The sequence below is a fragment of the Rhodococcus sp. F64268 genome (assembly GCF_023015605.1).
In the GTDB taxonomy this organism is placed as follows: domain Bacteria; phylum Actinomycetota; class Actinomycetes; order Mycobacteriales; family Mycobacteriaceae; genus Rhodococcus.
The window spans coordinates 55131-112801 of sequence record NZ_JALKAI010000004.1 but is presented as its reverse complement, the minus strand read 5'-3'; the positions used below and the strand labels follow the sequence as shown (position 1 = coordinate 112801).

Sequence of the window (57671 nt, the reverse complement as noted above, 5' to 3'; positions counted from 1 at the left end):
TGCGGTCATCGCGATGAATCACACGGGCTACATGGACTTCACCTACGCGGGCATTCCCGCGCGCGAAACCAAGCGGTACATCCGGTTCATGGCGAAGAAGGAAGTCTTCGACAACAAAATCTCCGGGCCGATGATGCGCGCCATGAAGCACATCCCCGTCGACCGCGGCGATGCGGGCGATTCATATCGGCTTGCGGTCGAGGCACTTCGCAGGGGCGATCTCGTCGGTGTGTTCCCCGAGGAGACCATCAGCCGCAGCTTCGAGCTCAAGGAGTTCAGGTCCGGCGCAGCAAGGATGGCACTCGAAGCCGGTGTGCCCGTCATACCGATGGTGCTGTGGGGGTCGCAGCGGGTGTGGACCAAGGGCCACCCCAAGCGACTCGGCCGGACGAACACCCCCATCACCATCATCGTCGGGGATCCGATCGAACCGTTCGAGCCTGCCGCCGAGATGACTGCGAAGCTGCGCGCCACCATGGACCGGATGTTGAAGCAAGCGCAGCAGGACTATCGCCACGAGCCGGGTGCCTACTGGGTACCTGCGCGGCTCGGTGGATCGGCTCCGACACCGGAGGAAGCGAACGCCGACGACGCGCGTGTCGCGGCGGAACGTCGTGCCCGCAAGGAAGCAGAGCGCGCACGGCGCGAGGGCCGCGACGGCAGTGGGAGAGAGCCGGGCGCGACCGGAAACCCGCCTTCGGCACAATGACGGAGTGAGCACTCAGCGTCCGAGTCTTGTCGCGTCCGATGTCGACGGAACCCTGATCGACGACACGGAGCGGATTTCCGACCGCACCCGTGCGGCAGTCCACGCCGTGGTCGATTCCGGAACACCGTTCGTTCTTGCGACCGGTCGACCACCGCGATGGATCGCGCCGGTCGTCGACCAGCTTCGGTACGCACCGCTCGCGGTGTGCGCCAACGGCGCTGTCCTCTACGACAGTGCGACCGACCAGGTGCTCAGTGCCGCGGTGCTCACCACAGACGAACTGGGTTGGCTCGCCGAGGTCGCGGAGACGGTTTTTCCGGGGAGCGGTCTGGCGGCGGAAAGGGTGGGGGCCAGCGCGCACGACGCTGCGACACCCCAGTTCGTGAGCTCGCCGGGTTACGAGCATGCGTGGCTGAATCCGGACATCACCGAACTCGCCGAGTACGACGTGATCGCGGCGCCCGCCATCAAACTGCTGATCCGGCTGCCCGGTGCCAGCAGCGCCGCGATGGCCGAAGCGCTCCTGCCGAAACTGCACGGACTCGTCGACCTGACGTTCTCGACGGACAACGGTCTCCTCGAGATCTCCGCTGCGGGGGTGACGAAGGCGTCGGGGTTGCAGGAGGCCGCGCGCCACCTGGGGGTGCCGTTCGATGATCTCGTCGCATTCGGTGACATGCCCAACGACATTCCGATGCTGTCGATCGCACGCCACGGTGTTGCGATGGAGAACGCGCACCCCGAGGCCAAATCGGTCGCAGACGAAGTCACTGCCACCAACGTCGAGGACGGGGTTGCCCGCATCCTCGAACGCTGGTGGCAGTGACTCGTATCCGCCGGTGATCGAAGGTCAGCCTGCAGGCACCGGTTCGGGTGCCGGCGCGGCTTCCGGTGCCGGCGCAGGTTCCGGTGCGACCGGCGCGGCCGCGGGTTCCTGCATCGACTCCTCGTAGGCGTCGTTGTAGGCGCGGAGCACCTTCGTGACGACGCCGGTGACCTCGTTGAAGATCAGCGAACCGAACTCGAAGTCCGACCGCCAACCGTCCGGCACCCGGTACTCGTCGCTGGTGGGCAACCCCAGCTCACCAGCGTCGAGCCCGGACTTCTGCCACGCCTTGTAGATCTCGCCGAGCACCGTCCACACTCCGCCGTTGGGTGAGGAGTAGATGGCGCCGTTGACGAACTGGGCGCTCTCGAATCCGCCCTTCGCGGGGAGGATCGATGTCATGGCCGTGCCCAGACGTCCGGTCTCGCCGCCTTCGGCGATCCACTTCTGGGCCAGCGGGTGATTGTCGGCGAGACGGATCAGTTCCTGCACGAGGTTCTGGACGTTCTCGGCCGATCCGGTTGCCGGTGTCCCGGCATCTGTATCGGGCACTGCACCGCGCGCGGCGGGCGGGTTGTCCGTCGCGAGATCGGTACTGGGGCTCGTGCCCTTCGCGGCGCCAGCGGCGATGTTGCGGATCTTGTCCATCTGGGCGTATCCGCCGTCGCCGGGGCAACTGGTGCTGCCGACGTCGCGGTGCGCGAAGATGATCGGCAGGTCGACGGCCGCGCCACGCGGGTACGGGGTGAACGAGGTGCCCTCGGAGTACATCGTGGTGCGACCCTTGGGATCGAGCCCGGCCTTCGCGAGCCGCCAGCCGAGGAACTTGCCCACGGCGTTGAGGGTCGCCTCGGGCGGTGTCGCCGACGAGAAGTCGCCCATCATGGCGATGCCCATCGTGTTCTCGTTGAAGCCGCCCGCGTGGGCGCCCTGCACGTTGCGGTCGAGCCCTCCTGCACGACCTTCGAAGACCTGGCCGTACTTGTCGACGAGCACGTTGTATCCCACGTCGCACCAGCCGAGCGTCTGCGAGTGGTACGCGTAGATCGCGCGGACGATCTCGGCAGATTCTGCCTTGGAATAGTCGTTGCTTCCCGCGGTGTGGTGCACGGTGGCGCCGCCCAGCGAGTCGTCGTAGGTGGGTTCTTCGCACCGGATCGATTCGTCGGCGCCCCACTGAGCGCGGGAGATGACCTTGAGGCCGGAGTCACCCACCGGGCCCGCGATGTCCTCGAGGGTGGCGTCGGCGGGGCTGGTACCCGGATCGATGAGCACAGCGCTGACGCTGTCGGCGAGGGCCTGGGCCGGGTCCTGGCTGTGCAGCGGGCGAGAGGACGAGGCCGGAACGTAACCGAGCTCGGGCGTGCCCTCTGCGGGTGCCGCGCCGGGAACCGGTGCTTCCGCCGGTGCCGGTGCCTCTGCCGGTGCGGGAGCTTCAGGGGGAGCGGGCGCCGCGGGGGCTGCCGGCGCAGGCCCTTCCTCCGGCGGCGCTTCGGCACCGGCGAGGTTCGGCTCCGGACCCGGTCGCGGCGTCAGCAGGACCTGAACGGCATTGGTCGCACCGACGAAGATCGGCTCGGTGCCCCTACGCGCGTCGTCTGCGGTGTCGTTGCGAGAGGACTCGAGGGGCTCGGTCGCAGCCCACGGACCCCACGTGCCGTCCTCGTTCTGCGCGCGGATCATCGCGTCCGTGTCGGCGATGTCGCTTGCGGTGAGGGCGACGAGGCTGAACGGGGTCTCCTGGGTGAGCTCTTTGACGACCGCTCCCACCCGACCGACCGGCCCGCCTGCCGGATCGGGCGCAGTCGTGATCTCGGGGAGACCTTGGACGATCTCTTTCAGGCTCATGTCGGGCAGGTTGAGCCCGGTCAGCTCTTCGAGCGGAATCACGAGATCGGGGACCGATGCGAGTACGACCTCGGCGATCGTGGGCGCAACCGCTTCGACGGAATCACTGGTCTGACGGATTTCGGTCTGGTCGTTGGTGAAGCCGGACACCGCGAAAGGTGTTGCGACGGCCAGGGCGGCGACGGCACCCAGGACGATCGACGGCTTCGGGCGGCGATGCGGCACTGTTTGCTACTCCCTGTTGCTGTGCGCGGTTCGGACGGTCGATATCACTCGTCGGAATCCAACATCCTCGAGCCCGCTTCGTGCTGGAAGAGGCCGCTGATGAAGGCAACTTGTGATGCCATTGTTGCTGTTGTGACATTTGTTGCGATACCTCGCCACTCTTGTCACACTAGACACAGGAAACCATAACCCTCAACCTGAGCTTGAGCATCGGTCTCGAGATGTCCGATCCGTGAGAGCGGGCGATCACATGGACGACCGTCCGCGTGATCAGCGGAAATGCGAGAACAAGGGAGCGCAGCGCATGGCACGACAGTCGATTCGTCGCAGAGGAAAAATTCGTAGACGGCGTGTCGTCCGGCGTGTCGTCCTCGGCCGACCGCTGCGCAACGGATGGCGCCCGACCGCGACACGTGCCGCTGTGCTCGGCATCGCGCCTGCACTACTTGCAGGAGCGGCCGTCGGCGTTCTCGTCAGTGGCGGCTCGGACGGTCCCGAGGTCCGGCAGGCCGTCTCCGCCGACACACCCTTCACTTTCAGCGGTCAGGGCCACGGCCACGGTCGCGGCATGGGCCAGTGGGGTGCCTACGGCTACGCGCAGGACGGCTGGACGGCCGAGCGCATCGTCGGCCATTACTACGGTGGCACCACCTTGGGCACCGTCCCGGACTCCATGATCGCCGTGCGCCTCATGGGTCTCGACGACCACAGCCTCGACGTCTACTCCGACGCAGGTCTCACCGTCGCGGGCAGGCAGGTCGGCCCAGGGGAGGCCGCCCATCTCACACCGAATGCCGACGGCGGCGCGAACGTCGTGGTCACTGCCGGTTGCAGCGGCGACGTGCTGTGGCAGGGTGCCACAGATATGCCATGGGTCGACCCGGTGGATCTCGGCGAGGACCGTCCCAGGGAGGAACACCTCAAACTCTGCTCGGGCGACACCACCTACCGCGGCGCGATCGGGGTGGTGCTCGAAGGAGACGCCGCACGCACCGTCAATCGCCTGAACGTCGAGGACTACCTCCGCAGCGTCGTTCCCGCCGAGGCGCTGCCCGGCTGGGCCGACACGGGCGGGGCCGAAGCGCTGCGCGCGCAGGCCATCGCCGCTCGCTCGTACGCACTCGCAGAGAAGCGCAATGAGAAGTGGCAGACCTGCGATACGACGAGCTGCCAGGTGTACGGAGGGTCCGGCACGGAGGATCCCCGGACCGATGACGCCATTCGCACCACTCGCGGTCAAGTACTGATGAAGGACGGCGCGGTGGTCCGCAGCGAATTCTCCGCATCGACCGGCGGGTACAGCGCGGGCGGAACGTTCCCTCCGGTCGAGGACCTCGGCGACAGGGTCGCACCCAACCGGCAATGGGCCAAGACGATAACCGCAGGCGAGATCGGCACGGCATTCGGCGTCGGGGAACTCCAGAACATCGAGGTCATCGCCCGCAACAACCTCGGTGACGCGGGAGGTCGCGCTACCCAGGTGCGCGTGATCGGCTCCGACCGGACCATCGAAACCACGGGTGCCGAGGCGCGTGCCAAGCTCGGTCTGCGGTCCGACTGGTTCAGCGTGCAGGAAGGCGCCGAAGCAGCGCTGCCGCCGCCCACACCGGCACCGGAGATCGACACCGAGGTCGGAGCACTACGGTTCGAGACCGGTGACAGCTCGGAGATCCAGGCGAAGTACCTCGAACTCGGCGGGGTCGATGGCCTTCTCGGCTCGCCGGTCGGACCTGAACTGATGCTTCCGGACGAACGCGGCAAGTTCCGGATCTTCACCGGTGGCGCGATCGTCTGGACCCCCGATCTCGGTGCCCAGGTCATCGAGTCGAGCTTCTTGCGTGACTGGTTCCCGAGCACCGGAAGCGCCGAATAACGTAGGCCGTCGAAACGCAGCGCCGGAAGGTCGGCTGCTCGTCCCGGAAATATCGGCTGCTTGACATTGACGCAGCGTCAAGATGCACGCTGGGTATCGAGCAGAACCGAAGGGGCGAACATGCGGCGCGAATGGTCGATCCAGGAGCTTTCCCGGGAGGCCGGCGTCACCAGCCGCACCCTGCGGCACTACGACGACGTCGGGCTGCTCCCACCGAGCCGTACAGGACGGAACGGGATGCGCTTCTACGACTCGGATGCCTTGGTTCGGCTGCAGCGAATCCTGCTGCTGCGCGACCTCGGTCTCGGACTACCCGCGATCCGCGACGCCCTCGACGACCGTCGGGATACGGCAGGTGCACTGCGTACGCATCTGGAGCTGCTCCAACACGAGCGAACCCAACTCGAACGCCGAATCCGGGCGGTTCGCGCGACCCTCGAGAAAACAGAGAATGGAGAAGAGCTCATGGCGACCGAAGTATTCGACGGGTTCGATCACACGCAGTACCGCGACGAGGTGACCGAACGCTGGGGTGCGCAGGCGTACGCCACCGGCGACCGATGGTGGCACGGGATGAGTGAGCGCGAACGCAGCGACTGGAAGTCGCGCGTCGACCGGCTGAACGCAGACTGGGTTGCTGCCGCGCAGGAAGGTCTCGATCCGCACGGAGAACGGGCTCAGGACCTTGCACGCCGTCACGTCGAATGGCTGACCTCCGTGCCCGGTACGCCTGCTCACGGTGCAGACCGGTGCAGTCTGCGCGGCTATGTCCTCGGCCTCGCCGACATGTACGTCGAAGACGAGCGATTCGCCGCGAATTACGGCGGAACCGCAGGCGCCGAGTTCGTGCGCGCCGCACTGCAGTATCACCTCTGATCGCCCTGGTCTTTCGGTCCCGCCGACGGACCGAAAGGGCATGAGCGTGACAAGGTCGTTACCCTGGTTCTCCGTGACTGCTGCATCAGCGCCCCAGCCCTCTCCCGGTGAGTACGACCTGATCGTCGTCGGCTCCGGATTCTTCGGACTGACGATTGCCGAGCGCGCGGCCACGCAGCTCGGGAAGCGGGTCCTCGTGGTCGAACGCCGGCACCATCTCGGTGGCAACGCGTACTCCGAACCCGAACCCGAGACCGGGATCGAGGTCCACAAGTACGGAGCCCACCTGTTCCACACGTCGAATCAGCGTGTGTGGGACTACGTGACTCAGTTCACGGATTTCACCGGGTATCAGCACCGCGTGTTCGCGAAGCACGGCGGTCAGGCCTACCAGTTCCCCATGGGCCTCGGCCTGATCTCCCAGTTCTTCGGGCGCTACTACAGCCCTGACGAAGCGCGGGCCCTGATCAAGGAACAGTCCGCCGAGATCTCGACTGCGGACGCCCAGAACCTCGAGGAGAAGGCGATCTCCTTGATCGGGCGTCCCCTCTACGAGGCATTCATCCGCGACTACACCGCCAAGCAGTGGCAGACCGATCCCAAGGAACTGCCCGCAGGCAACATCACCCGCCTGCCCGTGCGGTACACGTTCGACAACCGCTACTTCAACGACACCTACGAAGGCCTGCCGGTCGATGGCTACACCGCGTGGCTCGAGAACATGGCGAAGGATCCGAAGATCGAGATCCGGCTGAACACCGACTGGTTCGAGGTGCGTGACGACATCCGCGGCGCGAGCCCCGACGCCCCCGTCGTCTACACCGGCCCGCTCGACCGCTACTTCGACTATTCGGAAGGCAAGCTCGGCTGGCGCACCCTGGACTTCGAGACGGAGGTCGTGCCCACCGGTGATTTCCAGGGCACCCCGGTGATGAACTACAACGACGCCGACGTGCCCTTCACGCGTATCCACGAGTTCCGACACTTCCACCCCGAACGCGACACGTACCCGACGGACAAGACCGTCATCATGCGTGAGTTCTCGCGTTTCGCGGAAGACGAGGACGAGCCGTACTACCCGATCAACACATCCGACGACCGCGCGAAGGTCGCCGCCTACCGTGAGCTCGCCAAGAAGGAAGCCGTGGAGAACAAGGTGTTGTTCGGCGGCCGCCTCGGCACCTACCAGTACCTCGACATGCATATGGCCATCGCGAGCGCGCTGACCATGTTCGACAACACGGTGGCGCCGTACTTCGAGTCGGGCGCGCCGATCGCGGGGAATGCCTCATGAGCCAGTCCGCAGCCGTAGAGATCGGATCCGACACGCAGCAGGGAGCACCGCTCGGTAAGGCGCTGCTTCAGCGGATCATCCTGCCGCGACCTGGCGAACCACTCGACGTCCGGACCCTCTACATCGAGGAATCGTCCACCAATGCGCGTCGCGCTCATGCGTCGAGCCGCACCGAGTTGAACATCGGCGCCGAGTCCGAGGTGTCGCTGTGCACCTATTTCAATGCGTTCCCCGCGAGCTACTGGCGTCGCTGGAGCACGCTGAACTCCGTGGTGCTTCGACTCGAGCTCACCGGTCACGGTCGAATCGACATCTACCGCAGCAAGGCGGATTCGAGCCGTATCCACGTGCAGGGCCGTGAGTTCGAGGGAACCGGCGTCGTCCTCGAACTCGAAACCGACCTCGGCCCGTTCGAGGACGGCGGTTGGATCTGGTTCGACGTCACCACCGACACGGACGTCACCGTCCACTCGGCAGGCTGGTTCGCGCCGGTCGAGGCCCCCGGTAAGGCCTCCGTCGCGGTGGGTATTCCCACGTTCAACCGCCCGGCCGATTGTGTCGCGGCGCTGCGTGCGCTGGCGTCCGATCCGCTGGTGATGGATGTCATCGACGCAATGATCATCCCGGATCAGGGCACCAAAAAGGTCCGTGACCAGGACGGTTTCGCCGAGGCAGCAGCGCCGTTCGGCGACCGGCTGGTCATCCACGACCAGGCCAACCTCGGTGGATCCGGTGGCTACAGCCGCATCATGTACGAGGCGCTGAAGACCACCGATGCCCCGTACATCCTGTTCATGGACGACGACATCGAGATCGAACCCGACTCGATCCTGCGTGCACTCGCGTTCTCGCGGTTCGCCAAGTCCCCGACACTCGTCGGAGGGCAGATGCTCAACCTGCAGGAACGCAGCCACCTGCACACGATGGGCGAGGTCGTCGACCGGTCGGTCTTCATGTGGTCGGCCGCGCCGAACGTCGAATACGACCACGACTTCTCCACGAATCCGCTGCGCGATCGCGAGAACTCGAAGCTGCTGCATCGACGCATCGACGTCGATTTCAACGGCTGGTGGATGTGCATGATCCCGCGCGTCGTCGCGGAGGAGATCGGGCAGCCACTGCCGCTGTTCATCAAGTGGGACGACGCCGAGTACGGGCTGCGTGCCCGTGCCGCCGGGTACTCCACTGTGACGATGCCCGGTGCCGCGATCTGGCACATGGCGTGGAGCGACAAGGACGACGCCATCGACTGGCAGGCGTACTTCCACCTGCGCAACCGCCTCGTCGTCGCAGCCCTGCACATGCCGGGCGACGGCAAGGGCATGGTCCTCGACACGATCAAGGCCACCATCAAGCACCTGGTGTGCCTCGAGTACTCGACCGTCGCGATCCAGAACAAGGCCATCGAGGACTTCCTGGCCGGCCCCGAGAACCTCTTCGAGCTCCTTCCCAAGGCACTCGGCGACGTGCATGCGCTGCGGAAGAACTTCTCCGACGCTCGCGTGCTGCCTTCGTCGACCGAACTGCCGCTGCCGTCGGGCGCGGAAGTCGGTGCCGTCGGGCTGCCCGAGGGCAAACTCGCGAAGGTCTCACGACTCGCGAAGGGCGTGCTGCACAGCGTGCGCTCCGAGAACCCCGAGCATCACACCCGACCACAGCTCAACGTGCCCACGATCGACGCACGGTGGTTCCTGCTGTCGCAGGTCGACGGCGTGACGGTGACCACCGCGGACGGGCGAGGCGTCGTCTACCGTAAGCGCGACCGCGCGCAGGCACAGGCGCTGCTGACCGAAGCGCTGCGGTTGCGGCGCGAACTCGCACGACGTTTCCCGGAGCTCAAGCAACGCTACCGGGATGCGGTTCCCGCCCTGACCAGCAAGAAGGAGTGGGAACATGTCTTCGGTATCGAGGGATGACGTCACTGTCCCGTCCGGTGACGGCACCGCCACAGTGACGATCGACCGCGACCGCGCGCCGCTCGAAGTGCGGATGTTGCAGACGGTCCAGGACACCGTCGGCACTGTGCCCGGAGCAACCTCGATCGCCCGCGGCATGTCGCACTTCGGTGAGCATGCGCTCGGCTGGATCGCGATCGGCGCGGCGGGAGCATTGGTGGATCCGAAGCGTCGCGCCCAGTGGGCAGGAGTCGCGGTCGGGGCGGTCGGAGCGCACGCTGCGTCGATCGTCATCAAGCGTGTCGTTCGCCGTAAACGTCCGGACCATCCGTCCGTGCAGGTCAACGTGTCGACGCCGAGTCGACTGAGTTTCCCGTCGTCGCACGCGACGTCCACGACAGCAGCGGCCGTGCTGATGGCGCGCACCACCGGGCTACCCTTTCCGGCGATGCTCGTGCCGCCGATGCTGTTGTCCCGTCTCGTTCTCGGTGTGCACTATCCGACGGACGTCCTGGCCGGTGCTGCGCTCGGGGCGGCGTCCGCTGCTGTGGTGGCGCGGGCAGAGAAGAAGTTTGGAGAGCGATGAGCGAGGAACCGACACCCGTCTCGGAGGCCCCCAAGAGCCTTCCAGCGGCAATCGTCAAGGCGGTGCGCCCACGACAGTGGGTCAAGAACGTGCTGGTGCTCGCGGCCCCGATGGCGGCGGGTTCCGTAACGGAATCTTCCGTGTTGTTGCCGGTCGCACTGGCGTTCGTGGTGTTCTGCATGGCGGCGTCAGGGATCTACCTCGTCAACGATGCGTTGGACGTCGAAGCCGACCGGGAGCACCCGACCAAGCGGTTCCGGCCGATCGCGGCGGGCGTGCTGCCGCTGCGGCTCGCGTACATCCTGGCCGTCGTGCTGCTCGTCGCCTCGATCGCACTGTCGTTCCTTGCGAACTGGCAGCTCGCGGTGGTGATGGCCGTCTATATCGGCATCCAGCTCGCGTACTGTTTCGGTCTCAAGCATCAGGCCGTCCTCGACATCTGCATCGTCTCGTCGGGCTTCTTGATCCGTGCGATCGCCGGCGGTGTGGCCGCCGAGATCCCGCTGTCGCAGTGGTTCCTGCTGATCATGGCGTTCGGATCGCTGTTCATGGCCGCGGGTAAGCGATACGCGGAGCTGCGGCTCGCGACGCGGACGGGTGCGAAGATCCGCAAGTCGCTCGAGTACTACACCGAGACGTACCTGCGGTTCGTGTGGACGCTTGCCGCCACAGCCGTGGTGATCTGCTACGGCCTGTGGGCGTTCGAGCAGGACACGATTGCAGGTTCCAACTGGTACGCGATCTCGATGGTCCCGTTCGTCGTCGCGATCCTGCGGTACGCAGTGGATGTCGACGGTGGAGATGCCGGTGAGCCCGAGGAGATTGCACTGGGCGACCGCGTGTTGCAGTTCCTTGCGGTGGTGTGGATCGTGGTGGTCGGCGGTGCTGTCTACCTCTTCTGACGTCGTGGACGGCGTCGACGACAGCGTGGCGGGCAGACCGAGCACCGATCTGCCCGCCCGGTCGGGTCGCCTCGCGACGGGGGTTTTCGCCTGCGGTGTCGTGATCGCGGCACTGCTGATGTTCTGGGGGGCGTGGGAACGCCGCTGGATCGCCGACGACGGCCTGATCGTGTTGCGCACCGTGCGCAACCTGATGGCGGGCAACGGCCCGGTGTTCAACAGCGGTGAGCGGGTCGAAGCCAATACGTCGACCATCTGGACGTATCTCGTCTACGCGGCAGGAGAGCTGAGCGGAATCCGGCTCGAATACGTGGTGCTCACGATCGCCCTCGTGTTGTCGACGGGTGCGATCGTGCTGGCCATGTTCGCCGCCGCGCGGATGTACCGGTGGCGCCTACGGAACGCCACGGGGACGGTTCTGCTGCTGCCTGCGGGAGTACTCGTCTACATCGCGGTGCCGCCCGCGCGTGACTTCGCGACATCGGGGCTCGAAACCTGCCTGGTGATCTGCTGGATCGCGTTGCTGTGGCTGCTACTCGTGAGGTGGGCGACGCCCGACCCGAAGCACGAGGGCCTGCCGGGGACCACCCAGATCCTCGTCACCGCCTTCATCGCGGGTCTCGGTCCGCTCGTGCGCCCGGAACTTGCCATTCTCGCTGCCGGGGCACTGGCCATGTTGTTCCTCGCCCAGGGGCTGACATGGCGGGTGCGGGTCGCGATGGTTGCGGTCGCGGGACTGGTGCCTCTGACGTATCAGGTCTGGCGGATGGGTTATTACGGTCTGCCGTACCCGAACACGGCCGTGTCCAAGGACGCGGGCGGAGCCAAGTGGTCGCAGGGGTTCGAGTACCTCGGCAATCTCGTCAGTCCGTACCTGCTGTGGTTGCCGGTGCTGTTCCTGGCGGTCGTCGCCGCGGTGGTGTTGTGGACCACGCGGGCCCCGGCCGGTGGCAGTGCTGTGCCGACGGACGCGGGGAGGGACCTTCGGGCGTGGGTAGTGCGTGGTCAGCGGGCGCTGCGGACCCCGACGACGGTCGTGTTCTTCGCGCTCGGGGCCGGCCTGCTGCTGATGCTCTACTCGATGCGGGTGGGTGGCGACTTCATGCACGGTCGCGTGCTGCTTCCGCCGCTGTTCTGTCTGCTGCTTCCCGTTGCCGTCGTACCCCTGCGAGTCCCCGATCGGTCGGCGATCGGCAACAACAAAAACACCCGTATGGCGTGCGGTATGGCGATTCTGTGGATCGGGACGGTGATCTGGGCATTCTTCGCCTCCAACACCACGGGTATGCCCGAGGGCGCGGTCGTGGGCCGCTCCGGCATCGTCGATGAGCGCGCGTTCTACGTGCTCAACACCGGGCATTCGCATCCGATCCTCGCGAGCGATTACCTCGACTATCCCCGCATGCGCGCAATGGTCGAGGCGATCGAGAACACCCCGGACGGCGGGTTGCTGCTGTCGACGGCCTCGTACGACGTGTGGGACGTTGTTCCGCCACCCCTGCCGATCCCGCCGGGTGGTGCCGGGCACACGGTGTACTTCCTGAACCTCGGTATGACGAGCATGAACGTCGGCCTGGATGTGCGGGTCGTGGACCAGATGGGCCTCGCTTATCCGCTCGCGGCCCACACCGAGCGACTCGAGGACGGACGGATCGGGCACGACAAGATCTTGTATCCGGATTGGGTGATCGCGGATACGGGCATGGTGGACGTCCACCCGTGGATGCCCGCCTATCTCGACGAGGACTGGGTTGCCATGGCCCATGTGGCGCTGACGTGCCCGGAAACGCAGGAGTTGCTCGCGTCGTCGAGCGCAGAGCTCACGTGGCCTCTGTTCAAGCGGAATCTGCGTAATGCGTTCGAATACTCCGGCTATCGCATCGAGCGAGTGCCCAAGTATGAGATTCAGCGCTGCGGTCTGGAAATGCCGGTGCCGCGAGGCTAGGATACCGCCAGCTTTCGGAGGAATGTCGCATTCGTTCAGTTGACCTGGACGGATGCGACATTCTGCATTGCGCGGCCGTTCAGTCGACCCGGTGCGCGGCCCGCGGGCAGGTCTCGTTAAGATCACGCCGGATAACGGAGATGTAACGTTCGTGCCCTCGGTGAGCGACGAAGTAGTCAAGGCAAGCTCAAGACCTTGGGAATCGGGGTTTGTCAGAGATCACGCTGTCCTTTACAGTCTTGACCGCAGTGTGACTTGAAGGCGACCTTCACCCGGTCGCCGCCGCCGAAATCCGTCGGGGGACGCAGACGCGGACGCCGCAGATCGAGAAAGTGAGCATTGTTCATGCGTTTTGTCCCTAGGTTGTCGCAGGGCCTTCGCAGGCGCCTGCTCGGCACCGCCGCCGCAGCGCTCGTGCTTCCTGTTGCTGCAGGTGTTGCCGGAACGACCGCGGCGGTTGCCGCACCGGCCCAGGCCGCGCCGGTTTCGCATCGCGCGCCCGCCGGAGGTTTCGAAGAGGTCTTCGTCGATTCGGACATGGGTCCGATCAAGGTTCAGATCCAGTGGGCCGCACGCGGTGGCGACGCGGCCCTCTACATGCTCGACGGGCTGCGGGCCCGCGACGACGCGAACGCGTGGACCTTCGAGACCAACGCTCTGCAGCAGTTCTCGCAGGACAACGTCAGCCTCATCATGCCGGTCGGCGGCCAGGCGAGTTTCTACACCGACTGGTACTCGCCGAGTAACTTCAACGGCCAGGACATCACCTACAAGTGGGAGACGTTCCTCACCGAGCAGCTTCCCGCATACCTCGAAACCCGCGGTGTCTCGCGTAGCAACAACGGCATCCTGGGTCTGTCGATGGGCGGTTCCGCTGCCCTGACCCTGGCCGCGTACCACCGCGACCAGTTCCAGTTCGCGTCGTCGCTGTCGGGCTACCTGAACCTGTCGGCCCCCGGCATGCGTGAGGCCATCCGCATCGCGATGCTCGACGCCGGCCGCTTCAACGTCGACTCGATGTGGGGCCCGCCGTGGAACCCGGCATGGCTGCGCAACGACCCGTTCGTGTTCGCGCCCAAGCTCGAGGGCCTGTCCATGTACATCTCGGCGGCCAGCGGCCTGCCCGGTGAGCACGACAACCCGAAGGGCCTGGTCGGCTTCTACAACACGGCCAACGCCATGGGCCTCGAGGCGCTGTCCCTCGTCCAGACCCGCGCATTCCAGGTCAAGCTCGCGACCCTGGGCATCCCGGCCACGTTCGACTTCCCGGCACGCGGAACCCACGCGTGGAAGTACTGGGAGGACGAGCTGTGGAAGGCACGCCCGCAGATCCTGGACGCACTCAACGCGCACTGATCTGACTGCCAGGCCAAGCACACTGCTTCGACGTCGCCGCCCGATTGCTCCTCAGGAGCGGTCGGGCGGTTTCGTGCATTCGATAACAATTTCCCCACCTGTCACAGCGCGGCTCCCTCACATCACCGTCCTCGACGTGTAGAAACAGGACTCGGGCGTGGCCGATCCGATCGAGGGCCGGCTCCCGCGATACCGAGTCCGCTCAGCGGACGATCTGCAATACCGCAATGCAGGAAGTGAGCGAAGTCGATGCGAACTGTGCATGGTGGCCATCGGGGGAGGCCGAACGAGGGGACGGCCGGTGCGACGGCGAAGCGACGTCTGCTCGGACTTGTCGCTGCGGCGCTCGTGGCGCCGGTCGGGGCAGGACTGACGACAGTTGCGGTGGCGACGGCGCAACCGTCGGTCGCCGAGTCCGGCCCGGCAGCGACACAGGACTCGTCCGGCGCGACGGTACGCAAGGTCGACTGGCTCACGGACCGACGGGTCGCACTCTGGATCGATTCGCCCTCGATGGGCACGCCCATCCAAGTGCAGCTTCTGCTCGCGCGAGATTGGAACCTCACGCCCGAGGCCAGGTTCCCGTCGGTGTTCATGCTCGACGGTCTCCGCGCGCGCGACGACGAGAACGGCTGGACGCTCGAGACGGACGCCGAGCAGTTCTTCGCAGACAAGAACGTCAACGTGGTGCTTCCGGTAGGTGGCCAGTCGAGTTTCTACGCCGACTGGCTCGATCAGAACAACGGTCAGACCTACAAGTGGGAGACCTTCCTGACCGAGGAACTGCCGCCCATCCTCGAAAAGGACTGGCGGACCACCGATAAGCGCGGTGTGGTCGGTCTGTCCATGGGTGGCACCGCCGCGATGTTCCTTGCTGCCCGCAACGAGGGCTTCTTCCAATTCGCGGGGTCGCTGTCGGGGATTCTCACCACCACGACACTCGGAATGCCAGAGGCGATTCGTTACGCCATGCAGGACGCGGGCGGATTCGACGTAGACGCGATGTGGGGCGAACCCGGCAGCGAAGTATGGGAGTCACACGACCCGTATCTGCTCGCCGAGAAACTCCGCGGTGTGAGCATGTATGTCTCGAGTGGCAGCGGCAGCACGGGTCCGTACGATCAACCGACCGCGGTTCCCGGTGTGAGCACAAACTACGCGGGCATGGGACTCGAGATCCTGTCTCGCCTGACCTCTCAGGCGTTCGCGACGAAGCTCAACAAACTCGGCATCCCCGCGCAGATCGTGTACCGGCCGTCGGGCACGCACTCATGGCCGTACTGGGAGTTCGAACTGCACCAGTTGTGGCCGCAGCTCGCCAACACGCTCGGTGTCGAGACCCAGAAACCCGAGTGCGCCCCGCTCGGCGCATTCGGCGATGTCGCGGCCGCGAATCCATGGCTCGGCGACTGCCTGACGCGCGAGTATCCGGTTGCGGGTGGCTCCGTGCAGGACTTCCGGCACGGCCGGGTGTTCTCGTCCGGCGGCACCGCGGTTCCTGTCGCGGGCGCTATCGGCGGCAAGTACCAGAGCGTGGGCGGTCCTGCCGGGCGGCTCGGATACCCGGTGACGGAAGAACGCGGCACGGCCGATGGCAGGGGTCGCTTCAATCACTTCCAGAACGGAGCCATCTACTGGACTCCCGAGCACGGAGCCCGCACGGTGCAGGGCGCGATCTTCGAGGAATGGAAGAAGCAGGGCTGGGAAGCCGGTCCTCTCGGCTATCCGGTGCTCGACGAGGTCGGTACCCCGGACCAGCGTGGCAGTGTTCAGGGATTCGAGATCGGCGCGATGTACTGGACCGAAGCGACCGGCGCCAACGCTGTGTTGGGGAAGATTCTGGGCAAATACGGCGAACTCGGCTACGAGACCGGGGCGCTCGGCTATCCGAAGTCGAGCGAGCACGTGATCAAGGATGACGGGCGGTTCTCCGAGTTCGAGCACGGCAACATCTATTGGACCCATCCGACCGGCGCATGGCCGGTGCGTGGCCGCGTGCTCGAGGCCTGGGCGGCCGAGGGTGCCGAGAACGGTCGGCTCGGCTATCCGATCGGTGACGAGACGCCGATCGAAGGTGGAATCGAGCAGAAGTTCCAGCACGGCTCGGTCTCCGTCGTCGGTGACGTACCGACGGTTCATCCGTGATTCCGTAAATCAAGTGACGTCGTAGGACGCACGGTGCCGGTCGGAGCAGGCGCTCCGGCCGGCATCGTGCGCGCTCTGTAGCCTGGACCGAGCCCAGTTCAGATCACTCGAATTCCGGATGTGAGGACACCCCAGATGCCTGCACGGACCCGCTCGCGCTCGACCCGCGTCCTCGGAGCGATCGCCGCAGCCCTGACTTCCGCGGCTGTGCTGGCCGCGTGCGGTAGCGACGATTCGACGGCCACGAATACTCCGTCGACCACAACCACGACCTCTTCCGCGACGACCTCTGCCGAGGCGACCGCCTCGGAATCGGCGGACGGAACCTCCACCCCGGACGCCCCCGACACCGAGGACACCGACACCGAAGGCACCGCCGCTGCTCCGACGAGCCCGGGCGAAGCAGCGACCGCGCCGCCGGCAGGGTCCCAGCCTGCCCCGAGCGAGAGCGGCGAAGCGTTCCTCGCCGCGCTGCGCGAGGAGGGTGTCGAGCCCTCCGACGAGGCGAGCGCGATCGCAATCGCGGACTACGTCTGCGGGGCCGAGGCCCAGGGCGGTAATCCCGACGAGATCAAGACGATGGTGACAGCGCTCGTCGGTAGCGGATCAGTCGCTGCCGGTGAGGAGATCACCGAGGAGGACGCATCCGCGACCGCCGACACGTACATTTCGGTCGCCCACGACACGTACTGCAGCTGACAGGCACTGCAGATAGAGGGAGAAGCACTTGATGGCCAGAACGAAGCGGCGTCGCGGGCGCAAGATCGTCGTACTCGGGGCGCTGCTGGTTCTGGTCCTGGTGCTGGCTCTCTGGTACATGCTGGCGGGCCGCCTGGATGTTCCCGGGCCCATCACACCTCCCGGACCGGAAGAACCGCAGTCGCAGCCTGCGTCCTGTCCCGACGTCCAGGTGGTTGCGGTGCCCGGTACGTGGGAGTCCGCGGTCGGTGACGACCCGTACAACCCGACGGCCAACCCTGCGTCGCTGATGTTGAACGTGACGCGACCGCTGCAGGAGCAGTTCGACCCCCAGCGCGCCGACGTCTACACGGTCCCGTACGTCGCTCAGTTCTCGAATCCGGTTGCGCTCCCGCCCGACGGCCAGCAGTCGTACAACAACAGCCGCAGTGCCGGTACTGCCGCGATGAACGAGTTCCTTGCGGGCCGGTCTGCGGAGTGTCCGCTCACCACCTACGTCTTGACCGGGTTCTCCCAGGGCGCGGTCATCACCGGGGACGTCGCGGCCCAGATCGGAGCGGGCAACGGACCGGTCCCCGCTGACCGTGTTCTCGGTGTCGCGTTGATCGCGGACGGCCGTCGTGACGGGGTGTCCGGCATCGATATCGGCCCGCCGGTCGCGGGAGTCGGCGCCGAACTCTCGCTTGCCGGTCTGAGGCTTCCCGGCATCACCATGACCGGTGAGCGCCCCGGCGGATTCGGTGCACTCGACGATCGCACCTTCCAGATCTGTGCACCCTCCGACAGCATCTGCGATGCCCCGCCGGATGCGCTCAACCCGACCAACTGGGTGACCGCTGCGCCTCGCGTGCTCGAGTACGTCAACAACCCGATCCACGCAATGTACAACACGTTCGTTGTGGACGAATCGGGCACGACTGCGACTCAGTGGATCACCGGATGGGCCGCCGAGAAGATCGAATCCGCACCACATCCGCGGGAAGAGTGACCCCTCGGTTACCAGCGGGTAGTGTTCCCGGTCACGCACCCGGTACAATCGACCGATGGCCGCGGCGTGCCCAGGCACGACCGGCGCTCGTGAGGCCGGGGGAGGCCGCGGGCAATACGTCAGGGACCGGAGGGGATGGATGTTGTGCCGTCACCGGCTGAGAGCTTGGGAAACGGTGGGCGGAGCGGAATGATCCTCGTCACGAAAAGTCGTGTCGAGCGGGAGGTGCACCGACAACCTGCCCACGCTCCCGAAGGGAAGGCCGAGTTGTGTGCACTGCCGATGCGGCGACGGCATGCGCTGCCGATGCGGTGTCATCGGCGGCGAATCCGCATATCTCGCAACCGGAGTGTCCGAACAGACCGCCGAGCGAGACCGCATTTCGCGAATGGCAGACCGGGTGTCGTATCTTTGGTGCTTCCCATCTCGGACGGAAGGGTTCGCGCCACACGATCCGCTGCTCGCGGGGAGCGAGCTGAGCCGATCTGTAACATATTCGTGATCTCGGATCGATGGACAGTACTGGCAGGTTGACTGCCGGAGGCTGCGAGTGCTGTGCAGGCACGACGATCCGGTAGCGCGGACAACGTAAATGGGGCGCAACCATGTCGAGTGGTTGTGGGATCGCTTCGACAGGGAGAAGGAATTGAGCGTCGGGTTCGAAGAGTTCATCGATGAGTACGGGCAGATCAAACTGCCGGACGGCAGCACGCTGCTCGATCACCTCGAGCAGCACACTGCCTCCAACGGTGACGAGTTGGCCTACCGGTACATCGATTACTCGAGCAACCGTGATGGCGATGTGGACGAGCTCACCTGGGCGCAGTTCGGTGTGCGGCTCCGTGCGATCGCTGCTCGGCTTCAGCAGGTCACCAGTCCCGGCGACCGCGTCGCGATCCTGGCGCCCCAGGGCCTCGATTACGTGGTGTCCTTCTTCGCAGCGATCTATGCGGGTGTCATCGCCGTGCCGCTCTTCGATCCGGACGAGCCGGGGCACACCGACCGCCTGCACGCTGTCCTCGGCGACTGCACGCCCAGCGCCATCCTCACTGCCACCTCGTCCGCTGCGGGTGTGCGCCAGTTCTTCCGCCCCCTCCCCGCTGCACAGCGCCCCCGCGTGATTGCCGTCGACGCGATCCCCGACACCGTCGCCGACTCATGGAAGCGTCCTGAGGCGACCAGCGATGACATCGCATACCTCCAGTACACGTCCGGATCGACGCGGGTGCCCGCCGGCGTGGAGATCACCCACCGGTCTGTGCTCACCAACGTGATCCAGATGGCCGACTCGATGGAGCTCAACGAGAACTCTCGAGGTGTCACCTGGCTGCCGCTGTTCCATGACATGGGCCTGCTCACCGTCATCCTCCCGGCGATCGGTGGCAAATACATCACGATCATGAGTCCCCGCGCCTTCGTTCAGCGGCCAGGCCGCTGGATCCGTGAACTCGCCGCGGTCTCCGACGGGGCAGGGACGTTCGCGGCCGCACCGAATTTCGCGTTCGAGCACGCGGCAGCGCGCGGCGTCCCGAAGAACGGCGAGGTCCTCGACCTGAGCAACGTGATCGGTCTGATCAACGGCAGTGAGCCGGTGACGACGTCGTCCATGCGCAAGTTCAACGAGGCGTTTGCGCCTTACGGACTGCCGAAGACCGCGATCAAGCCGTCGTACGGCATGGCCGAGGCCACGCTGTTCGTGTCCTCGACGAAGAACTCCGAGGAAGCCAAGGTCCTCTACGTGGACCGCAACGAGCTCAACGCCGGCCGGGTCGTACTCGTCGACCGCGATGCGCCCGGCGCGATCCCGCAGGTCTCGTGCGGTTATGTCGCCCGCAGTCAGTGGGCCGCGATCGTCGACGCCGAGACCGGCGCAGAGGCTCCGGAAGGTCACGTCGGAGAGATCTGGCTGCACGGCGACAACATCGGAATCGGTTACTGGGGTCGGAAGGACGAGACCGCCGACACCTTCCACAACAAGATCACGAAGCGGGTTCCAGAGAAGAGTCAGGCGGAAGGCACGCCCGAGGACGCCAACTGGCTGCGCACGGGTGACTACGGCGTCTACGTCGACGGTGAGCTGTACATCACCGGTCGCGTCAAGGACCTCGTGATCGTCGACGGGCGCAATCACTACCCGCAGGATCTCGAGTTCTCCGCTCAGGAAGCGAGCTCCGCGCTGCGCCCGGGCTTCGTCGCCGCGTTCGCGGTGCCTGCGAACCAACTGCCCAAGGTCGTGTTCGACAACTCGGCCTCCGGCCTGCAGTTCGACACCGACGACTCGTCCGAGCAACTCGTCATCGTGGCCGAGCGCGCCCCGGGCGCAGGCAAGGCAGACCCGCAGCCGATCGCCGACGCCGTACGTGCCGCGATCTCCGCGCGACACGGCGTGACCGCGCGCGATGTGCTTCTCGTACCGGCCGGATCCATCCCTCGCACATCGAGTGGGAAGATTGCGCGGCGGGCATGCAAGGCTGCCTACATCGAGGGAACGCTGCGTGGTGGATACCAGCAGCAGGCGTTCCCCGACAGCGTGTAAGAAATTGTCCTCTGTCCAGGTAGCGTGGTGGGTTGATGGCTGACACTGAAATGACCGTTGCGCAGCTGCGCGAATGGCTGCGGAACTGGATTGCCGACGCAACCGGCCAGCCGGTCTCCCAGATCTCGGACGATCGTCCGATGGAGGAGTTCGGGTTGGCGTCGCGCGACGCTGTGGCGCTCAGCGGTGACATCGAGGATCTCCTCGGTGTCACGCTGACCGCGACTGTCGCGTACCAGCACCCCACGATCGCGTCGCTGGCGACTCGCATCATCGAGGGCGAACCGGAGGTGCCGGAGGGCGCCGACGACACGTTCTATGTCGCCGGTGGCGCTCTCGGCTCGAAGGACATCGCGATCGTCGGCATGTCGACGCGTCTTCCCGGACACATCGACACCCCCGCCCAGATGTGGGACCTGCTGGCGTCGGGGCGCGACGGCATCACCGACCTGCCCGAAGGCCGCTGGTCCGAGTTCCACGGCGACCCGCTCGTCTCCGAGGCGATCGCGAATGCGAACACGCGCGGCGGCTACCTCGACGACGTCAAGGGCTTCGACGCCGAGTTCTTCGCCATGTCGCCGCGCGAGGTCAAGATGGTCGACCCGCAGCAGCGTCTCGCGCTCGAGTTGACCTGGGAGGCCCTCGAGCACGCCCACATCCCCGCGAGCGACCTCAAAGGCGGCTCGGTCGGTGTGTTCATCGGCTCGTCCGCGAACGACTACATGCTCATCGCGGCGTCGGATTCGTCGGCGGCCGACCCGTACGCGATCACCGGCACGTCCACATCGATCGTCTCCAACCGTGTCTCGTACTTCTTCGACTTCCGCGGCCCGTCGATCAGCATCGACACCGCATGCTCGTCGTCGCTCGTCGCGGTCCACCAGGCGGTGCGTGCACTGCGCGGCGGTGAAGCAAACGTGGCGATCGCCGGTGGCATCAACATGTTGCTCGCCCCCGCCGGCACACTCGGTTTCCACGAAACGGGCATGCTCACCGCCGACGGCAAGATCAAGGCGTTCTCGGCGGACGCAAACGGCATCGTCCGCTCGGAAGGTGGTGGCCTCGTCGTACTCAAACGGCTCGAGGACGCCGAACGCGACGGCGACAACATCCTCGCCGTGGTTGCCGGATCGGCCGTCAACCAGGACGGACGCTCCAACGGTCTGGTCGCGCCCAACCCGGATGCCCAGGCGGACGTGCTGCGTCGCGCCTACCGCGACGCGCAGATCCTGCCGTCGGGTGTCGACTACATCGAGGCGCACGGCACCGGCACGGTGCTCGGTGATCCGATCGAGGCGGACGCCCTCGGCCGTGTCGTCGGCCGCGGCCGCGACGCCGACAAGCCGGCCCTGCTCGGTTCTGCGAAGACCAACTTCGGGCACCTCGAGGCTGCCGCAGGCGCCGCGGGCCTGATCAAAGTCGTTCTAGCGATGCGCGAGAACGCACTCCCGGCTTCTCTCAATTACACCGAGCCCAACCCGTACATCGCATTCGACAAGGCCCGTCTCCGTGTGATCCCGGAGGGTGCGCAGTGGCCCCGTTATTCGGGCCGCGCTGTCGCGGGCATCTCCGGATTCGGGTTCGGTGGCACCAACGCGCACGTCGTGGTGCGCGAGTACACCGGGCCGGAAGGCCAGATCGACTCCGAGGCCGAGGTCGAGGTTCTGCCCGACAGCGCCGAGGCTGCGCAGCATGCCGTGGTGCCGGAGCCCGCACGCGAATTGCCCGTCGTGCTTGCGGTGTCCGCACCGATGCCGTCGCGTCGTCGCCGCGCCGCGGCGGATCTCGCCGACTGGCTCGAAACCGAATCGGGTAGCACCACTGCGTTGGCCGATGTGGCCCGCACGCTGTCGCGTCGCAACCACGGCCGGTCCCGTGCCGTCGTCATCGCCGCCGACCGCGCCGAGGCGATCGCCGGGCTGCGTGCCGTCGCTGCAGGAAAGCCCGCGCCGAACGTCTTCGCCGCCGACAGCCCGGCCGCGAACGGCCCGGTGTGGGTATTGTCCGGCTTCGGTGCGCAGCACCGCAAAATGGCCAAGCAGCTGTATCTCGAGAACCCCGTGTTCGCCGCTGCAGTCGACGAGGTCGACGAGTTGATCTTCGACGAGTCGGGCTACTCCATGAAGGAGAAGTTCCTCGACGACGCGCAGGACTACGACGTCGAGACCGCGCAGGTCGGTATCTTCACCATCCAGGTCGGTCTCGCCGCGGTGCTGCGTCACCACGGCGCCGATCCTGCAGCGATCGTCGGCCACTCGATGGGTGAGGCCGCCGGTGCATACATCTCGGGTGGTCTGTCGCTCGAGGAAGCCGTGCGCGTGATCTGCGCCCGGTCGCGCCTGATGGGTGAGGCCGAGGGCCAGCTCGAGGGCGACGACATTCGCCTGATGGCGCTCGTCGAGTACAGCTCCGACGAGATCACCTCGGTTCTGCCCGACTTCCCGCAGCTCGAGGTGTGCGTCTATGCGGCGCCCACCCACACTGTGATCGGCGGACCGCAGGAGCAGGTCAACGCCATCGTCGCGCGCGCCGAGTCGGAGGAGAAGTTCGCCCGGGTCCTCCAGACGAAGGGCGCGAGCCACACGTCGCAGGTCGACCCGATCCTGGGTGAGCTCGCTGCCGAACTCGCGGGTATGGAGCCGCAGCGCCTGAAGGTCGATGTGTATTCGTCCGTCGATCAGGAAACGCTGTACCGCGCCGGTCACGCGGGCATCCACCCGGTCGAGTACTGGACGAAGGGCATGCGCCACAGCGTGTACTTCACCCAGGCGATCCGGAAGGCGCTCACCGACGGCTACACGACGTTCGTCGAGCTCAACGCGAATCCCGCGACGCTGATGTCGGTCGCCGCCACCGCGTTCGATGCCGGTGTGCAGGACGGCGTGTTCATCCAGACGCTCAAGCGTAAGGAAGACGAGTCGCTCGGCGTGCTCACCGCGCTCGCGCAACTCTATGTCCACGGGCATCCGGTGGATCTGCGCAGTCTGCTGCCAGAGGGCGACTACGCCGACATTCCGCGTACCGCGTTCCTGCGTAAGCCGTACTGGGTCGACGCCCGCATCGGCGGCGGCGCCGGCCACGGTCGTGTCCCCGGCGCACATGTCGCGCTGCCCGACGGCAGGCACGTGTGGGAGGTGCAGGCGACGGCGGTCACCGATCCCGCGGAACTCGTCACCACCGCGGCGTCGCAGGTGCTCGCCGATGTCACCCTGACCGCATCCATACGGCATGCAGAGCTGCCTGATGCAGCCACCGTGACCACGACCCTCACCCCGCACCCGGGTGGTGCGTCGGTGCAGGTCCACGCCCGCACGGCGAGCGGTTTCACCCTCGTGCACGAGGGCGTCGTCACGTCGGGTGAGGCTCTTCCCACCCCGGTGATCGCCGCCCCGGCTCGGTTGTCCGACGACGTCGAGGAACTGCCGGAGGTCGTCGAGACCTTCGGTGACAAGTGGGATCCCGAAGGATCGCAGACCCTGGAAGATCGCTTGACGCTGATCGTCGCCGAATCCATGGGCTACGCACCGGAGGATCTGCCCGCCGAGATCCCGCTCATGGAGCTGGGCCTCGACTCGCTGATGGCGGTACGCATCAAGAACCGCGTCGAGTACGAATTCGACATCCCGCAGCTGCAGCTGACTGCGGTCAAGGACGCATGCCTGCGCGATGTTGCGAAGTACCTTCGCTATGCGGTGGACAACCGCGACGAGGTCGCGCAGCTCGCCGAGGAGCAGGCCGCGGAGAAGGCAGCCGAGCGCGCCGAGACCGAGTCGTCGCTGAAGCCGGCTCTGAAGCCGGTCGAGGACACCACCATCCTGGGCGAAGCCGAGCAGATCCTGTCGGAGGCCGACGCTCAGGAAGCGCCTGTCGCCGAGGGAGAGTCTGCCCCCGAAGCGTCCGGGCCGGACGTTCCTCCCCGCGACGCCGCGGAACGCCTGACCTTCGCATCGTGGGCCGTGGTCACCGGGAAGTCCGCCAAGGGCATCTTCAATACGTTGCCGACGCTCGACGAGTCTGCGGCCGAGCGTCTCGCCACGCGGCTCACCGAGCGGTCCGGCGGAGAGATCACTGTCGACGATGTTCGCAAGGCGTCGACGATCGAGCAACTCTCGGAAACGGTCCGGCAGTATCTCGAATCCTCCGACAAGATCGACGGACTCGTGCGCGCGCTGCGGCCGCGGCCCGAGGGGTCGTCGGCGGTGCCGGTGTTCGTGTTCCATCCTGCGGGGGGCTCGACCGTCGCGTACGAGCCGCTGCTGCGGCGCCTGCCCGCGGATACCCCGATGTACGGGTTCGAACGCACCGAGGGGCCGATCGACGAGCGCGCCAAGGTGTACCTGCCGCTGATCAAGGAGATCCAGGGCGACGGCCCGTACGTGCTGTACGGCTGGTCGCTAGGCGGCGTGCTGGCTTATGCCGTCGGCCGGTTGCTGCGCGCCGAAGGCAAGGACGTGCGGATCATCGGTCTCCTCGACACGGTCATGGCCGGTGAGCAGATCGAGGACACTCCGGAGGAGATCCGGAAACGCTGGCAGCGCTACTCGGCCTTTGCGAAGAAGACCTACGGTGTCGAGGCGCCGCTTCCGTACGACCTGCTTGCCGACGCGGGCAGCGACGAGGAGCAGATCAAGATTCTCATGGGCCTGCTCGAGATGAGCGGTGTCGAGATCCCCGGCGGCATCATCGAGCATCAGCGCACGTCGTGGCTCGACAACCGTGCCATACAGACGGCGAAGCTCGAACGCTATGACGGCGACGTCGTGCTGTACATGGCCGACAAGTATCACGATGACGCAATCGACCTCGAGCCGGCGTTCGGTACCCGGCAACCCGACGGTGGGTGGGGAGATGTGGTCGCGAATCTGGAGATCGTCCCGGTGGGGGGAGATCACCTGCAGATCGTCGACGAGCCGTACATCGCGAAGGTGGGGGCCGACCTGACCCGCAAGCTGGCCGACATCGAGGCCTCGAGGAGCTGAGCAAAGTAGTGACCACTACGGCAGAAAAACTGGCCGAGCTGCGCGCAAAACTGGAGATCGCGAACGAACCCGCAGGGGAAGCCGCAATCGCCAAGCGCGCGAAGAAGGGCATCCCCAGCGCTCGGGAGCGCATCGACATGCTCCTCGACAAGGGCACCTTCGTCGAGATCGGCGCGCTGATGAAGACGCCCGGCAATCCGAACGCGTTCTACGGCGACGCGGTCGTCGTCGGACACGGACTGGTCGACGGCCGCCCCGTCGCTGTCTTCTCACACGACCAGACCGTCCTCGGCGGCAGCGTCGGTGAGATGTTCGGCCGCAAGGTGTCTGCTGTTCTCGAACACGCATTGAAGATCGGCTGCCCCGTCGTCGGTATCAACGACTCCGGCGGAGCCCGCGTCCAGGACGCCGTGACCTCGCTCGCTTGGTACGGCGAGATCGGTAAGCGCACCGAACCGCTGTCCGGACTGGTGCCGCAGATCTCGGTCATCGTCGGCAAGTGCGCCGGTGGTGCCGTGTATGCGCCGATCAACACCGACGTCGTCGTGGCGACCGAAGAGGCGTACATGTTCGTCACCGGCCCCGACGTCATCAAGGCGGTCACCGGTGAGGATGTCAGCCTCGAGGAGCTCGGCAGCGCCCGTAAGCAGGCCGAGTACGGCAATGTGCACCATGTCGCGCCCGACGAGAAGGCCGCGTTCGATTGGGTGCGCCAGTATCTGAGCTACATGCCGTCGAATGCGCAGGAGAAGCCTCCTGTGATCAACCCGGGTCTCGAACCTGAGATCACGACCGACGACATCGAGCTCGATTCGTTCATGCCCGACGCCGACAACTCCGGCTACGACATGCACGACATCCTGCTCAAGATCTTCGACGACGGCGACTTCTTCGAGGTCCGCTCGCAGACTGCCCCGAACATCATCACCGGCTACGCGCGTGTCGATGGGCGCCCCGTCGGTGTGGTCGCGAACCAGCCGCTGTACCTGTCGGGTGCGCTCGATGCTGCGGCCGCCGACAAGGCCGCGCATTTCGTGCGTGTGTGCGATGCATACGACATCCCGCTGGTGTTCGTCGTCGACACGCCGGGCTTCCTGCCGGGTGTCGACCAGGAGAAGATCGGCGTCATCAAGCGTGGCGGACGGTTCCTGTTCGCGTACGTGGAGGCGTCGGTGCCGAAGGTGACCGTCGTGGTGCGCAAGTCGTACGGTGGTGGCTACGCGGTGATGGGCTCGAAGCAGCTCGGTGCCGACATCAACTTCGCATGGCCCACCGCGCGTATCGCGGTGATGGGCGCGGAGTCTGCGGTCGCGGTGATCGGCCGCAAGCAGATCGCCGAGGCAGGCGAGAACGCTCCGGTGGTGCGTCAGCAGCTCATCAACTTCTACAACGAGCATGTCGCGACCCCGTACATCGCGGCCGAGCGCGGCTACATCGATGCGGTGATCGAGCCGAAGACCACGCGTCTCGAGATCCGGAAGGCGTTGACACTTCTCCGCGACAAGAAGGTGTTCAAGAACCCGCGCAAGCATCACCTGCTTCCGCTCTGAGGTTTTGACCGAGAAGTCCCACCGGCCGTCGACATGGCTGTGCCGGTGGGACTTTCGCGTGTCAGTCTGCGCGTGTCAGTCGAGGACTGCGGTGGCTTCGATCTCCACCAGGAGGTCGGGTTCGGCGAGTGCCGAGACACCGATGCCGGTCAGCGGTGCCAGTGGTCCCTCGATTCCCAATTTGGCGGCTGCTCGGCCGCCGCCTTCTACGAGCTGGGCCATCTTCTCGGGAGTCCAGTCGACGATGTAGGCGGTCAGTTTCGCGATGTCGCCCCAGCTCGCACCGACCTCGGTCAGGGCGGTGGCGATGTTGAGATAGCACTGCTCGGTCTGTGTGGCGAGGTCGCCCTCGCCGATTCTGTTGCCGTCGGCGTCGCGCGCGACCTGTCCGGCGATGAACACCATTTTCGATCCGGTGGCGACCGATACCTGTTTGTACAGGTCGGTCTGCGGAAGTTCTGCAGGGTTGACGAGCGTGACGGCCATGGAGGTCTCCTGGGGTGGTCGAAGTCCGGAAGCGGACCTTCAAACTATAACAGTGCGATGCTATGTAAAGTGTCGTCATGGTGAGAGCGAAGGATCCAGCGGTGCGCACCCTCCTCGTCGAGCGCGCAGCGCAGATGCTGCGAGCCCGCGAACCCATCACACTGCGCTCGCTGGTGGCAGGCACGGGGGTGTCGACGATGGCCGTCTACACCTACTTCGGTGGCATGGAAGGATTGTGGAAAGCCCTTCGGCAGGAAGGGTTCACGCGCCTCGAGTCCGGGTTCCGCACGGTGGAGACATCGAGTGATGCGGTGCGAGATCTGGCGGCGTTGTCCGCGTCCTACGTCGACAACGCCCTCGATCACCCCGACCTGTACCGCGTCATGTTCGACGCGAGCGTCGAACTGGAAGATCTCGAGGCGGCAGACGCCACCCTGGAATATCTCGTCCAGGCTGCGCGACGAGCGCGGGACGAGGGCCGCTTCCGCGCCGACGTCGACCCGCTCGAACTGGCGATCCAGAGTTGGGCGATCGACCACGGACTCGTGTCGCTCGTGGCGAACGGACCGCTACCACACACCACCGTCGACCACTGCGTTGTCATGCTCACCGCACTGTTCGTCCAGGCAGGAGACGAACCCGACAGGTGCCGGGCATCTGTCGAGGAGGGGTGGAAGCAGCGGGCCGCCCGCGAAACGTAGGGGATCAGCCGGTGTGGAGGGCGCTGATGATGTAGGTGAGGATGTGCTCGACCTCTGTGGCCGGATCGAAGTCCGTCGTGTCCTTCCACAGCAGATGTTCCATCTGCGCCAGCAACAGAATCGCGGTCGTTGTCGAATCCCGCTCCGGGTCGGTGGAGCCGAGATCGGTGATCGGACCGACAAGGACGCGAGCGAGGGTGAGCTCGAGCTCCTCCCGCACCTTCGGGGCATGCGATCGTCCGCCGGCGCCCCCGCCCACGACGTTGCGCGTCGCGGCAGCGATCTCGGGGTCGATGCCCTGCCTCAAGATCACGGTCGCGCCGGCGCGCAACGCCGCTTCCGGCGTCTCGGCTGCATCGATCTTCCTGCGCAGATGATCGACGAGGCGGTGTCCGCCCTCCTCGACCACTGCGTCGACGAAGTCGCCCTTACTGCGGAAATAGCGGTAGAACGCATCGTTGGACAGTCCGGCAGCGGCCACGATATCGGCGACACGCGCGGGTGATCCGGCGGTCAGCAGATCCCGTCCGGCCTTGATCAAACGATCGACGTCGCGACTCGCGGCTTCCTGCCGCGGAGTGAGGCTCCGCTGTACCGCTTCGGTGGCGCGGGCCGACATGGAGCTGGTGCCGGTGATGTCTTCGGTGGTCACCTTCGTCATTCTAGGGAATCGGAACCGAATTCTGTGCACCCACCGCTTTATGGCCGAACGTCACCTTTGGTCACTTGGGATGTATGAAGGTGACGTTCGGCCAATCGGACTGGGGGTCGAGGGCGCCGGGAAGCGTGTTCGACGGCTGCCCGAAGATCGGAGAGAACCATCGCGGGTGAGTTTCGGATCTGAGCGGGCAGGTGCTCGACCACGATGATCCCGTGCCGCTGCATACGGGCTCGGCGCTGCATCGTCTTCTCGTGGTCGGCCGGACTGAAATGGTGCGCGAGTGAATCGATCTCCCACGCCACGGCGACGTCGTCCATCCAGCCGTCGGGGCGAGCGATCCAGGTGCCGTCCTCGGTGACGACATCCACGTTGTGCATCATCGCTGGTAAGCCGCTGGTCGCGTACAGTTTCTGTGCCCACACTTCAGCGACAGAATGCGCGTCGTCGGAGAGTTCGCGTAGGACCGATCGCGGCACGGCAGTCCCTCGGCGGCTCCCCTCGGCCAGTTCCTGCGTCAGTTCGTCGACGGTGACGTCGCCGCGTTGCAGAGCCGACGTCAGCAGAGCCCGGCATCGGTCCGTTCTCGACATACGGCGAGCGGCGTCGAGCAGGCAGCGAGCTACAGGCGCGACGCGCAGTTTTCCCTTGCCCACGGGATCTGGGAGACGAGAGGACCGCTCGACATCGACGAACGAGAATTTCCGTCGGTGTTGTTCATGGGGGATGAGGATAAGAACATCACTCATTGTGGCGGAATGCTGGTAGCCGTGAAGCGCCAATCCGGCATGCCCCGAGAGCACTGCATCAGCGCCTCCATAGAGTTGCGCTGCCGTGTGCCGGTCGGTCGTGCTGAGCCGACCGTTGTGTAACCCGATGACGCCTGGCAGGATCCGTTGCCACGGACCGCCATTGCGGCAGCGTCCAGAGATTGCCCCAGAGGTGACACCGAAGTCGAGTAGCGTCGCGGTCCGGATGATCCCGTTGACGCTCAGTGCGTGCAGTGCTGAGGGGTCGTCGCCCCAGGCTCCCCGTTTCATGGCGAACATGATGCCGACCACAAGGGACAGAACAGGTTCGTTGCGCGCGTAGGTGGACCGACCTGTGGATGAAATGCCGTGCTGTGGATAACCCGGTGTGCCAGCGGGGGTTTGGCCGAACGTCACCTTCGGTCACTTGGAGTGTATGAAGGTGACGTTCGGTCAATCGGGGGCGGGTGCTGCCCTACCGCTCGTAGACCCTCAGCGTCCCCGGGTTCCACAGGCCCGACCGGGTAACCTCATCGGTCGCCACATCGGCGGGCTCGGCGTTGGGATAGAACCGCACGTAGCGTTCGAGTGAACCCCAGTCACGGGCCCAGTCGCCATCGAGATACGTCGGGATCTGTTCGGCCCGCGCGAGCACCTCGGTGAAGCCGAGTGGCCCACCGAATTCGGCAGCCTGCCAGGTATCGGTGGACGACACCGCCAGCGGACGATCCGGGAGGATGCGATAGTTCGGCATCTCCGCGACCCCGTAAGCGTGGTCGAACGGACGCTGGCACGGGAACTGCAGCCCGACCGCCCAGTCCAGCAGTACCGGCTGTTCGGAACCGATCACCGACTGGAGCGTGTCGAGCTGCGGAACACGCGGCGGCGTGAACGCGAGCCATTGGTCGCCGGTCAGATTGGGGTCGTTCGCGACGACGCGGACGACATCGGCGTCCTCGGGCAGGTCCGCAATCGGGATCCGCAGATTCCGCCACGACGGCGCGGGTCCGATATCGCGGGGCAAGTAGCTGCCCTTGACCTCGAATGTTCCGTCGGGGTTGTGGGTGCCGTACTCGAGCAGCAACGACTGTCCGTAGGTCAACGCGCCCGTGTCGTCGTACGACCAGATACGACCGGCCGCGGAAATGACGATCAGCGGAGTGTCCTCGCTGCGTTCGGGTAGCTGGTACCAGCTCGACGTGAGCATCGCGGGTTCCTGGACGCCGTCCTGGTAGCTGCCGAGGACCGGAGTGACCGCGGGGTCGAGACCGAACGGCAACTTCACGGTGCTGCCGTTGATCGTCTCTGCACCTGAACCGCCAGTGGTGCCGCCGCCTGCCCCGGTTTCGAAGGTCGGTCCGATGCTCTGGGTATCGGTATTGCCTTGCCCGGGCTTGACCTCGACGTAGTCGGCTGTCAGATCGCTCGGGACGCCGTTGGGGGAGAACCCGACGGGACCGGCTCCTGCGAGAGCATCACCGCCGCTGGGCGGATTCGCAGGATCGAGGATCGGTTCGAGCCGCCCGGCGTTCGGGTCGCTCTCGACGAGGACGTCGTTGGCGAGGCCACACGTCGAACCGGTCAGTGCGTCGACGTTCGAACGGGCCAGTGAGTACGCGGGATACTGCGACACGGCGCCCTTGAGCAGCGAGAGGACTTCGAACAACACCATCGCCGCCGCGACGACGGTCAGCGGCGCGGCCGCGAACGTACGGATCCGCTGCCCCTTCTTCGACGTGGGTTTCTCCGGTGGCGGTGCATAGCCTTCGCGCAGGTACTGCCAGGCGACGAGGACGAGGGCGAGACCGAACAGAACCAGGAACAAGCTGCTCGACTGGTACCCCGACAGCGACACGGTCTTGTCGAACCACGGCACGCCGTAGCTCGACACGTACCACCAGCCGTTGATGCCCGCGAACGAGATGGCGAGGACGAACAGCAGCCCTGCCAGGAAGATCGTGCGGTTGCGGCGTGACCGCAGCGCTTGCGCCGACACGATCACTGCGGTCAGCGCAGCCAGGGAGCCTGCGATGCCCGCATACGCCCCGAAGTGGTGGGTCCACTTCGTGGGGTTGAACATCATGAAGAAGATCGTTCCGAACACGATGCCGATCAGGCGCCACGACGGGCTCACTGCGATCCCAGGGATGCGACGACGACGCAGGAGCACGAGCAGCGTCGTGAACAGGCACAGGACCATGACCAGGAACGCGAAGCGGCGGGGCAGCGAACCGTCGACGGTCTGCACCATCAGGTAGTAGTAGCGGAGGAAGTCGTTCCACCACTCCTCGTTGGGGCCGATGATGGTGCGCACCCGGGTCGCTTCGAGGACCGCGGAGAGCGTCTGGTCGGAGAAGACGACGACGAGCACGAGCAGTCCGGCGGCGCCGATCGGAGCGAGAAGCGGCAACGTGCCGACCTCGCGATGTTTGCGGACGATGATGCGCGTCATGGGCCGGATACCGGCGATCAACGCAGCGATACACATCAGGCCAGTCGGAGCAGCAGCGAGCGTGAACGCGCCTATGACAACGGCCGTGGCAGCGGGAAGCAACCGTCCGGTGGCGATTGCGCGTTCGATGGAGCACCACGTGAGCAGAGCACCGACGGCGACGATCGGCTCGGGCCGCAGACCGTTGTTGTACGGCAGCCAGAACGCGAGGAACACGAGGCCGCCTGTCCACAGGGCGACCTGATTGTGCCGGACCGCACGACCGAGGCGCGGCACTACCTCGCGGCTGATCACCATCCAGCACAGAATCCCGGCGAGCAACGCGGGAAGACGCATCCACGGGCTTGCCGTCGAGATCTTCGCAAACAGGGCCAGCACGTCGTAGTACCAGCCGAACGGGGCTTCGGGGACACCGAACCACCGGAAGTAGTTCGCCATGTATCCGGCGTGATCGGACACCCGCGCCATGGTGAGCAGATAGCCGTCGTCGGAGGTGTTCGCACCGAAGAAATGCCAGCCGATCAGTGTGCCGACCACCACGAAGTCGACGCCGCGGAACTTCCACCAATGCGACGGGAGGAAGCGTCGGTGCCCGCGGCCGTCGGTGCCGTCGAGTTTCGCCAGCGCCGCCAGGGCCAGCGCCGTCGCCAGCACCGCGAGAATCATCGCGAGGGACTTCGCGAGCGTGGGCGTGGACGAGAACCGCGAGTCCACGTCGATCTGCACGTCGAGACCGGGAACATCGGTGGACAGGTCGCTGAACACGCCGACGACGAGGGGCCGCAGGTCGCCGGTCAGTTCACCCGCGCGGGGATTGCCGTTGTCGTCGGTGAGGCCGACGAACTCGGCGGTGGTGCGCTCGATATCGGAGAAGATTCTGATCTCGGTGCAGGCGGGGGAGGCGACCTCGGCGCGCGGCGCAGTCGCGACCACGACATTGCGATCGAGAACGTCGACGTTCTCCGGCCCGACCCGGACGAACATCGCGTTGAGTGCGGCGTCCTGCCCGCGAGAAGGCGCGGTTGCGAGAACCATGCCGCCACTCTCGGGGAGTTGTGCGAGCGCGACGCATGGCACGGTCGCCGTCAGCTGCAGGGGCACCTGCGACATGAGCGGGGCCTCGACGTCCGTCATCGAGCCGTTCTGCGGCCACGACACCGTCGCCTCGGTGACCTTGACGGGCAGGAACGGTGTCGCGAGGGCGAGCACCATCCCGATGATTCCGGCGACGACTGCGATGAGCCGCGCGGTGCGGTACTGCGAACGCAGGTCCTCACCGACCGGTCGTGTGGCGGTCACCGCTGGGGAGGAGTCGTTCGTCGTGGCGTCGGGCACGGGAGTCGATGGTATCGGGCAGTGACCAGCGCGGTCACGCGCCCTCATTCGAGCAGATCGGGCACTCCGTCACGGATCGCTCCCGGATTCCACAGACCGGAGCGGGTGATCTCATCGACCGTGATGGTCGCTGTGCCTGCGTCCGGGTCGATCCGTCGGTACCGCTCCAGCGACCCCCAGTCGCGATCCCAGTCGTGATTCAGATAGGTGGGCACGGTCTCGGCGGTGAGCAGCAGCGGGATCCATCCGAGGGGCCCGCCGCCGATGGAGTCCTGCCATCCGTTGGTCGCATCGGCGCCCACGCGGTCCGGAAGGATGCGGTACTCGGGAACCTCGGCGACACCGTAGCGGTGGCCGAACGGGCGCTGGCACGGGAAGGCGAGCCCGACCGACCAGTCGAGGAGGCCGGGAGCCTCGGAACCGATGACCGTCTGCAACGTGTCGAGCTGCGGCATCCGAGGTGGTGTCACCGCGACCCACTGGTCCGGCGACAGGTCGCCGTCGTCGATGACGAGCCGCACGGCGTCGGCGTCCGCGGGGATCGCGTCGCTCGGCACCCGCAGATTGCGCCACGACGGCGCCGGCCCCACGTCGATCGGTGCGACCCGCCCGATCGCGTCGACGTTCTCACCCGAGGAGACACCGAACTCGAAGAGTACGTCCTGACCGGGGGTGATGACACCATCCGGGTCGACGTACTGCACACGACCCGCCGCGGTGACGACGAGCAGCGGTGTATCAGCGGTGCGTTCGGGCAGCGCGTACCACCCGGATTCGAGCTCGGCCGCGTGCTGTGTGCCGCTCCGGTAGCTGCCGAGCACCGGGGTGCGTGCGGGGTCGAGCCCGAACGGTAGCTGCACAGTGCTCTCGTTGATCCCGGCGTCACTGCGGCGCCCACCGCCGGTGCCCGCCGTCGTCGAGGTGGTGGTGCCGCCTTCGTCGGCCTCGAGGGAGTTCGCGCCACCGGTGGTGGTGATCTCGGCGTCCGCGGTCAGATCCAGTGCGACGCCGTTGGGAGTGAACCCGTCGGCGCGGCCGGCGCCGAGAGCGTCTGCGGCGAGGCCGTTCAGCGGGGCGAGCATGGTGGAGTTCGGGTCGGCTTCGACGAGGACGTGATCGGCGAGACCGCACCCGCCCGAGAAGGCGGCGGCGTTCGAGCGCGCGATCGAGTAGGCCGGGTACTGCGATACGGCGCCCTTGACGAGGGAGAGCACTTCGAAGAGCACGACGCCCGCTGCGACGGCGGTCAGCGGTGCCGACGCAAGTGCGCGAGCTCGACCGTTCCGTGCCGGTTTCGGCTTCGCGAACGGTTCGCGCAGATGGAACCATGCCGCCACGATCAGCGCGAGCACCGTCAGGGCGAGCAGCACTGTCGAGAACCCGTATCCCGAGATGGACGGCGGCTTGTCCCACCACGGGACGCCGTAGCTCGAGACGTACCACCAGCCGTTGGACCCCGTGAACGACATCGTGAGCACGAACAGCACACCCGCGCTGAACAGTGCACGGTTGCGGGCCGACCGTATCCCCGCTGCACCCACTCCGATCGCGGCGAGAGCTGCGACGGCCGCTGCCAGACCCGCATAGACACCGAAGTGGTGGGTCCACTTCGTGGGCGTGAGCATCATCAACAGCAACGATGCGAAAACGATCCCGAGGATGCGCCTCGACGGGCCGATCGCGGTACCTGGGATGCGACCCTTCCTGAGGATGAGCATCACGCACACGACAAGGCACAGCAGCATGATGAACACGCCGAAGCGGCGAGCGAGCGAACCGTCGGGTGCCACGGTGAGCAGCGCGTCCCAGCGCAGTCGTTCGTCGAACCACGGCACGTTCGGTCCCACCGCGGACCGCACCCGGGTGGCCTCGAGCACCGAGGCCAGAGTTTGATCGGCGAACACGGCGATCATCACGACGGTGCCCGACGCGAGGATCGGGGCGAGTTGCGGAAGCACCCCGACCAGCGACCGCCGCGCGACGATGAGCTTCGTGAGCGGACGGATGCCCGCGATGAGCGCGGCCACACAGATCAGCCCGGTGGGGCCGGCTGCGAGCGAGAAAGCGGCGATGAGCACGCCGACCGCGGCGGGCAGCATGCGGCCGGTCGCAATGGCGCGCTCGATCGAGCACCACGTGAGCAGGGCGCCGACGGCGATGATCGGTTCGGGGCGCAGGCCATTGTTGTACGGCAGCCAGAACGCGAGGAACACCAGGCCGGCGGTCCACAACGCGACAGTGCTGTGTCGCACGGCCACGCCGAGACGCGGAATCACCTCGCGACTGATGATCATCCAGCACACGATCGCCGCGATGAGCGTGGGCAGCCGCATCCACATGCTGGCGGTCGACACCTGCGACATCAGGACCAGCACATCGTAGAACCAGCCGAACGGGGCCTCCGGCACCCCGAACCAGCGGAAGTAGTTCGCCATGTACCCGGCCTCGCCGGACACGCGGGCCATGTTGAGGATGTAGCCGTCGTCGGAGGTGTTCGCCCCGATGACGTGCCACAGGAGGAGGACTCCGATCACCACGGCGTCGGCCGGTGTGAACCGCCACCAGTGCGATGGCAGGAACCTGCGTGCCCTGCGGCGATCGACCCCGTCGATGCGGTGCAGAGCGACCAACGACGACAGTGTGGACAGAGCACACAGGATCATCGCGACGAGTTTGATCACCGTGGGCGTGGACGTGAATCGGGAATCCAGTTCCGCCTGCACGAACAGTCGGTCGGCGTCGGCGTCGGTGGTCAACGGGACGGCGGACTCGTCGAGGTCGGAGAAGACCCCCACCATCTGGGGGCGAACATCGCCTTCGACGGTGACGTCGACGGCCGGGTCCGCACCCACGATCTGCGCCGCGGTCCGGTTCGAATCGGACGCTACGGTGACCGCGGTGCACGGCGCGTCGAGCGGCGCGGAAACGAGCACCGAGTTCCGCAGCACCGCCTCGACGGTGGCCGGCGCGCCGTCCTCGCCGGGTACTGCACGAATCACGAGCGCGTTGCCCGTGGCGTCCGGTGCGCCCGGAGGCACCGTCGACACAAGCGTGCCGCCGTCGTCCCCGAGCGCTGCGGCAGCCGCGCACGGAACGCTCACCCGCAACGTGAGCGGTGTGTACGTCACGAGCGGCGCTTCGACACTGGCGAGGCCGTCGTTCTGCGGCCATTGAATGGTCGCGGCTTCCTGCTTCACAGGGAGAAACGGGATGGCCGCTGCCAGGACGACTCCGAGCAGGCCGGTGAGGACTGCGATGAGGCGCGCGGTACGGACGCTCGAAGCCGGGGAATCGTCTGACACAGGGATCGATGCTAAGCGAATGGAGAATTGTTCTGCTCGACCTGATCCGGCGAGCGACACAACACAGTTAGCATCGGTCAGCATGGAGATCTCGTCGGCGATCGGCACTCGCCTCCGCCAAGCGGGGATCTCCGATGTTCGAGACGACAGCACCACTCGCGCGATGTACTCGTCCGATGCCTCGCTCTATCGGGTGCCGCCACAGGTCGTCGTCTGCCCTCGCAGCGTCGACGATGTAGCGGCTGCCCTCGACGTATGCCGCCGTGAAGGAGTGCCGCTCACCTCCCGCGGCGCGGGCACCTCGCTCGCGGGCAACGCTGTCGGAACCGGGGTGGTGCTCGACTTCTCCCGCCACATGGGGCGTGTGCTCGAGATCGACCCCCAGCACCGCACCGCGCGCGTGCAACCAGGAGCAGTGCAAGCCACCGTGCAGCGGGCCGCAGCGCCGCACGGACTTCGGTTCGGCCCCGACCCGTCGACCCACAACCGCTGCACGATCGGCGGGATGATCGGTAACAACGCGTGCGGCGCTCGTGCCCTCGGCTACGGCCGCACGTCCGACAACGTCGTCGGCATCGAGGTCCTCACCGGAACCGGACATCCGCTCTCACTTCCCGGCAGTGCGCCGATGCTCGATCCGCTGCGTGATCTCGTCGACGCGAACCTCGCGACGATCCGCACCGAATTCGGCCGGTTCGGCAGGCAGGTGTCCGGCTACGGACTCGAACACCTTCTTCCGGAAAATCGCTTCGACGTGCGCAAACTGTTCGTCGGAAGTGAAGGCACCCTCGGTGTGCTCACCGAGGCAACAGTGCAGTTGGTTGCCGATTCGCCGGTGCGCACCATGGTTGCCCTCGGCTACCCCGACATCGTCGCCGCAGGCAACGCCGCCCACACTTTGCTCCGGTTCCGTCCCACGGCGTGTGAAGGCCTCGATTCGCGCATCGTCGACATCGTCCGTACCCGGCGTGGGCCCGGCTCGGTCCCACCGCTTCCGCGTGGTGCGGCGTGGCTGTTCGTCGAACTCGTCGGTGACGACTTCGGCGAGGTCCACGACCGTGCCGTATCGATGGTCGAGTTCTCCGGTGCAATCGACGCCCTGCACATCGATGATCCGGCACGCGCCGCGGCACTGTGGCGCATCCGGGAGGATGGCTCCGGGTTGTCCGCCCGCAGCCCGCGCGGATTGCCCGCGCACGCCGGATGGGAAGACGCCGCGGTGCCCCCGGACCGCATCGGAGACTACCTGCGCGATTTCGAGCAGCTCACCGACAGTTACGGCATCACCGGCTACCCGTACGGACATTTCGCCGACGGCTGCATCCACATCCGGCTCGACATCCCACTCGAGATGCCCGGACTGTTCCGCGAATTCCTCTTTGCTGCAGGTCGTTTGGTGGCCTCGTACGGAGGTTCGATGTCCGGCGAGCACGGCGACGGACGGGCCCGCAGCGAACTGCTCCCGTTGATGTACTCAGGCGCTGCGCTGCGCCTCTTCGGCGCCGTCAAAGCCGTCTTCGACCCCGAGAACCTGCTCAACCCAGGTGTCCTCGTCGACCCGCGTCCCGTCGACGCCGACCTACGCGTGCCTGCGGCGCCCGCCGTCCGCACCGGCCTCGCGTTCCGGTATCGGGACGACGACGGCAACTTCACCCAGGCCGTGCACCGGTGCACCGGCGTCGGGAAGTGTCGCGCCGATACGACGGCTGTCGGTGGGGTGATGTGCCCGTCGTATCTCGCCACCCGCGAGGAGAAGGATTCGACGCGCGGCCGGGCCAGGGCTCTGCAGGAAATGCTCAACGGCTCGTTGGTCTCCGGAGGGTGGGCCTCGCCGGAGGTGCACGAAACCCTCGACCTGTGCCTGTCGTGCAAAGGATGCGCGTCGGATTGCCCCACCGGTGTCGACATGGCCACGTGGAAGTCGGAGGTACTGCACCAGACGTACCGCGGTCGCCGACGTCCGATCAGTCACTACACCCTCGGTCGGTTACCGCAGTGGGCAGCACTCGCCACGCGAATTCCCAAGGTGGTCAACTCGATCGCCAAGGTTCCGGGTGTGGGGTCGGCGGGATTGATGCTCGGCGGCATGGACAGGCGAAGGAACGTACCCGCCTTCGCACCCCGCAATTTCCGGCGCTGGTTCGCCGAGACCGCGGGACAGCGGTCACGCACGGGCGAGCCTGTCCTGCTGTTCGTCGACACGTTCACCGATTACTTCACTCCCGAAGTCGGGATGGCGGCGGTCGAGGTCCTCGAGGCGGCCGGGTACCGTGTCCGGATCACCGAGAAGCAACAGTGTTGCGCTCTCACGTGGATCACCACCGGCCAGCTCGACGATGCCCGAAAGATACTGGGCCGCACAGTTACCGAACTATTCCGTGCGGGGACACCGATCGTCGGTATCGAACCGTCGTGCACCGCGGTGCTGAGGTCCGACACCCTCGAACTGCTCGGCTCCGAGCCGGCCCGCGTGGTGGCGGAATCGACTCGCACGCTTGCCGAGTTGCTCGGCGACTGGGAACCACCGTCGCTGGCAGGCACGACCGTCGTCGCACAGCCCCACTGCCACCATCACGCGGTGATGGGGTGGGATGCCGATGCAGCGCTGCTCAAACGTGCCGGCGCGGAAATCACCCGGCTCGGCGGCTGTTGCGGTCTCGCCGGAAATTTCGGGGTCGAACGCGGTCACTACGACGTGTCGGTCGCGGTCGCGAACAACCAGCTGGTTCCCGCTGTCGAATCCGCCGCCGCCGACACGGTTGTGCTCGCCGACGGTTACTCGTGCCGCACTCAGATCGGCGACCTCACCAATCGTCGCGGCACTCATCTGGCGGAGCTGCTCGCGTCGCGGTTGCCGTAGGAGACAGCGCCGCATCGTCGACCACAATGTTCGTGCGCGTCGCACGAGTGGACATCAGAGTTGTCGGCACACTGGCGGCGGCAGCGGCGCTCATGCGACGACAATCAGGTCGGTGTCAGGTACGAGACGGTTCACTCGCGGTGTCTTCCGCGTGAGCGTTTGTCGTTGACCGGGCGTGGTCCGAGTTCGTAGGGGATTTGCAGGATGCGGCGGGTTTTGGCGTCGATGTCGCAGTTTCCGGATGCGATGGAGTGGAGGATGCCGTTGTAGACGAGGTCCCAGAGGTCGGGGTTGCCCTGGATCTGGCTGATCTTGAACGAGTGGATTTCGTTGCCATGTGCGTCTTTCAGCCGTAGGACGCGGTTTGTTCCGTCGGCGGAGAATCGGATGCGGGTGAGGTGATAGGTGTCGACCCAGCTGGTGCGCCATTGCACCCAGGTGGCACCGGCGGCGGTCCAGTGGTTCTTGGTCGCACGAAACATCATCCATGGGAAGAGTATTAGCAGTCCCCATGCCCACCATTCGCTGATCCAATCGAAACCGCCTTCCTTCGCCGTTCCAAAGGCTGCGAGTATTCCCGCGGTCAATGCGGCATCGACGAACTGCGAACGTGCTGTGGGTTGGATCCACTCGATTCTGGGGCCGCATTCGGGAGGAGGAGGTGGGTTTCGCGGCGGGCGGTCTCGTGGGGTGAATTCGGTACTGCGTTGGATGCGTGGTGCGCGGGGTGGCCGAGGTTCGCCGGTGATCGGGTCGGGCATCGGTGGTAGGTCGGGACTGGTCATCCGCGACGTTTCCCTCGGGTGCGTTTGTCGTTGACCGGGCGTGGTCCGAGTTCGTAGGGGATTTGCAGGATGCGGCGGGTTTTGGCGTCGATGTCGCAGTTGCCGGATGCGACGGAGTGAAGGATGCCGTTGTAGACGAGGTCCCAGAGGTCGGGGTTGCCCTGGAGATCGTGGATCTTGAAGGAGTGGATTTCGTTGCCGTGTGCGTCTTTCAGCCGTAGGACGCGGTTTGTTCCGTCGGCGGAGAATCGGATGCGGGTGAGTTGGTAGGTGTCGACCCAGCTGCTGCGCCATTGCACCCAGGTGGCACCGGCGGCGGTCCAGTGGTTTCTTGTGGCGCGGAACATGATCCAGGCGCCGGCGAGCATGATCGCCCAAAACCACCACCAGCGGACCCATTCGAATCCGGCCTGTACCGACATAAGGGCGATGGAAAGGCTTGCCATTATCGCTGCAGCGAAACACTGCTCGCGAAACGTGGGTTGGTTCCATTCGAGCATCGGTCCGAAGGGGTCCGGTGGTGGAGTGGGGCAGTTTCGAGGGGGACGGCCCACGGGTGTTTGTTCTGTGCCCCGGTGGATGCGTGGTGCGCGCGGAGGGCGGGGTTCTCCAATTATGGGGTCGGGGATGGGAGGCAGGGCTGTTTCCGACATTGTCATCCTCAGAAAAGAGCACTGGCATCGGGTGCGCTGGCGACAGCGGCACTCGCGTCAATCTGGGGGTTCACCATCCGCGGCGTCGTCCCTTGCTGCGTTTGTCGTTGACCGGGCGTGGTCCGAGTTCGTAGGGGATTTGCAGGATGCGGCGGGTTTTGGCGTCGATGTCGCAGTTGCCGGAGGCGACGGAGTGGAGGATGCCGTTGTAGACGAGGTCCCAGAGGTCGGGGTTGCCCTGGATCTGGCTGATCTTGAACGAGTGGATTTCGTTGCCGTGTACGTCTTTCAGTCGTAGGACGCGGTTGGTTCCGTCGGCGGAGAATCGGATGCGGGTGAGGTGATAGGTGTCGACCCAGCTGGTGCGCCACTGCACCCAGGTGGCACCGGCGGCGGTCCAGTGGTTTCTTGTGGCGCCGAACATCACCCATGCACTTGCGGCCATGATCAGCCAGATGCCCCACCAAGTGATCCACCGGAATCCTCCGTTGGTGAGGGTGAGATACGCGACTGCGATCCCTATCATCATGAGCGCGGCGATGTACGGATCGCGGGCGGTGGGCTGGATCCATTCGAGGGTGGGGCCCAGATGGCGTGGTGGTTCAGGGGGATTCCGTGGCTCTCGGTCGGAGGGGGTGTTCTGCGTGCCCCGATGAATCCGCGGCGCGCGGGGAGGTCGGGGTTCTCCGGTAACCGGGTCGGAGATCCGGGGCAGGTCCGTTGCGTCCATTCCAGTCCTTAGAAAAGGTTTCCGACCCAGCGTGCCGCTGACCCCGCGGCGCCGGAGATGTCGTCCCAGTGTTCGATCGCTTCACCGACGCCGAATGCGACCCCGACTCCGGCGCCGACAGCGAGCAGTGTGACAGGGCCGCCGGCAGCACTGGCGAGGATCAATTCGGTGGCGATGGTGCCCGCGACGAACCCGCCGACGTCCTTGGCGACCGCTTTGACTGCGTCGCCACCATTGTCAGCATCACTGACGTTGGAGTAGGTTTGCAATGCGGTCAAGCTCAAACCAACAACAGGAACCTTGGATCCGAGCGATTTCAGTGTCGATCCGTCAGGCATGAAGTCGCCGACGTTCTTCCCGAGCAGTTCTACGAACTTGGTTTCACCGAGCCCTGCGAGCAGCCGGGAGTTCTCCGCAGCGAATCGCGCTGCGTCGTCGGCTCCACCTTGGAAGGCTCGAACAGCTCTCGCTGCGGTGGCTTCTGGGTATGGATCCCCCAGCCGGGCCGCTTCCGCGGCGAGTTCGTGTAATCGGGCCAGGTTCGCGCTTCGGCTGTCGGCGATCGGACGCCATTTCGCCAGTTCGGAAAAAGCCGTCGCCACATATCCGGTGGCTGCGAACGCCGCCATCCAGCCCCACTGGGCCTCTGCGTCCTTCAGGATCGTCGTCGGCCCGCGCAGTGCCTCCGCGAACCTGCTGTGCGCTGCGACCTCGATCCCGCGACCCTCCGCGACGAGCCCCGCCGCATTCTCGTAAGCCGCAACCTGCTTTGCTCGAAGAACCTGGGGTGCAACATCGTACGAGTTCGGATCGATCTCGATCGGCTCGCCGATCCCGGTGCCGAACTCCACGGGAATGCCGGCTTCCGAAGCTGTCGCCTCGGCTTGCGACATTCGCGCTCGGGCGGTGACGAGCTCATCGGCGAATACACGCAGGGCGGCGGCAACCACGTCGATCTGGTCTGCGGCCTCGGTGGTTCCGGCGATGATGCCGTCGAGCGTCGACCGGAACTCGTCGCCTGCCGTGCTCCTGAACTCGTACTCGGACTCTGCGCGGCCGTCGCGTGCCGACTTCAGCTGATCCGTTACACCGGTTGCGAGAGTGGCGAGCGAATCCGCGCACGCGTAGCACGAGGCGGGGTCGCCGAAGACATGGGTGTCGAGGCTCATTGTTCACCGGCCTTCGCGATCCCCTGCGCGTTGTGATCATCGGTTTCCTGGTAGGCGCGCAGACTGTCCTGGGTGACGTCGGCTGCGTTGGCCAGCGACCGGACTGCCACGTCCAACGCGGATGCGATCGATCCGAGAGTGTCTACGAGCAGCACGGTGGACGGACCGGCGTCGGGTATTTCGGCTGCGTCGGATCCGAGGTCGTTGATCCCGATCGCTCCGGTTGCCAGACGGCGCGCGACGGCGTTGAGATCTCCGATTTCGATGCTCACCGGGTTCGCGTCCGTCCGAGCGGGTCCTGCAGCCAGCCTCCAGACCGACGGTATTCGTCCTCGGCCGCAGGTGGTGGCTGTGCGGCGTCGAGCAAGACCACGTCGTATCCGGTGGTGCGGTGGATTTCCTGCAGTCCGGCGCTGTCGACACCCATCCACGGCTGCCGCGGTCCGCAGCAGCGCACCAATTCCTGCAGTGACGTGTAGGCAGGTAGAGCCAGCTGACCGTCCGGAAGAGTGCGCATCTCCAGCCGAACCTGTCCCGACTTGTCGCGTCGTCGAGTCGGCACGTACAGGATGTCGCTCATCGAATCCCCCCAGATCCTGTCGCACCCCCGTACGACCGGTTGCGACCTTACCGCAGCGGCGATGAGTTTCCGTGCGGAGCCGGGTCGGTATCGGTGACATCAGCGCATCGAATCCAGGAGATCATCATGACCACCCATTCCGCCACCGACCGCGATTCTCACACCCGCGCCGAATCACCTGGCCGGGGCGCGCACATCGCCGGCCTGATCGTCAGCGGCCTCGTCGTCCTGTTTCTGCTCTTCGACTCCGTCATTCATCTCATGAACACCTCGCAGGTGCAGGAGGCCATGGCCGACCTCGGCTTCGATCCGAGCCTGAACAGGGTGTTCGGGATCGTGCTGCTGATCTGCCTCGTGCTCTACGTCGTGCCGACGACAGCGATCCTCGGTGCGGTACTGCTCACCGGATACCTCGGCGGAGCGGTCGCGACCAACCTGCTCACCGAGCAGCCGATCGTCAGCACCACACTGTTCCCGATCTACACCGGAATCTTCGTGTGGGGCGGATTGTGGCTGCGCGACAACGGAGTTCGAAGCATCATGCCCCTTCGGCGCGGGTAACCACAGCGAACGGCCCCACCTCGGTGATTGTGAAACGTGGATCGTCGAACAAGGTCTCGGGGAAGGTGACCGTGTATCGGCGGACATTCGGGTCGTTCGGATAGACGTCCTCGGCCAACCGAAGTGTGTAACCCTCGGTGCCCTGTCGGAAGACGATGGCGTCGGGGGCACGCCACTGCAGCGAATCCCACGCGGAGAGAAGTTCTTCGGACGATCCGAGTTCCGACCATTCTTCGATCGCCGCTGCACGACCCGCGAAGTCTGCGAGGGGATTCGCGTAGTGCGACGTCAGCGCTTGGAAACCGAAGTACGGGTAGTACGCGAGGAACGCGGTGTCGGCGGTGAGGATCACGTGGTCGTCGCGCTCACCACCGAGCTGCGAACGCAGTGTCTCGTCGATCTCCGAGTAATACGATGCGGCGCCCGGTGGCCGCTGGTCGGCGCGTTCACCGTTGCCGTCGGTGTCGGTGTAGGCGACGGTGATCTCGTTCCCGAGAACTTGCGGAATGTTCTGGGTGAACGCCAGCGCACCGAGTGCGCCCACCGCGACGAGCACACGCCGCACATTCGGGTTGTCGCTCGAGGCGAGGCTGATCCATCGCGAGAATTCGACGAACGCGAATGCACCCGCCGTACCGAGCAGCACCAGCAGGATCACTTCGAGCCGGAACGCGAGCAGCGTATTGCCCAGCGCAGTGAACGCCATCGACCCCAGGAACCACAGGTACACAGAGATGACGCCGAGCCCGAGCGCCTGAGCACGCCGCGATGACGTCGCCCGCCCGATCAGCCACACACTGCCGAGCAGGCACAACAACCCGATCAGCGACATGTGGAACATCGGCAGGGGCAGGCTCGCGCCCGTGTCGGGTAGGTAGTGGGTCGCGGAACCCGAGCCGGCGGTCGAACCGCCCCCGAGCACGTCGAGCAGGAACGGCGCCCACACGATCAGCGCGACGAGCCCCGCGATCACCGCGATGGAGACGAATCGCACGAGCACCGGCATCGTGCTGCGCCACGAACCGTCGGCCCGCTTGGCGAGTACTGCCGCGACCACCGCCATCACCGTCACCGCGAACGCGGCCAGACCCAGGTACAGCGTGTAGAACGTCGCCGCGACCCCGAGGAACAGGCCGGTACCCACCACCGCGCCCCACCCCTGCCGTGCGCGTTTCTGGTAGTCATCGCTACCAGAAGCGCGCACGGGGTTGAGGGCGCCCCAGGCCAGCACCAGAGCCGGTGCGATCAGCAGCGCGATCACCGCGCCGTACGGCTCCGGCGACCCGTACGCCAGCACGATCACCGTCGATGCGGTCGCCACGAGCACCGCGAGATCCGACCGGACGAGTTCCGACCACAGCGCCAGCGCCACGACCGCCGCGACCGCCAATGAGGCGATGGCATAGGGCTTGAATGCCTCCCATCCATCCATCCCCAGCAGGTTCGCGACACGGCCGCCGACCCAGAACCACCCGGCCGGATAGAACGGCGGCATGTCGGCGTAGTTCATGTCGCGCAGGGCTGCGCTGTCGGTCAGTCGCGTGAGGAACTGCGTGCGGAACTCCTGATCGACGGAGATTCCGTGCAGATACAGCTTCGTCGCTGCCAGGGGCATCCCGAGGGTCGCGGTGACGAGGCCGGACAGCGCCGCCCACGACAGCACGCGCGCACCCGTCACCCACTTGCGGCGACGCAGCAGGTAGATCGAGCACCCGAGCGCAGCCAGAGCGACGAACTGCATGACAGTCGTGACGGCCTGTGTGACGTTCGACGAGTTGAACGCCGGCCATTGCACTCGTGCGAACGCGAACAGTCCCACTGCAGAAACGAAGATCGCGACGACCACGGCCGCAACCATGCGACCGGCGGTCGTCGCGATCTTCCGAAACGGAGCGACGGGGATGACGGTGGGACTCTCGGCGACTGTCACGGGACCCGAGCCTAGTGAAGCTGTGGGCTCAGGCGGTGAAGCCGGGGCCGGTCAGATCGGTAGCTTGCGGAAGACGGCGCGCGGAATGTGCCGCAGCACGATCATCACGAACCGGAAGGGACCCGGCGCCCACACGATTTCCTTGCCCTTGTCGGATGCGGATACCGCGAGCGCAGCTACATCTTCCTTGTTCACGGTCAGCGGCGCTTCGTCGACATGCGCGCTGAACTTGGTGCGAACCTGGCCGGGGCGCACCACGGTGACGCGGGGACCGAACGGGCGCAGCGCCTCGCCGAGACCCAGGTAGAAGCCGTCGAGGCCCGCCTTCGACGAGCCGTACATGAAGTTGGCACGCTTGACGCGCTCACCGGCCACCGACGACATCGCGATGATCCGGCCGAAGCCCTGCGCCTTCATCTTCTCGCCGATGAGTACACCGACGGACACCGACGCCGTGTAGTTCACATTCGCGACGCGGACGGCCTTGGCCTGGTTCTGCCACAGTTCCTCGGAGTCACCGTCGAGACCGAAGGCGACGACGGCGATGTCGACGTCGCCACCTGCCCATGCCTCGTCGATGACTTTCGGGTGGGATTCGGTGTTGAGCGCGTCGAAGTCGATGACGTCGACCTTCGTCGCACCCGCAGCATTCATCTGGGCGACGGATGCGTCGCGCAGCGGGTCGCCCGGCAGTGTCGCGAGGATGACGCGGGCGGGTGCCTTACGCAGGTACTCCTCGACGATGGCCAGGCCGATCTCGGAGGTGCCACCGAGAAGCAGCAGGGTCTGGGGATTGCCGACGGCATTGATCATCAGTGCAGTTCCAACCTTCTGGACATATCGGAGGCGAAGACGTTGGTGGGGTCGACCGTGCGGCGCACCTTGAGCCACTCGTCGATCCTCGGGTACATCGAGTGGAAGGTTTCCGCGTCGGTCCGCGAATCCTTTGCCGTGTAGAGGCGACCACCGAACTCGAGGACGCGCTTGTCGAGTTCGCGCACGAACTCGTTCAGGCCCGCCTTGATCGGGAAGTCGACGCAGATGTTCCAGCCCTTCATGGGGAAACTCAGCGGCGCCTTGTTGCCCTCACCGAACAGCTTGAAGACGTTGAGGAACGAGTAGTGCCCCGACTTCTGGATGTCGATGATGATCTTCTTGAACTCTTCGACGGCTTCGGTGGGGACCACGAACTGGTACTGGAGGAAACCCTTGGATCCGTAAGCGCGGTTCCACTCGCCGAACAGATCGAGCGGGTGATAGAACGCGGTCAGGTTCTGGATCTGGCCCGTTGCGTTCTTCGTCTTGCGGTAGTACAGCTCGCCGACGATCGAGAAGTCGAACTTGTTCGCCAGGCCGTTCGGGAACACGTCGGGAAGGGTGATCAGCGTCGGCGCGTCGAAGGCCAGCGGATTCTTCTGCAGTTTCTTCGGCAGCTGATCGAGTGTTGCTAGTGAGCCCCGTGACACAGCTCCGCGGCCCAGCTTCGGGGGCGCCGAGATCGCGTCGAACCAGGTGCTCGAGTAGTCGTACTTGTCCTCGGAGCCGTCGCTGTGCACGGCGATCGTCTCGTCGAGGGATTCGGTGCGCATGCTGTCGGCGATGAAGTACGCCGTCTCGGTGGGTGTCATCTCGATGGTCGCGCGCAGGATGATGCCCGTCAGACCCATACCGCCGACCGTGGCCCAGAACAGCTTGGAGTTGCGTCCCGTCGGGCCGCAGGTGCGGACCTGACCGTCTGCGGTGAGCAGGTCGATCGAGCGCACGTGGTTGCCGAAGCTGCCCGCGCTGTGGTGGTTCTTGCCGTGGATGTCGGAGCCGATGGCACCGCCGATCGTCACCTGGCGGGTGCCGGGCAGGACCGGCACCCACAGGCCGAACGGCAGCGCCGCACGCATCAGCTGGTCGAGCGTCACACCGCCGTCCACCACGACCTTGCAGGACTCGCGGTCGACACTGTGGATCTTGTTCAGGGCCGTCATGTCGATGACGAGCCCACCCGCGTTCTGCGCGGGATCGCCGTAGGAGCGACCGAGACCGCGCGCGATGACACCGCGGCGCAGGTGCGTCGGCTTCGACTCGTTCTGCTCCGCGACCTGCGCCACGGCCTTGGCGATCAGCTCGACGTCGGGTGTGGAGAGCACCTCGGCGGTGGTCGGCGCGGTGCGCCCCCATCCGGTCAGGGTGCGTGTCTGGGTGGGGAGAGGCTCGCTCGCCTGCTCTTCAGCTGTCGTAGACATCGAGGTAGAGGCTACCCGCGTCAGCTCACTACCCGGCAAGATGCCGTAGGTCACTGGTTGCGTTTCGGTGAGAATCTCCATGTAGTGGCGGTGCGGATTGTGGCGCGGCGGACGCTACCCTCGACTCCGTGCCCGAACCCCACGACCACGTCCAGCCGCTGCCGGAACACCATGTTCCGCTCGCTCCCGAGCTGCCGCTGACCGACTCGACCGCAGACGAAGCGCTCGACCTGAAGACGCAGCTGGTGCGGTTCGTGGTTACCGGAGGGCTGTCGGCCATCGTCGACTACGGCCTGTATGTGCTGCTCATGGCGCTCGGCGTCACCCGTGATATTGCGAAGGCGCTGTCCTTCATCGCGGGTACCACCACCGCGTACCTCATCAACCGGCGCTGGACCTTCCAGGCGCCGCCGAGCCGGTTGCGGTTCGCCGCTGTTGTGATCTTGTATGCGGTGACGTTCGCCGCCCAGGTCGGGATCAACCGGGTGCTCAACGAGTCGCTCGGTGACGATTGGTGGGTCACCCCGTTCGCCTTCGTGGTCGCCCAAGGTGTGGCGACGGTCATCAACTTCGTCGTGCAGAGGCTCGTCATCTTCCGGATCCGCTGAAGATTTGGTGGCTTCTTGTCCGCTCAGCGAACCATTTCTCACCAAGGATTCACCGGTGTCGTGACATCGCCGTCCGAATCTGGCGAAGTACACCTTCGGGATCCTGGGTCAGCGTGTGCCACGTGAATCGCAGGACGTGCCAGCCGGCGTCGACCAGGACGTTCTGTCGTTCCGCGTCGCGCCGGTGCCGCTGCGCGTCGCGGTGCCAGGCCCAGCCGTCGATCTCGATGGCGACGCGCTCGGCGTCGAACACCACGTCGATTTCGTAACCGCAACTCCTCGCGTGGGCACGCCACCCGATCAGGCCGGCAGTACGCAGAAGACGATGCAGGATCCGTTCGGCTTCCGAATGTCCGCCATCGCCGGCGGAGCACAGTAGCCGTGCTGCAGCACGTGCCCCGTGCCGCCCCGAGTTTCTGCGATGCACCCGCTGGAGGACCTCGAGCGACGTGTGGCGCTGCAGCGCACGGTCCATGAGCACGGATCCGTTCGGTAACTCCACTGCAGCCTCGAGAACGGTCAGCGGTAGGGCAGTGACGGGCAGGCTGCGGACTACAACTGTGTCTTTCCAGTGCAGGTCACGGCGCCGAAGGCGAACTTCATGTCTTCGTGGAAGCGCTCGACGATGAGTCACCGTGACGTAGTGGTGGCCGGGTGGACGATCGAGGAGTCCGTGCCACCACGCGGCACTCGGTCCCCAAGCAACGGCATCCCGCCCAGCGCAGTACACCGCCGCGCGAAGGCTCACGCTTTCGGTGTGTTCGCGGTCGGCGCGCAGGTATATGCCGGGTGCGAGGGTGGACCACTCACCGGACCGGACCTGCCGGGTCACAGTCGACGAGCTCATACCGCATTCGAGGGCTTGCGCGCGTGTGATGATCCCGTCTTGGCGAGACATGATCGCGTGGATCGCTTTACGGCTCATATTTCGTTCGACGCAGAATCGCTCGAAGCGGTTCCGCTCGTACGCAACGTTGGTGAGATATTGCCCGGAATACGGACAAGAATCCACCAAAGTCGATTAGGCGTGGGGCAGGCGACCTGCCCCGCGCGCTTCGGTGAGTGAGGGTGCTGCCCGGTCCTTGGCCGACAGCTCGTACACGAGCCGGCTTCCGCCGCGCCCGACCGTCGGCCACTCGATCCCGATCTCCGGATCCAGCGGATGAACCTCGTGCTCGCGTTCGGGGTCGTAGCCCGTCGAGCATAGGTACATCACCGTCGAGTTGTCCTCCAACGCCAGGAACCCGTGCCCCAGCCCCTCGGACAGGAAGATCGCACGACGATCGACGGTGTCGAGCAACACCGAATCCCACTGCCCGAACGTCGGCGATCCCACCCGCAGGTCGACGACGACGTCGAGCACCGACCCCGACGCACACGTCACGTATTTCGCTTGTCCCGGCGGCACATCCGCGTAGTGGATTCCGCGCAGCACACCCGCGGCCGACACCGAGCAATTGGCCTGCGCGAGATCGAGTTCCCGACCGGTCGCTTCGATGAAGCTGGACTGCTTGAACCATTCGAGGAACACCCCGCGGTCGTCGCCGAACTGCTTCGGGGTGATCTCCCATGCGCCCGCGATCTTCAGTTCTCGGTACTGCATTTCCTCAGGAGTCCTTTCCTCGTGCGACCAGGTCCAGCAGGTAGGTGCCGTAGCCCGATTTCACCAGAGGGTGTGCCAAGGCTGCCAATTCGTCGTCGGTGATGAATCCGCGTCGCCACGCAACCTCCTCGGGCACTCCGATCTTCAAGCCCTGACGCTGTTCGATGGTGCGCACGAAGTTCGACGCGTCGAGCAGCGAATCGAAGGTGCCGGTATCGAGCCACGCGGTGCCGCGGGGCAGCACCTCGACCTGAAGTCTGCCGGTCTCGAGATATGCGCGGTTGATGTCGGTGATTTCGTATTCGCCTCGCGCGGAAGGTTTCAGCGACCGCGCGATCTCGACGACGTCGTTGTCGTAGAAATACAGTCCCGGTACCGCGTAGTGCGATTTGGGGTCGGCCGGTTTCTCCTCCAGCGACAATGCGCGACCATCGGAATCGAACTCGATCACCCCGTAGGCCGACGGGTCCGAGACCCGGTACGCGAAGACGGCGCCGCCGTCGAGATCGTCGAACCGTTTGAGCTGTGTGCCGAGCCGCGGCCCGTAGAAGATGTTGTCGCCCAATACCAGAGACACGGTCTCCGCGCCGATGTGATCGGCACCCAGAACGAACGCTTGTGCCAGTCCGTCGGGCTCGTCCTGGACCGCATACGTGATGTCGATGCCGAACTGCGACCCGTCTCCGAGCAGATGCCGGAATTGGCCGGCGTCATGCGGAGTGGTGATCAGAAGGATGTCGCGGATTCCCGCGAGCATCAAGGTCGAGAGCGGGTAGTAGATCATCGGCTTGTCGTAGACGGGAGTGAGCTGCTTGCTGATACCCAGCGTGATGGGGTGCAGTCGCGAACCGGTCCCGCCGGCAAGGATGATTCCGCGCATGCCGGTCAGTGTCCCATGGGTAGGGTTGGCGTAATGAAGCTGCTCGTCACCGGCGGCGCCGGATTCATCGGCGCGAACTTCGTCCACCAGACCGTGGCCGAACGCCCCGACGTCGAGATCACCGTCCTCGACAAGCTCACCTACGCGGGAAACCTCGACTCCCTCGAACCCGTGGAAGACGCGATCACCTTCGTCCACGGCGACGTCGCCGACACCGGTCTGGTCGACCGGCTCGTCGCCGACACCGACCTTGTGGTGCACTTCGCCGCCGAATCCCACAACGACAACTCCCTGCACGACCCGTCACCGTTTGTGCAGACCAACCTGGTGGGCACGTTCGCCCTGCTCGAGGCCGTCCGCAAGCACGACGTGCGCTATCACCACATCTCCACCGATGAGGTGTACGGCGATCTCGCGCTCGATGATCCGGCGAAGTTCACCGAGGACACGCCCTACAACCCGTCGAGTCCCTACTCGTCGACGAAAGCCGGCTCCGACCTGCTCGTCCGCGCGTGGGTGCGTTCGTTCGGTATTCGCGCGACCCTGTCGAACTGCTCGAACAACTACGGGCCGTACCAGCATGTGGAGAAGTTCATTCCCCGTCAGATCACCAACGTGCTCACCGGGGTGCGGCCCAAGCTGTACGGCACCGGCACGAATGTGCGCGACTGGATCCACGTCGACGACCACAACCGTGCGGTGTGGACGATCATCGACAAGGGCGTCATCGGTGAGACCTATCTCATAGGCGCAGACGGTGAAACGGACAATCGTACCGTCGTCGAGACCGTCCTCGAACTGTGCGGGAATGACCCGGCCGGGTTCGATTTCGTTCCCGACCGCCCCGGCCACGACCTGCGTTACGCGATCGACGCGACCCGGCTGAAGACCGAACTCGGGTGGGCGCCTGTGTACAGGGATTTCCGATCCGGCCTGCACGCGACCATCGAGTGGTACCGCGCGAACGAGGCGTGGTGGCGTCCGCACAAGAACGCGACCGAGGCCGCCTACCGCCGAACGGAACGCCCACTCGAAGAGTGAGGGCGGTGCCCGTCAGGACGCAAAAAGTGCATTTCCCGCGATCCTCACCAATCGGTCGCAACTCTCACGTGATCGGCGAACGGCGGCGTTCCCGCTGATAATGTCGCATCCGGACCAACAGGATCGAGGAGATCGGGGAGTTACTCGATGGAGCAGGCACCTGCCGGCGACACGACAACTGACGGCAGCAACGTCGACGCGCTGGAGGAGGCCCTCATCGAGCCCGCACGTCGTGATCGGCTGATCGTTCAACGCGGACTGTTCGGGTCGCTCTCGCCGCGCGTACCCGAGAAGATGTACGTGGTCACCAAGGGCGACGCGGCCGCCGACCGGCACGGGCTCCAGCTCGCTGAGGGCGCGACCGCCCACACCAACACCTACTTCGGCCGGTTCGCCGCGACCTTCTGGCAGCGCTGGACCGACGTGAAGACGGTGAACCTGCAGCTCACCTACGCCTCGTCGGGTAGCGCGGCGTTCACCGTGTGGGCGTCCGACGCCCGTGGCCGTGAGCGCATCGTCACCACCTCGAAGGTCTCGGGTTCGGGCGACCTCGATCTCGAGCTTCCCATCGAGCGATTCGTCGACGGCGGCGCGATGTGGTTCTCCGTGGAGTCCAGCAACGGCTCGCTGCTCATTTCCGACGCGCGCTGGACCGTCGCCGCTCCCGAGCACCTGCGACCGGCCGCCGTCGTCATCTGTACGTTCAACCGCGCCGACGACTGCACCGTCACGGTCGGCACCCTCGCCTCCGACGACGATGCGATGGCCGACATCGACGCGGTGTGCATCGTCGACCAGGGCACCGACCAGGTGCGTTCGCGTCCCTCGTTCGCGGAGGTCGAAGAGAAGCTCGGCAAGAAGCTGATCTACCTCACGCAGCCGAACCTCGGTGGCGCGGGCGGATTCTCCCGCGGCATGTACGAGATCACCGGCTCGCCGAACTCGGCGCACGCCAACGTGATCGTCATGGACGACGACATCCTGTGCGAGCCGGAATCCGTGCTGCGACTCAACGCGTTCGCGAACATGACGGTGCAGCCCACGATCGTCGGCGCCCAGATGCTGTCGCTGAGCAACCCGCAGATCCTGCATGTCAGTGCCGAGCGTGAGGTGCTCGACGAGATCACTGCGGGTGAGCTCACCCCCGGTGCGAAGATGGGCATCGATCTCATCAAGAAGAAGCAGGATCCCCGCTTCGACGCAGGCTGGAACGGCTGGTGGACGTGCCTGCTGCCCGCCGAGATCATCGCCGAGTGTGGCCTGCCGATTCCGCTGTTCTTCCAGTGGGACGACATCGAGTACGGGATCCGAGCCCGCTTCGCCGGGCATCCCACCGTCACGCTGCCCAACGCGGGTGTGTGGCACGCCGATTTCCACCTCAAGGACTACGACGACTGGGCGCGGTACTTCAGCATCCGCAACGGTCTCGTCGTATCGGCGCTGTACGGCCGGTTCGACGGCAACGACATCTCGAAGTATCTGTTCCGCAAGATCAGCGAGCTGATCGTGTCGATGCAGTACGGCTTGGCCGCGACCTTCATCAAAGCCGCCGAGGACTTCCTCGCGGGGCCCGACTTCCTCTACGACGGAGGGCAGTCTGTGCTGAAGGAGCTGCGCGAACTTCGCGACCGCTATCCCGAGACGAAGCCGCTGCCCGCGTCGCAGGTGGGCAAGGAGTCGGATCCACATACCCAGATGAAGGTGTGGGACTTCGAGCCCGACAAGAAGCGTGAGGGGCTCGTCCTCGTGAAGCGTGCGGTGCAGCAGTTCCGGGGTAAGGTCGACCGCCGTCAGGTCACAGTGCCTGCGCACTTCGCGAACTGGTGGCACGTGTCGTTGTTCGACACCGCCGTGGTCACCGACGCGTCGCAGAATGCGGTGCGGGTGCGCCGCCGCGACAAGGACATCGCCGTCGCACTCGCGAAGCATGCCGCGAAGGTGTGCTGGCAGCTCCGCAAGGAAGCGCCGCAGATGAAGAAGACGTGGCACGACGCCATGCCCAAGCTGACCAGCCGTGAGAATTGGGCGCGCCTCTACGGCATCGGCGAGTAGTAGCACGTGAGGGCATGGCCGCTTCCCTTGATCGTCGGGGGAGCGGCCGTGTTCGTAGGTGCGGCTTTTTCGTGGGTTCCGTCGTTCTGGTGGGACGAGGCCGCCACTGTCTCGGCGGCGAATCGTCCCCTCGGGGCGCTCCTCGAACTGCACGCCCAGCGCGATGCTGTGCACGGGCTGCACAACCTGCTTCTGCACTGGTGGTTCTCGCTGGTGGGAATCAGTGAGTTCACCGCCCGGATCCCAGGTGCGGTGGCGCTCGGGGTCGGCGCGGCCGCAATCACCGCGACCGGACACAAGCTCGGCGGGGCACGAGTCGCTGTCGCGTCGGGTGTGTTGTTCGCGATCACACCGCGGGTGACGTGGGCAGCGACCGAAGCGCGCTCCTATGCTTTCGCGATCGCAGGGGCAGCGCTGTTGACCCTGCTGCTGGTGAAGGCCCTGACCGCGGGCCACGCACGTTGGTGGGTGGCGTACGCTCTGCTGGCTGCGGTTTCGACGGTGCTGTTCGTCTACTCCGCGACAGTGGTCCTCGCGCACGCGGTGACAGTCCTGTTGCTCTCGCGTGATCGTGTGAGGTTCGCCGTCGCAGCGGTGGCCGGAGCGTCGCTGTCGGCGCCGTTCATGATGCTGGCGTCGACCCAGATACAGCAGGTGTCGTGGATCCCGCCGCTCGACGCCACTGTGGTGCGCACGATCCTGGTCGACCAGTGGTTCCCGCAAGCTCCCTGGGCGGCGGGACTGTGCGCGGTGACCGTCGTCGCGGGTGCGGTCGTTGCGATGCGGATCGGCGTGACACCGGGGGAGCGGATGCTGCTGGCGGTGGCGCTCCCTGGATTCGCCGTGCCGATGACGGTGCTGCTCGTGAGTTCGCTGGTCTCGCGCAATCTGTATCTCGACCGGTACCTGTCGTTCACGGTGCCTGCGATGGTGCTGCTGGTGGGCTGGGCGCTGGCTCGGGTCGCGACTCGGTGGTGGACGATGCTCGTCGTGTTCGTCGCGCTGGCTGTGGCAGTGTCCCCGGCCTACATCGCGCAGCGTCAGCCGTTCGGGAAGGCAGGCGGGATGGATTACAGCGCGGTCGCCGACCGGCTCATCGAGGTGTCGGAAGCAGGCGACTGCGTCGCATTCGAGCCGACCATCTCGTGGGCACCGACCTCCCCGCGAGCGGTCATGGATGCGCGGCCGGATTCGGTGGTGGGTCTCGATGATGTCGGGCTCGGGCGCAGCGCGGCCGAGCGAACTCAACTGTGGTCGAGTGATGCGGCGCCATCCGAATCGGCCGTTCGTGCGGCCGCCCGGTGCACGGTGCTGTGGGTGATCGCGGATCGTGAGCGCGATACCCCCTGGAAGCTGTGGCATCCCAACAATGTGTGGTGGCGATTCGAGCCGTATCGATTCACCGACACGGAGACCTTCCACGAACTGGCCGCGGCGGGATTCGAGATCACCGACCACGCCGCGGTCCACCGGTTGCAGCTGATCAGGCTGCAGCTCGGTCAGACCCAGTAGGCGACGCGAGCGCGGTAGTTGCGCATCGCGAGCAGGGCCAGTCCCCAGCCGAGCACGGTGATCACGAGGACGATGACCCAGTGGTAGAGCTGCTGGTCGCCGCCGAGCAGCGGGGTGCGGACGATGTCGAGGAAGTGGTAGAGGGGATTGATCTCGGCGATCTTCGCCCGGCCTTCGTTGCCTGTGCCGACGAGGGTCTGCTCCGTCCAGATGATCGGTGTCATGAAGAAAAGCAGCTGGACGATGCTGCCGAGCAGCGGCGCGATATCGCGGTAGCGGGTCGAGAGAATGCCGAACACCAGTGAGACCCACACCGCGTTGATGGCGATCAATGCCAGCGCGGGAATCGCCGCGAGGGCGGTCCAATGCAGCGGCTGCGGAAACACGATGAGAATGCCCACGTAGATCACGATGTTGTGCGCGAACAAGATCATCTGTCGCCACACCAGGCGATACACATGCACGCTCAGTGGCGTCGGCAACTGTTTGATCAGGCCCTCATTGGACATGAACACGTCGGCGCCCTCGAGGATCGAACCGCTGATCAGGTTCCAGATGATGAAGCCGAGGGCCACATACGGCAGGAACGTGGGTACATCGAGGTTGAACAGTGTGCCGTACAGCACGCCCATCGCGATCGCGGAGACGCCCGTTGCGATGGTGATCCAGAACGGGCCGAGCACCGAGCGCCGGTACCGCTGTTTGATGTCCTGCCATCCGAGGTGGAACCACAGCTCACGATGCGCGAACCCATCGCGGAGGTCCTCGAATGCACGCTTGAATGTGCGGGAGGACGATTCGATCGGCTCGTCATCGACGGTGAGGGCATCAGACACGGGTCCCGAGCCTACCCGCGTCGAAAACATGCCTATTGCGGTGTGGTGGTCGGCGTCTGTTCACAGCCCCCAGGTGTGACGTCCCAGCACGCGGCGCTCGTAGTTGTAGATGTTGACGCGGCTCGCGATGAAGAAGGCGAATCCGAAGGTCACGATTCGGTCGATGCTGGGCGGCAGGTCCAGGATCAGGCTGACGAACCCGATGGCGATGCCGAGTCCCACCAACACCAGGGCTTTCCGCCACAAGCGCAGATACAGCAGGTAGAAGACACCGAAGACCGCTCCGAGCCAGTTGAAGTTCAGCTTCATCCGCTTGCCGAACGACAACTGCCGGAATGCGGCGGTGTAGGCCGGTGAAGTCTTGATTGCGCCCGGTGTGCCGTTCCTGTCGAAGAACTCGAACCGGTACCGCCACGTGTTGCTCAGGCCCTCGTACTTCTCGGTGCCGTGCGTGCTGATATCCGTCATGATCCCCCCCGGATGTTCGACCGTTCCCCCTGAACGGTTCAACGCATTATGCACGATGGTCCCTCAGTAGCTGCGCGAGTCTCCGGAGCCCGCGTTCGGTGGCGTCCGCGTCGGCGTGGCTGAAGTTCAGCCGCATGGTGCCGAGCTGCGGACGATCGGGGAAGAACTCCTCGCCCGGCATGAACGCGACACCGCGATCGATCGCCGTGTGGAGCAGAGTTCGCGTGTCGAGCGGCCGAGTGAGGCGGAGC

Annotated in this window: 44 protein-coding genes (2 of these 44 cut by a window edge); 23 read left to right on the top strand and 21 right to left on the bottom strand. The window is 65.7% G+C overall.

Annotated elements, in window-relative coordinates:
* Together MWU77_RS10855 and MWU77_RS10850 are read left to right on the top strand one after the other, a co-directional pair.
* Positions 1-709, top strand: partial view of a lysophospholipid acyltransferase family protein gene (locus MWU77_RS10855; protein ID WP_169689242.1) — the 3' portion only. 107 nt of this gene lie to the left of the window's left edge; 709 of the gene's 816 nt are visible here — the last part of the coding sequence; its start codon lies off the left edge, out of view; the stop codon is at positions 707-709.
* 4 nt (positions 710-713) lie between these two features.
* Positions 714-1535: an HAD family hydrolase gene (locus MWU77_RS10850; RefSeq protein WP_247273657.1), complete on the top strand. Its 822-nt coding sequence runs from the start codon at positions 714-716 to the stop codon at positions 1533-1535.
* Positions 1536-1559: 24 nt separating this feature from the next.
* On the opposite strand, the gene MWU77_RS10845 is transcribed toward MWU77_RS10850, so the two are convergent.
* Entirely contained in the window at positions 1560-3608 is a 2049-nt protein-coding gene (locus MWU77_RS10845; protein ID WP_247273656.1) for an N-acetylmuramoyl-L-alanine amidase, read from the bottom strand.
* 304 nt (positions 3609-3912) lie between these two features.
* Between MWU77_RS10845 and MWU77_RS10840 the strand changes: the two genes are divergently transcribed.
* The 14 genes from MWU77_RS10840 (at position 3913) to MWU77_RS10775 (ending at position 27232) form a co-directional block, all read left to right on the top strand.
* Positions 3913-5481, top strand: a complete 1569-nt coding sequence (locus MWU77_RS10840) for a SpoIID/LytB domain-containing protein (RefSeq protein ID WP_247273655.1) — start codon at positions 3913-3915, stop codon at positions 5479-5481.
* A gap of 120 nt (positions 5482-5601) precedes the next feature.
* Positions 5602-6357 carry a MerR family transcriptional regulator gene (locus tag MWU77_RS10835; protein ID WP_247273654.1) on the top strand — a complete coding sequence of 252 codons (756 nt, stop codon included), beginning with the start codon at positions 5602-5604 and terminating at the stop codon, positions 6355-6357.
* A gap of 73 nt (positions 6358-6430) precedes the next feature.
* Positions 6431-7651, top strand: coding sequence for a UDP-galactopyranose mutase (gene glf / locus MWU77_RS10830; protein ID WP_247273653.1), 1221 nt, complete (start codon positions 6431-6433; stop codon positions 7649-7651).
* Complete coding sequence (locus MWU77_RS10825) at positions 7648-9567, top strand: glycosyltransferase (protein ID WP_169689248.1); 1920 nt, start codon at positions 7648-7650, stop codon at positions 9565-9567. The genes glf and MWU77_RS10825 overlap by 4 nt, the downstream gene beginning before the upstream one ends.
* Positions 9568-9640: 73 nt before the next feature.
* Entirely contained in the window at positions 9641-10132 is a 492-nt protein-coding gene (locus MWU77_RS10820; RefSeq protein WP_240959717.1) for a phosphatase PAP2 family protein, read from the top strand.
* Positions 10129-11034 carry a decaprenyl-phosphate phosphoribosyltransferase gene (locus MWU77_RS10815; RefSeq protein WP_169689250.1) on the top strand — a complete coding sequence of 302 codons (906 nt, stop codon included), beginning with the start codon at positions 10129-10131 and terminating at the stop codon, positions 11032-11034. Before MWU77_RS10820 ends, MWU77_RS10815 begins: the two co-directional genes overlap by 4 nt.
* 4 nt (positions 11035-11038) lie before the next feature.
* Positions 11039-12979, top strand: coding sequence for a flagellar motor control protein ZomB (gene zomB / locus MWU77_RS10810; protein ID WP_308198790.1), 1941 nt, complete (start codon positions 11039-11041; stop codon positions 12977-12979).
* A 345-nt stretch (positions 12980-13324) separates the two neighbouring features.
* A complete protein-coding gene (locus MWU77_RS10805) occupies positions 13325-14335 on the top strand; it encodes an alpha/beta hydrolase family protein (RefSeq protein ID WP_169689252.1) in 1011 nt (336 codons plus the stop codon).
* Between the two features lie 249 nt (positions 14336-14584).
* Positions 14585-16480, top strand: a complete 1896-nt coding sequence (locus MWU77_RS10800; protein ID WP_169689253.1) for an alpha/beta hydrolase-fold protein — start codon at positions 14585-14587, stop codon at positions 16478-16480.
* Between the two features lie 135 nt (positions 16481-16615).
* The gene (locus MWU77_RS10795) at positions 16616-17179 is read left to right on the top strand and encodes a DUF732 domain-containing protein (RefSeq protein WP_169689254.1); all 564 of its coding nucleotides are present in this window, start codon (positions 16616-16618) and stop codon (positions 17177-17179) included.
* 31 nt (positions 17180-17210) lie between these two features.
* Complete coding sequence (locus tag MWU77_RS10790) at positions 17211-18167, top strand: cutinase family protein (protein WP_169689255.1); 957 nt, start codon at positions 17211-17213, stop codon at positions 18165-18167.
* 646 nt (positions 18168-18813) lie between these two features.
* Complete coding sequence (fadD32, locus tag MWU77_RS10785; RefSeq protein ID WP_247274098.1) at positions 18814-20703, top strand: long-chain-fatty-acid--AMP ligase FadD32; 1890 nt, start codon at positions 18814-18816, stop codon at positions 20701-20703.
* 50 nt (positions 20704-20753) lie between these two features.
* Positions 20754-25682: a polyketide synthase Pks13 gene (gene pks13, locus MWU77_RS10780; RefSeq protein ID WP_281499337.1), complete on the top strand. Its 4929-nt coding sequence runs from the start codon at positions 20754-20756 to the stop codon at positions 25680-25682.
* 8 nt (positions 25683-25690) lie between these two features.
* Positions 25691-27232: an acyl-CoA carboxylase subunit beta gene (locus tag MWU77_RS10775; protein ID WP_169689256.1), complete on the top strand. Its 1542-nt coding sequence runs from the start codon at positions 25691-25693 to the stop codon at positions 27230-27232.
* A gap of 75 nt (positions 27233-27307) precedes the next feature.
* Here the strand turns inward: MWU77_RS10775 and MWU77_RS10770 are convergent, their stop codons facing one another.
* The gene (locus MWU77_RS10770) at positions 27308-27718 is read right to left on the bottom strand and encodes a RidA family protein (RefSeq protein ID WP_247273651.1); all 411 of its coding nucleotides are present in this window, start codon (positions 27716-27718) and stop codon (positions 27308-27310) included.
* Positions 27719-27795: 77 nt separating this feature from the next.
* Between MWU77_RS10770 and MWU77_RS10765 the strand changes: the two genes are divergently transcribed.
* Positions 27796-28419, top strand: coding sequence for a TetR/AcrR family transcriptional regulator (locus tag MWU77_RS10765; protein WP_169689258.1), 624 nt, complete (start codon positions 27796-27798; stop codon positions 28417-28419).
* A gap of 4 nt (positions 28420-28423) precedes the next feature.
* Here the strand turns inward: MWU77_RS10765 and MWU77_RS10760 are convergent, their stop codons facing one another.
* The 4 genes from MWU77_RS10760 to MWU77_RS10745 all read right to left on the bottom strand — a co-directional run bounded on the left by MWU77_RS10760 (position 28424) and on the right by MWU77_RS10745 (position 36921).
* Entirely contained in the window at positions 28424-29071 is a 648-nt protein-coding gene (locus MWU77_RS10760) for a TetR/AcrR family transcriptional regulator (protein WP_169689259.1), read from the bottom strand.
* A 47-nt stretch (positions 29072-29118) separates the two neighbouring features.
* Positions 29119-30117, bottom strand: coding sequence for a hypothetical protein (locus tag MWU77_RS10755; RefSeq protein WP_247273650.1), 999 nt, complete (start codon positions 30115-30117; stop codon positions 29119-29121).
* 184 nt (positions 30118-30301) lie between these two features.
* Complete coding sequence (locus tag MWU77_RS10750; RefSeq protein ID WP_247273649.1) at positions 30302-33613, bottom strand: arabinosyltransferase domain-containing protein; 3312 nt, start codon at positions 33611-33613, stop codon at positions 30302-30304.
* A gap of 44 nt (positions 33614-33657) precedes the next feature.
* A complete protein-coding gene (locus tag MWU77_RS10745) occupies positions 33658-36921 on the bottom strand; it encodes an arabinosyltransferase domain-containing protein (RefSeq protein WP_374229874.1) in 3264 nt (1087 codons plus the stop codon).
* A gap of 76 nt (positions 36922-36997) precedes the next feature.
* On the opposite strand from MWU77_RS10745, the gene MWU77_RS10740 reads away from it, so the two are divergent.
* Entirely contained in the window at positions 36998-39775 is a 2778-nt protein-coding gene (locus MWU77_RS10740; protein WP_247273647.1) for an FAD-binding and (Fe-S)-binding domain-containing protein, read from the top strand.
* A gap of 131 nt (positions 39776-39906) precedes the next feature.
* Here MWU77_RS10740 and MWU77_RS10735 read toward each other — a convergent pair whose 3' ends face one another.
* The 6 genes from MWU77_RS10735 to MWU77_RS10710 form a co-directional block, all read right to left on the bottom strand.
* Positions 39907-40260, bottom strand: coding sequence for a hypothetical protein (locus MWU77_RS10735; RefSeq protein WP_247273646.1), 354 nt, complete (start codon positions 40258-40260; stop codon positions 39907-39909).
* Between the two features lie 296 nt (positions 40261-40556).
* Entirely contained in the window at positions 40557-40982 is a 426-nt protein-coding gene (locus MWU77_RS10730) for a hypothetical protein (protein ID WP_247273645.1), read from the bottom strand.
* Between the two features lie 301 nt (positions 40983-41283).
* Complete coding sequence (locus tag MWU77_RS10725) at positions 41284-41943, bottom strand: solute carrier organic anion transporter (protein ID WP_247273644.1); 660 nt, start codon at positions 41941-41943, stop codon at positions 41284-41286.
* Positions 41944-41951: 8 nt separating this feature from the next.
* Positions 41952-43112, bottom strand: a complete 1161-nt coding sequence (locus MWU77_RS10720) for a hypothetical protein (RefSeq protein WP_247273643.1) — start codon at positions 43110-43112, stop codon at positions 41952-41954.
* Positions 43109-43384 (bottom strand): hypothetical protein, encoded by a 276-nt coding sequence (locus MWU77_RS10715; protein ID WP_169689267.1) that lies wholly within the window; start codon positions 43382-43384, stop codon positions 43109-43111. Before MWU77_RS10715 ends, MWU77_RS10720 begins: the two co-directional genes overlap by 4 nt.
* A complete protein-coding gene (locus MWU77_RS10710; RefSeq protein ID WP_247273642.1) occupies positions 43381-43692 on the bottom strand; it encodes an SseB family protein in 312 nt (103 codons plus the stop codon). The genes MWU77_RS10715 and MWU77_RS10710 overlap by 4 nt, the downstream gene beginning before the upstream one ends.
* A 126-nt stretch (positions 43693-43818) precedes the next feature.
* Between MWU77_RS10710 and MWU77_RS10705 the strand changes: the two genes are divergently transcribed.
* Positions 43819-44253 carry a DoxX family protein gene (locus MWU77_RS10705; protein WP_247273641.1) on the top strand — a complete coding sequence of 145 codons (435 nt, stop codon included), beginning with the start codon at positions 43819-43821 and terminating at the stop codon, positions 44251-44253.
* On the opposite strand, the gene MWU77_RS10700 is transcribed toward MWU77_RS10705, so the two are convergent.
* The 3 genes from MWU77_RS10700 to MWU77_RS10690 all read right to left on the bottom strand — a co-directional run bounded on the left by MWU77_RS10700 (position 44231) and on the right by MWU77_RS10690 (position 48420).
* Positions 44231-46111, bottom strand: coding sequence for a galactan 5-O-arabinofuranosyltransferase (locus MWU77_RS10700; RefSeq protein ID WP_247274097.1), 1881 nt, complete (start codon positions 46109-46111; stop codon positions 44231-44233). The genes MWU77_RS10705 and MWU77_RS10700 overlap by 23 nt on opposite strands.
* A gap of 123 nt (positions 46112-46234) precedes the next feature.
* Positions 46235-46996: a decaprenylphospho-beta-D-erythro-pentofuranosid-2-ulose 2-reductase gene (locus MWU77_RS10695; protein WP_169689270.1), complete on the bottom strand. Its 762-nt coding sequence runs from the start codon at positions 46994-46996 to the stop codon at positions 46235-46237.
* On the bottom strand, positions 46996-48420 hold the full coding sequence (locus tag MWU77_RS10690; RefSeq protein WP_247273640.1) for an FAD-binding oxidoreductase: 1425 nt from the start codon (positions 48418-48420) through the stop codon (positions 46996-46998). The genes MWU77_RS10695 and MWU77_RS10690 overlap by 1 nt, the downstream gene beginning before the upstream one ends.
* A gap of 128 nt (positions 48421-48548) precedes the next feature.
* Here MWU77_RS10690 and MWU77_RS10685 point away from each other — a divergent pair, with 128 nt between their 5' ends.
* Positions 48549-49028: a GtrA family protein gene (locus tag MWU77_RS10685; protein WP_308198789.1), complete on the top strand. Its 480-nt coding sequence runs from the start codon at positions 48549-48551 to the stop codon at positions 49026-49028.
* A 49-nt stretch (positions 49029-49077) separates the two neighbouring features.
* On the opposite strand, the gene MWU77_RS10680 is transcribed toward MWU77_RS10685, so the two are convergent.
* From MWU77_RS10680 to rfbA, 3 genes are all read right to left on the bottom strand, one after another.
* Positions 49078-49926 (bottom strand): type IV toxin-antitoxin system AbiEi family antitoxin domain-containing protein, encoded by an 849-nt coding sequence (locus MWU77_RS10680; protein WP_247273639.1) that lies wholly within the window; start codon positions 49924-49926, stop codon positions 49078-49080.
* A 123-nt stretch (positions 49927-50049) separates the two neighbouring features.
* Positions 50050-50631 (bottom strand): dTDP-4-dehydrorhamnose 3,5-epimerase family protein, encoded by a 582-nt coding sequence (locus MWU77_RS10675; protein WP_169689273.1) that lies wholly within the window; start codon positions 50629-50631, stop codon positions 50050-50052.
* Positions 50632-50635: 4 nt separating this feature from the next.
* Complete coding sequence (gene rfbA, locus MWU77_RS10670) at positions 50636-51511, bottom strand: glucose-1-phosphate thymidylyltransferase RfbA (RefSeq protein ID WP_169689274.1); 876 nt, start codon at positions 51509-51511, stop codon at positions 50636-50638.
* Between the two features lie 33 nt (positions 51512-51544).
* Here rfbA and rfbB point away from each other — a divergent pair, with 33 nt between their 5' ends.
* The 3 genes from rfbB (at position 51545) to MWU77_RS10655 (ending at position 56116) form a co-directional block, all read left to right on the top strand.
* A complete protein-coding gene (rfbB, locus tag MWU77_RS10665) occupies positions 51545-52552 on the top strand; it encodes a dTDP-glucose 4,6-dehydratase (protein WP_247273638.1) in 1008 nt (335 codons plus the stop codon).
* Positions 52553-52699: 147 nt separating this feature from the next.
* The gene (locus tag MWU77_RS10660; RefSeq protein ID WP_169689276.1) at positions 52700-54604 is read left to right on the top strand and encodes a glycosyltransferase; all 1905 of its coding nucleotides are present in this window, start codon (positions 52700-52702) and stop codon (positions 54602-54604) included.
* A gap of 6 nt (positions 54605-54610) precedes the next feature.
* On the top strand, positions 54611-56116 hold the full coding sequence (locus MWU77_RS10655) for a glycosyltransferase family 39 protein (RefSeq protein ID WP_169689277.1): 1506 nt from the start codon (positions 54611-54613) through the stop codon (positions 56114-56116).
* Here MWU77_RS10655 and MWU77_RS10650 read toward each other — a convergent pair.
* The 3 genes in view from MWU77_RS10650 to MWU77_RS10640 are tightly spaced (at most 60 nt apart) and all read right to left on the bottom strand, a layout consistent with a single transcriptional unit that may run on beyond the window.
* The gene (locus MWU77_RS10650) at positions 56104-56952 is read right to left on the bottom strand and encodes an ABC transporter permease (protein ID WP_169689278.1); all 849 of its coding nucleotides are present in this window, start codon (positions 56950-56952) and stop codon (positions 56104-56106) included. The two genes, MWU77_RS10655 and MWU77_RS10650, sit on opposite strands and share 13 nt — an antisense overlap.
* Before the next feature lie 60 nt (positions 56953-57012).
* Positions 57013-57420 carry a DUF2628 domain-containing protein gene (locus MWU77_RS10645; RefSeq protein WP_169689279.1) on the bottom strand — a complete coding sequence of 136 codons (408 nt, stop codon included), beginning with the start codon at positions 57418-57420 and terminating at the stop codon, positions 57013-57015.
* Between the two features lie 46 nt (positions 57421-57466).
* Positions 57467-57671 carry the 3' portion of a PLP-dependent aminotransferase family protein gene (locus MWU77_RS10640; RefSeq protein WP_247273637.1) on the bottom strand. 902 nt of this gene lie beyond the right edge of the window, so the window shows 205 of its 1107 coding nt (coding positions 903-1107); its start codon lies beyond the right edge, outside the window; its stop codon occupies positions 57467-57469.

What these genes read in the sequence shown, in the direction of transcription:
- MWU77_RS10840 (WP_247273655.1), top strand. Translation starts at nt 3,913, where the DNA reads ATGGCACGACAGTCGATTCGTCGCAGAGGAAAAATTCGTAGACGGCGT.
- MWU77_RS10835 (WP_247273654.1), top strand. Translation starts at nt 5,602, where the DNA reads ATGCGGCGCGAATGGTCGATCCAGGAGCTTTCCCGGGAGGCCGGCGTC.
- MWU77_RS10825 (WP_169689248.1), top strand. Translation starts at nt 7,648, where the DNA reads ATGAGCCAGTCCGCAGCCGTAGAGATCGGATCCGACACGCAGCAGGGA.
- MWU77_RS10820 (WP_240959717.1), top strand. Translation starts at nt 9,641, where the DNA reads ATGTTGCAGACGGTCCAGGACACCGTCGGCACTGTGCCCGGAGCAACC.
- MWU77_RS10815 (WP_169689250.1), top strand. Translation starts at nt 10,129, where the DNA reads ATGAGCGAGGAACCGACACCCGTCTCGGAGGCCCCCAAGAGCCTTCCA.
- MWU77_RS10805 (WP_169689252.1), top strand. Translation starts at nt 13,325, where the DNA reads ATGCGTTTTGTCCCTAGGTTGTCGCAGGGCCTTCGCAGGCGCCTGCTC.
- MWU77_RS10800 (WP_169689253.1), top strand. Translation starts at nt 14,585, where the DNA reads ATGCGAACTGTGCATGGTGGCCATCGGGGGAGGCCGAACGAGGGGACG.
- MWU77_RS10795 (WP_169689254.1), top strand. Translation starts at nt 16,616, where the DNA reads ATGCCTGCACGGACCCGCTCGCGCTCGACCCGCGTCCTCGGAGCGATC.
- MWU77_RS10790 (WP_169689255.1), top strand. Translation starts at nt 17,211, where the DNA reads ATGGCCAGAACGAAGCGGCGTCGCGGGCGCAAGATCGTCGTACTCGGG.
- pks13 (WP_281499337.1), top strand. Translation starts at nt 20,754, where the DNA reads ATGACCGTTGCGCAGCTGCGCGAATGGCTGCGGAACTGGATTGCCGAC.
- MWU77_RS10770 (WP_247273651.1), bottom strand. Translation starts at nt 27,718, where the DNA reads ATGGCCGTCACGCTCGTCAACCCTGCAGAACTTCCGCAGACCGACCTG.
- MWU77_RS10765 (WP_169689258.1), top strand. Translation starts at nt 27,796, where the DNA reads ATGGTGAGAGCGAAGGATCCAGCGGTGCGCACCCTCCTCGTCGAGCGC.
- MWU77_RS10755 (WP_247273650.1), bottom strand. Translation starts at nt 30,117, where the DNA reads ATGAAACGGGGAGCCTGGGGCGACGACCCCTCAGCACTGCACGCACTG.
- MWU77_RS10740 (WP_247273647.1), top strand. Translation starts at nt 36,998, where the DNA reads ATGGAGATCTCGTCGGCGATCGGCACTCGCCTCCGCCAAGCGGGGATC.
- MWU77_RS10735 (WP_247273646.1), bottom strand. Translation starts at nt 40,260, where the DNA reads ATGATGTTTCGTGCGACCAAGAACCACTGGACCGCCGCCGGTGCCACC.
- MWU77_RS10730 (WP_247273645.1), bottom strand. Translation starts at nt 40,982, where the DNA reads ATGTCGGTACAGGCCGGATTCGAATGGGTCCGCTGGTGGTGGTTTTGG.
- MWU77_RS10725 (WP_247273644.1), bottom strand. Translation starts at nt 41,943, where the DNA reads ATGGACGCAACGGACCTGCCCCGGATCTCCGACCCGGTTACCGGAGAA.
- MWU77_RS10720 (WP_247273643.1), bottom strand. Translation starts at nt 43,112, where the DNA reads ATGAGCCTCGACACCCATGTCTTCGGCGACCCCGCCTCGTGCTACGCG.
- MWU77_RS10710 (WP_247273642.1), bottom strand. Translation starts at nt 43,692, where the DNA reads ATGAGCGACATCCTGTACGTGCCGACTCGACGACGCGACAAGTCGGGA.
- MWU77_RS10705 (WP_247273641.1), top strand. Translation starts at nt 43,819, where the DNA reads ATGACCACCCATTCCGCCACCGACCGCGATTCTCACACCCGCGCCGAA.
- MWU77_RS10700 (WP_247274097.1), bottom strand. Translation starts at nt 46,111, where the DNA reads ATGGTTGCGGCCGTGGTCGTCGCGATCTTCGTTTCTGCAGTGGGACTG.
- MWU77_RS10695 (WP_169689270.1), bottom strand. Translation starts at nt 46,996, where the DNA reads ATGATCAATGCCGTCGGCAATCCCCAGACCCTGCTGCTTCTCGGTGGC.
- MWU77_RS10690 (WP_247273640.1), bottom strand. Translation starts at nt 48,420, where the DNA reads ATGTCTACGACAGCTGAAGAGCAGGCGAGCGAGCCTCTCCCCACCCAG.
- MWU77_RS10680 (WP_247273639.1), bottom strand. Translation starts at nt 49,926, where the DNA reads ATGTCTCGCCAAGACGGGATCATCACACGCGCGCAAGCCCTCGAATGC.
- MWU77_RS10675 (WP_169689273.1), bottom strand. Translation starts at nt 50,631, where the DNA reads ATGCAGTACCGAGAACTGAAGATCGCGGGCGCATGGGAGATCACCCCG.
- rfbA (WP_169689274.1), bottom strand. Translation starts at nt 51,511, where the DNA reads ATGCGCGGAATCATCCTTGCCGGCGGGACCGGTTCGCGACTGCACCCC.
- rfbB (WP_247273638.1), top strand. Translation starts at nt 51,545, where the DNA reads ATGAAGCTGCTCGTCACCGGCGGCGCCGGATTCATCGGCGCGAACTTC.
- MWU77_RS10660 (WP_169689276.1), top strand. Translation starts at nt 52,700, where the DNA reads ATGGAGCAGGCACCTGCCGGCGACACGACAACTGACGGCAGCAACGTC.
- MWU77_RS10645 (WP_169689279.1), bottom strand. Translation starts at nt 57,420, where the DNA reads ATGACGGATATCAGCACGCACGGCACCGAGAAGTACGAGGGCCTGAGC.